General features: G+C 66.1%; 50 protein-coding genes and 1 pseudogene (2 of these 51 only partly in view). 34 read left to right on the plus strand and 17 right to left on the minus strand.

Annotated elements, in window-relative coordinates:
- From C7402_RS09700 to C7402_RS09715, 4 genes are all read left to right on the plus strand, one after another.
- Nucleotides 1–525: the final stretch of an NAD(P)/FAD-dependent oxidoreductase gene (locus C7402_RS09700; RefSeq protein WP_116610495.1), read on the plus strand. 588 nt of this gene lie to the left of the window's left edge; 525 of the gene's 1,113 nt are visible here — the last part of the coding sequence; the start codon falls outside the window, past its left edge; it ends in the stop codon at nt 523–525.
- 29 nt (nt 526–554) lie between these two features.
- A complete protein-coding gene (locus C7402_RS09705; RefSeq protein ID WP_112170644.1) occupies nt 555–848 on the plus strand; it encodes an antibiotic biosynthesis monooxygenase family protein in 294 nt (97 codons plus the stop codon).
- A gap of 165 nt (nt 849–1,013) precedes the next feature.
- Nucleotides 1,014–1,250, plus strand: coding sequence for a type II toxin-antitoxin system VapB family antitoxin (gene vapB / locus C7402_RS09710; protein ID WP_112170643.1), 237 nt, complete (start codon nt 1,014–1,016; stop codon nt 1,248–1,250).
- A complete protein-coding gene (locus tag C7402_RS09715) occupies nt 1,250–1,651 on the plus strand; it encodes a type II toxin-antitoxin system VapC family toxin (RefSeq protein WP_116610496.1) in 402 nt (133 codons plus the stop codon). Before vapB ends, C7402_RS09715 begins: the two co-directional genes overlap by 1 nt.
- 43 nt (nt 1,652–1,694) lie before the next feature.
- Here the strand turns inward: C7402_RS09715 and C7402_RS09720 are convergent, their stop codons facing one another.
- Both C7402_RS09720 and C7402_RS09725 read right to left on the minus strand, forming a co-directional pair.
- The gene (locus tag C7402_RS09720; RefSeq protein ID WP_116610497.1) at nt 1,695–2,816 is read right to left on the minus strand and encodes a CmpA/NrtA family ABC transporter substrate-binding protein; all 1,122 of its coding nucleotides are present in this window, start codon (nt 2,814–2,816) and stop codon (nt 1,695–1,697) included.
- A gap of 10 nt (nt 2,817–2,826) precedes the next feature.
- Nucleotides 2,827–3,411, minus strand: a complete 585-nt coding sequence (locus C7402_RS09725; protein ID WP_116610498.1) for an ANTAR domain-containing response regulator — start codon at nt 3,409–3,411, stop codon at nt 2,827–2,829.
- Nucleotides 3,412–4,054: 643 nt separating this feature from the next.
- Between C7402_RS09725 and C7402_RS09730 the strand changes: the two genes are divergently transcribed.
- On the plus strand, nt 4,055–5,821 hold the full coding sequence (locus C7402_RS09730; RefSeq protein WP_116610499.1) for a SulP family inorganic anion transporter: 1,767 nt from the start codon (nt 4,055–4,057) through the stop codon (nt 5,819–5,821).
- Between the two features lie 49 nt (nt 5,822–5,870).
- Here the strand turns inward: C7402_RS09730 and C7402_RS09735 are convergent, their stop codons facing one another.
- From C7402_RS09735 to C7402_RS09750, 4 genes are all read right to left on the minus strand, one after another.
- Nucleotides 5,871–6,890 (minus strand): alcohol dehydrogenase, encoded by a 1,020-nt coding sequence (locus tag C7402_RS09735; RefSeq protein WP_116610500.1) that lies wholly within the window; start codon nt 6,888–6,890, stop codon nt 5,871–5,873.
- 237 nt (nt 6,891–7,127) lie between these two features.
- Entirely contained in the window at nt 7,128–8,354 is a 1,227-nt protein-coding gene (locus C7402_RS09740) for a porin (protein WP_116610501.1), read from the minus strand.
- Between the two features lie 88 nt (nt 8,355–8,442).
- Nucleotides 8,443–9,768, minus strand: coding sequence for an MFS transporter (locus C7402_RS09745; protein WP_116610502.1), 1,326 nt, complete (start codon nt 9,766–9,768; stop codon nt 8,443–8,445).
- A gap of 56 nt (nt 9,769–9,824) precedes the next feature.
- Nucleotides 9,825–10,886 carry a lactonase family protein gene (locus C7402_RS09750; protein ID WP_116610503.1) on the minus strand — a complete coding sequence of 354 codons (1,062 nt, stop codon included), beginning with the start codon at nt 10,884–10,886 and terminating at the stop codon, nt 9,825–9,827.
- Between the two features lie 248 nt (nt 10,887–11,134).
- Here C7402_RS09750 and acnA point away from each other — a divergent pair, with 248 nt between their 5' ends.
- Genes acnA through C7402_RS09765 form a run of 3 tightly spaced genes read left to right on the plus strand, consistent with a single transcriptional unit; the run spans nt 11,135 to nt 15,448 of the window.
- A complete protein-coding gene (acnA, locus tag C7402_RS09755; RefSeq protein ID WP_116610504.1) occupies nt 11,135–13,759 on the plus strand; it encodes an aconitate hydratase AcnA in 2,625 nt (874 codons plus the stop codon).
- Nucleotides 13,760–13,795: 36 nt separating this feature from the next.
- Nucleotides 13,796–14,689: a GntR family transcriptional regulator gene (locus tag C7402_RS09760; protein ID WP_116610505.1), complete on the plus strand. Its 894-nt coding sequence runs from the start codon at nt 13,796–13,798 to the stop codon at nt 14,687–14,689.
- Between the two features lie 24 nt (nt 14,690–14,713).
- Nucleotides 14,714–15,448 carry an ABC transporter substrate-binding protein gene (locus C7402_RS09765; RefSeq protein WP_116610506.1) on the plus strand — a complete coding sequence of 245 codons (735 nt, stop codon included), beginning with the start codon at nt 14,714–14,716 and terminating at the stop codon, nt 15,446–15,448.
- Nucleotides 15,449–15,574: 126 nt separating this feature from the next.
- Here C7402_RS09765 and C7402_RS09770 read toward each other — a convergent pair whose 3' ends face one another.
- The 4 genes from C7402_RS09770 to C7402_RS09785 all read right to left on the minus strand — a co-directional run bounded on the left by C7402_RS09770 (nt 15,575) and on the right by C7402_RS09785 (nt 20,002).
- Complete coding sequence (locus tag C7402_RS09770) at nt 15,575–16,888, minus strand: MFS transporter (RefSeq protein ID WP_116610507.1); 1,314 nt, start codon at nt 16,886–16,888, stop codon at nt 15,575–15,577.
- A 168-nt stretch (nt 16,889–17,056) separates the two neighbouring features.
- On the minus strand, nt 17,057–17,851 hold the full coding sequence (locus tag C7402_RS09775) for an SDR family NAD(P)-dependent oxidoreductase (RefSeq protein WP_116610508.1): 795 nt from the start codon (nt 17,849–17,851) through the stop codon (nt 17,057–17,059).
- An 87-nt stretch (nt 17,852–17,938) separates the two neighbouring features.
- On the minus strand, nt 17,939–18,526 hold the full coding sequence (locus C7402_RS09780; RefSeq protein WP_116610509.1) for a cupin domain-containing protein: 588 nt from the start codon (nt 18,524–18,526) through the stop codon (nt 17,939–17,941).
- An 87-nt stretch (nt 18,527–18,613) separates the two neighbouring features.
- Entirely contained in the window at nt 18,614–20,002 is a 1,389-nt protein-coding gene (locus C7402_RS09785; RefSeq protein WP_116610510.1) for an MFS transporter, read from the minus strand.
- A gap of 152 nt (nt 20,003–20,154) precedes the next feature.
- Here C7402_RS09785 and C7402_RS09790 point away from each other — a divergent pair, with 152 nt between their 5' ends.
- The 10 genes from C7402_RS09790 to C7402_RS09835 all read left to right on the plus strand — a co-directional run bounded on the left by C7402_RS09790 (nt 20,155) and on the right by C7402_RS09835 (nt 28,778).
- Complete coding sequence (locus tag C7402_RS09790) at nt 20,155–20,913, plus strand: SDR family NAD(P)-dependent oxidoreductase (protein ID WP_116610756.1); 759 nt, start codon at nt 20,155–20,157, stop codon at nt 20,911–20,913.
- A 232-nt stretch (nt 20,914–21,145) separates the two neighbouring features.
- Nucleotides 21,146–22,228, plus strand: coding sequence for a LacI family DNA-binding transcriptional regulator (locus C7402_RS09795; protein WP_116610511.1), 1,083 nt, complete (start codon nt 21,146–21,148; stop codon nt 22,226–22,228).
- A gap of 86 nt (nt 22,229–22,314) precedes the next feature.
- The gene (locus C7402_RS46245) at nt 22,315–22,551 is read left to right on the plus strand and encodes a hypothetical protein (protein ID WP_133254452.1); all 237 of its coding nucleotides are present in this window, start codon (nt 22,315–22,317) and stop codon (nt 22,549–22,551) included.
- Nucleotides 22,552–22,564: 13 nt separating this feature from the next.
- Nucleotides 22,565–23,776 (plus strand): porin, encoded by a 1,212-nt coding sequence (locus tag C7402_RS09805; RefSeq protein ID WP_116610513.1) that lies wholly within the window; start codon nt 22,565–22,567, stop codon nt 23,774–23,776.
- A 282-nt stretch (nt 23,777–24,058) separates the two neighbouring features.
- Entirely contained in the window at nt 24,059–24,964 is a 906-nt protein-coding gene (locus C7402_RS09810; RefSeq protein WP_116610514.1) for an MBL fold metallo-hydrolase, read from the plus strand.
- 34 nt (nt 24,965–24,998) lie between these two features.
- The gene (locus C7402_RS09815; protein WP_116610515.1) at nt 24,999–25,781 is read left to right on the plus strand and encodes an SDR family NAD(P)-dependent oxidoreductase; all 783 of its coding nucleotides are present in this window, start codon (nt 24,999–25,001) and stop codon (nt 25,779–25,781) included.
- Nucleotides 25,782–25,885: 104 nt separating this feature from the next.
- Nucleotides 25,886–26,818, plus strand: a complete 933-nt coding sequence (locus C7402_RS09820; protein WP_116610516.1) for an alpha/beta hydrolase — start codon at nt 25,886–25,888, stop codon at nt 26,816–26,818.
- Nucleotides 26,819–26,953: 135 nt separating this feature from the next.
- On the plus strand, nt 26,954–27,430 hold the full coding sequence (locus C7402_RS09825) for a carboxymuconolactone decarboxylase family protein (protein WP_112170637.1): 477 nt from the start codon (nt 26,954–26,956) through the stop codon (nt 27,428–27,430).
- Nucleotides 27,427–28,296 carry a sigma-70 family RNA polymerase sigma factor gene (locus C7402_RS09830; protein ID WP_116610517.1) on the plus strand — a complete coding sequence of 290 codons (870 nt, stop codon included), beginning with the start codon at nt 27,427–27,429 and terminating at the stop codon, nt 28,294–28,296. Before C7402_RS09825 ends, C7402_RS09830 begins: the two co-directional genes overlap by 4 nt.
- Nucleotides 28,297–28,370: 74 nt before the next feature.
- Nucleotides 28,371–28,778, plus strand: a complete 408-nt coding sequence (locus C7402_RS09835; protein ID WP_112170635.1) for a DUF2000 domain-containing protein — start codon at nt 28,371–28,373, stop codon at nt 28,776–28,778.
- 106 nt (nt 28,779–28,884) lie between these two features.
- On the opposite strand, the gene C7402_RS09840 is transcribed toward C7402_RS09835, so the two are convergent.
- The 4 genes from C7402_RS09840 to C7402_RS09855 form a co-directional block, all read right to left on the minus strand.
- A complete protein-coding gene (locus C7402_RS09840) occupies nt 28,885–30,687 on the minus strand; it encodes a chloride channel protein (RefSeq protein WP_112170634.1) in 1,803 nt (600 codons plus the stop codon).
- 2 nt (nt 30,688–30,689) lie between these two features.
- Nucleotides 30,690–31,103 (minus strand): MarR family winged helix-turn-helix transcriptional regulator, encoded by a 414-nt coding sequence (locus tag C7402_RS09845; RefSeq protein WP_112170633.1) that lies wholly within the window; start codon nt 31,101–31,103, stop codon nt 30,690–30,692.
- 109 nt (nt 31,104–31,212) lie between these two features.
- Nucleotides 31,213–32,370, minus strand: a complete 1,158-nt coding sequence (locus tag C7402_RS09850; RefSeq protein ID WP_116610518.1) for an HPP family protein — start codon at nt 32,368–32,370, stop codon at nt 31,213–31,215.
- 250 nt (nt 32,371–32,620) lie between these two features.
- Nucleotides 32,621–33,235: a hypothetical protein gene (locus C7402_RS09855; protein WP_116610519.1), complete on the minus strand. Its 615-nt coding sequence runs from the start codon at nt 33,233–33,235 to the stop codon at nt 32,621–32,623.
- Between the two features lie 220 nt (nt 33,236–33,455).
- On the opposite strand from C7402_RS09855, the gene C7402_RS09860 reads away from it, so the two are divergent.
- The gene (locus C7402_RS09860) at nt 33,456–37,055 is read left to right on the plus strand and encodes an indolepyruvate ferredoxin oxidoreductase family protein (protein ID WP_116610520.1); all 3,600 of its coding nucleotides are present in this window, start codon (nt 33,456–33,458) and stop codon (nt 37,053–37,055) included.
- A gap of 7 nt (nt 37,056–37,062) precedes the next feature.
- Here the strand turns inward: C7402_RS09860 and C7402_RS09865 are convergent, their stop codons facing one another.
- The 3 genes from C7402_RS09865 to C7402_RS09875 all read right to left on the minus strand — a co-directional run bounded on the left by C7402_RS09865 (nt 37,063) and on the right by C7402_RS09875 (nt 39,068).
- Entirely contained in the window at nt 37,063–37,848 is a 786-nt protein-coding gene (locus tag C7402_RS09865) for a glycosyltransferase family 2 protein (RefSeq protein WP_244314805.1), read from the minus strand.
- Between the two features lie 197 nt (nt 37,849–38,045).
- Nucleotides 38,046–38,762: a 3-oxoacyl-ACP reductase FabG gene (fabG, locus tag C7402_RS09870; RefSeq protein WP_116610521.1), complete on the minus strand. Its 717-nt coding sequence runs from the start codon at nt 38,760–38,762 to the stop codon at nt 38,046–38,048.
- A 45-nt stretch (nt 38,763–38,807) separates the two neighbouring features.
- Nucleotides 38,808–39,068, minus strand: a complete 261-nt coding sequence (locus tag C7402_RS09875) for a phosphopantetheine-binding protein (RefSeq protein ID WP_112170728.1) — start codon at nt 39,066–39,068, stop codon at nt 38,808–38,810.
- Nucleotides 39,069–39,625: 557 nt separating this feature from the next.
- Between C7402_RS09875 and C7402_RS09880 the strand changes: the two genes are divergently transcribed.
- The 15 genes and pseudogenes from C7402_RS09880 to C7402_RS09950 all read left to right on the plus strand — a co-directional run.
- Complete coding sequence (locus C7402_RS09880; RefSeq protein ID WP_116610522.1) at nt 39,626–40,294, plus strand: COG4648 family protein; 669 nt, start codon at nt 39,626–39,628, stop codon at nt 40,292–40,294.
- Nucleotides 40,295–40,342: 48 nt separating this feature from the next.
- Nucleotides 40,343–42,115: an AMP-binding protein gene (locus C7402_RS09885; RefSeq protein WP_116610523.1), complete on the plus strand. Its 1,773-nt coding sequence runs from the start codon at nt 40,343–40,345 to the stop codon at nt 42,113–42,115.
- Nucleotides 42,112–43,044, plus strand: a pseudogene (locus tag C7402_RS09890) (LpxL/LpxP family acyltransferase); the annotation flags it as partial. The gene C7402_RS09885 and the pseudogene C7402_RS09890, both read left to right, overlap by 4 nt.
- Nucleotides 43,045–43,199: 155 nt before the next feature.
- A complete protein-coding gene (locus C7402_RS09895; RefSeq protein WP_112170625.1) occupies nt 43,200–43,826 on the plus strand; it encodes an outer membrane lipoprotein carrier protein LolA in 627 nt (208 codons plus the stop codon).
- Nucleotides 43,826–46,384, plus strand: a complete 2,559-nt coding sequence (locus tag C7402_RS09900; protein ID WP_116610524.1) for an MMPL family transporter — start codon at nt 43,826–43,828, stop codon at nt 46,382–46,384. The genes C7402_RS09895 and C7402_RS09900 overlap by 1 nt, the downstream gene beginning before the upstream one ends.
- A complete protein-coding gene (locus tag C7402_RS09905) occupies nt 46,381–47,241 on the plus strand; it encodes a polysaccharide deacetylase family protein (RefSeq protein ID WP_224042925.1) in 861 nt (286 codons plus the stop codon). Before C7402_RS09900 ends, C7402_RS09905 begins: the two co-directional genes overlap by 4 nt.
- Nucleotides 47,242–47,272: 31 nt before the next feature.
- Nucleotides 47,273–48,514: a beta-ketoacyl-[acyl-carrier-protein] synthase family protein gene (locus C7402_RS09910; RefSeq protein WP_116610525.1), complete on the plus strand. Its 1,242-nt coding sequence runs from the start codon at nt 47,273–47,275 to the stop codon at nt 48,512–48,514.
- On the plus strand, nt 48,511–49,332 hold the full coding sequence (locus C7402_RS09915) for a beta-ketoacyl synthase chain length factor (protein WP_116610526.1): 822 nt from the start codon (nt 48,511–48,513) through the stop codon (nt 49,330–49,332). The genes C7402_RS09910 and C7402_RS09915 overlap by 4 nt, the downstream gene beginning before the upstream one ends.
- Nucleotides 49,329–49,889, plus strand: a complete 561-nt coding sequence (locus C7402_RS09920) for a hotdog family protein (RefSeq protein ID WP_244314806.1) — start codon at nt 49,329–49,331, stop codon at nt 49,887–49,889. Before C7402_RS09915 ends, C7402_RS09920 begins: the two co-directional genes overlap by 4 nt.
- A 21-nt stretch (nt 49,890–49,910) precedes the next feature.
- Complete coding sequence (locus C7402_RS09925; protein WP_112170621.1) at nt 49,911–50,195, plus strand: hypothetical protein; 285 nt, start codon at nt 49,911–49,913, stop codon at nt 50,193–50,195.
- Nucleotides 50,196–50,435: 240 nt separating this feature from the next.
- Entirely contained in the window at nt 50,436–52,763 is a 2,328-nt protein-coding gene (locus C7402_RS09930; RefSeq protein ID WP_116610527.1) for a sensor domain-containing phosphodiesterase, read from the plus strand.
- 118 nt (nt 52,764–52,881) lie between these two features.
- Nucleotides 52,882–53,847, plus strand: coding sequence for a chemotaxis protein (locus tag C7402_RS09935; protein WP_112170619.1), 966 nt, complete (start codon nt 52,882–52,884; stop codon nt 53,845–53,847).
- A 250-nt stretch (nt 53,848–54,097) separates the two neighbouring features.
- The gene (locus C7402_RS09940; RefSeq protein WP_112170618.1) at nt 54,098–54,676 is read left to right on the plus strand and encodes an acetate uptake transporter; all 579 of its coding nucleotides are present in this window, start codon (nt 54,098–54,100) and stop codon (nt 54,674–54,676) included.
- Nucleotides 54,677–54,735: 59 nt separating this feature from the next.
- Nucleotides 54,736–56,676, plus strand: a complete 1,941-nt coding sequence (acs, locus tag C7402_RS09945) for an acetate--CoA ligase (RefSeq protein WP_116610759.1) — start codon at nt 54,736–54,738, stop codon at nt 56,674–56,676.
- Nucleotides 56,677–57,043: 367 nt separating this feature from the next.
- Nucleotides 57,044–57,671: the 5' portion of a branched-chain amino acid ABC transporter substrate-binding protein gene (locus C7402_RS09950; RefSeq protein ID WP_116610528.1), read on the plus strand. Its footprint extends 578 nt past the window's final position; 628 of the gene's 1,206 nt are visible here — the first part of the coding sequence; the start codon lies at nt 57,044–57,046; the stop codon falls past the right edge of the window.

Raw genomic sequence — 57,671 nt, forward strand, 5'->3', positions numbered from 1 at the left:
GCCAGGCGCGTGGTGAATAGCGCGGGGCTCTTTGCGCAGCAGGTGGCGGCTTCGATCGAAGGCATCGCGCGCGAATCGATCCCGCCGGGGCGGTACGCGAAGGGCAATTACTATTCGCTTACGGGCGCCGCGCCGTTTTCACGGCTCATCTATCCGGTTCCCGAAGAGGGCGGCCTCGGCGTGCACCTGACGATCGACCTCGGCCGCCAGGCGCGCTTCGGCCCCGACGTCGAATGGATCGACACGATCGATTACACCGTCGACCCGGCGCGCGCCGCGAAATTCTACGAAGCGATCCGCACGTATTGGCCCGCGCTGCCTGACGACGCGCTGCAACCGGGTTATGCTGGCATCCGCCCGAAACTCGCCGGCGGCGGCACGCACGGCGGGGGCGATTTCGTGATCCAGGGGGCACGCGGGCATGGCGTGAGCGGGCTCGTGAACCTCTATGGGATCGAATCGCCGGGGCTGACCGCCTCGCTCGCCATTGCGGACGAAGTGGTCGAATGCCTGAACCTGAACTGAACGCACTAGCGAATCACAAGGAGAACATGATGGTCTACGAGATGGCGCATATCACGGTGAGCGCAGGCAAGAACGCCGAATTCGAAGCGGGCGTGGCGCAGGCGCTGCCGCTCTTTCATCGCGCGCGCGGCTGCCTTGCCGTGGAACTGCAACGCGGCGTGGAAGAGCCGAACCAGTATGTGCTCGTCGTGCAGTGGGATACGATCGAGGACCACATGGTCCACTTTCGCGAGTCGGAGGACTTCCAGGAGTGGCGGCGCCTTGTCGGCCCGTACTTCGAAAAGCCGCCGGTCGTGGGGCATACGCAAGTCGTCGTGAAGTAAGACGCTGAACGCGACGCAGGCTGCGCTGCCACGCCACGAGCGGTGCCGCGCGCAGCCTGCGTACGCTCGCTTGATTGGTATGCGTCCAATGTACACACGTGTATTTACATTTGCTCTGTCCCAGGCTAGAGTACATCCATGTACATCCATCGGTTGGAGCGGCGCATGCATACGACCAGAGTCTTCAAGAATGGCAATTCCCAGGCGGTGCGCATCCCTGCCGATCTGGCCTACGAACGCGGCGACATCGAACTCGAGATCGAGCGGATAGGCGATGAAATCCGCATCCGTCCGGCGCGCCGCCCGCTCGGCGGCGTCATGAAGAAGTTCGCGAAATTCGGGCCGGATTTCATGGCCGAGGGGCGCGGCGAGCAGGGCCAGGACGATCGCGAGGCGCTCTGATGCCGCAGTTCATGCTCGACACGAACATCTGCATCTATCTGATGAAGAATCAACCCGAGCAGGTCGCGAAACGCTTCGCGCAATGCTATGTCGGCGACGTCGTGATGTCGGCAATTACCTATGCCGAACTCGAGTACGGTGTCGCCGTGTCGGAGAATCGCGCGCGAGAAAAGCGCAATCTGGCCGCCTTGATCGAGGATATTCCTGTCGTGCCGTTCGACGCGGGCGCGGCGGCTGCCTATGGCCCGGTTCGGGAAGCGACGCGCGAGCGCAAGAAGGACCACCTCGACAAGCTGATCGCCGCGCACGCAATCGCGCTCAATGTGGTGCTCGTTACGAACAACGAGCGCGACTTTGCGCATTACCCAGGCGTGAAGGTCGAAAACTGGCTGAACGCCTAGTCGTCGGCAGTCAAGCGCCGCACAGACGCTGAACAGCCGTCCCTCAAGCGCGGATCGCAAACCCCTCCACATACGCCACCGCATCGTCGCCGTCCCACGTGCGGCCGTCCACGAACGGGGCGCTCGCGCCTTCGTCCGGCGTCCCGATTCCCATCGCGCCCGCCGCCTCGCGATAGAGCGCGGTCTGGTTCAGCGCGTGGGCGATCTCGCGGTAATCGCCGCGGCGCGCGAGCATGCCCCATCGCTCGAACTGCGTGAGAAACCACACGCCTTCCGATTCGTGCGGGTAATTCACCCGGCCTTCCTCGAAGAACTTCATGCCCGGCGCGCTCGACCCCGCATCGGCTGCCAGACGCCGGGCGATCAGCGCGGCATCCACGCCGAGCATTTCCGGTCGCGCGAGCCACTGCGAAATTTCCCGCCGATGGCCCTCGCCGTCGAGCCAGCGGCACGCCTCCAGCATCGTCTGCACGAGCGCGCGCGCCGTAGCCGGATAGCGCGCGACGAAGTCGCGCCGGCACGCCAGCACCTTCTCGGGATGGTCCGGCCAGATCCCGCCGCTCGAGATGATCGTGCGGCCCACGCCGCGCTGCTCCGCCAGGCCCGGCCACGGCTCGCCCACGCACAGGCCGTCGAGCCGGTCTTCGGCGAGCGCGGCCACCATCTGCGGCGGCGGAATCACGACGCTTTCGATGTCGTCGAGCGGGTGCACGCCCTGTGACGCGAGCCAGTAATAAAGCCACATGGCGTGCGTGCCGGTCGGGAAGGTCTGCGCGAACACAGGCTTGCGATCGAGCGTGGCGAGCGCGCGCGGCAGCGTGCCGTGCTCGGCGAGCGCATCGGCCAGGCGGTTCGAGAGCGTGATGGCCTGGCCGTTGCGGTTGAGCACCATCAGCACGGCCATGTCCGTTTGCGGGCCGCCGAGACCCAGCTGCACGCCGTACACGAGCCCATAGAGCGAATGCGCGGCGTCGAGCTCGCCGGAAAGCAGCTTGTCGCGCAGCGCGGCCCACGAGGGCTGGCGCGAGAGTTCGAGCGTGAGGCCGTGCGCGTGGCCGAATTCGAGCAGCTTCGCGGCGACGAGCGGCGCGGCGTCGGCGAGCGGCACGAAGCCAATCTTCAGATGGGTTTTCTCCGGCGCAGCGAGAGGGGTGGTGGCGTTCATGGGCAGTGCTTCATTCGTTGCGTTCGTGCGGCCCGGCCGCCGCGACGATCTGGCGGGCGACCTCGGCGAGCTTCAGACTCTGGTTCATGGCCCGCTTGCGCAGTGTCGCGTAGGCGGCGGGCTCGGTCATCTTCTGCTGCTCCATCAAGAGGCGCTTGGCGCGGTCGATGAGCTTGCGCTCGGCCAGTTCGTTCTCGGCCTGCGTGAGGCGCTCGCGCAACTGCGCTTCCTGCGCGAAGCGCGCGAGCGCGACTTCGAGGATCGGCGCGATGCGCTCGCCGGCGAGCCCTTCCACGAGGTAGGCCGTCACGCCCGCGTTCACGGCGGAGCGGATCAACTGCTGGTTGGCGTCGTGGCTGAACATCAGCACGGGGCGCGGCGCAGTGGCGTTCATGACCGCGAGTTGTTCGAGCGTGTCGCGCGAGGGCGACTCGGTGTCGATGATGATGACATCGGGCCGCTCGCGCTCGACCACGCGATGCAGCGCCTGCGGCGTGGCGGGCTCGGCGAGCATGTCGTAGCCGAGCCGCGCGAGCGCGTCGCGCAGGTCGCCAATAGGCTTGTCGGTGTCGGTTACGAGCAGTACGCGCAGCATGGGTATTCGGGGAGTCGTCGGCATGAAATCTTCGACGGTTGATCGGTTCTTTGCTCTCACGCCCGGCGTCTACGCGCCAGACGGGACGGCGGCGTGCCGCCGTCCGGTGCATCGCGCTCCATAGCGGAACATACGGAAGATTCAGCAAGGTGCGTGCCAGTTTGCCTTGCGGCGGGAAAGCCTTGCCGGATGGGATCGACTGCGTGCTGCACGACGCTATGGCGTTCACGGCGTGGTGCACCGCAGCAGTGCGCGGGAAGTCGCGCTGCACCCAACTGGCGCAGAGGGCGCGGCGCATGCACGAAAAAGTGCGGGATGAAAACTGACGTTGGGGCGCGATGCGGCAGTCGAATCGAGGTAGGCAAACCGCGGCAATCAAACCGCGGCAGTCAATTCGTTCCCCTCAGACGATTCACGAAGCAAGGCAGCCGCCGCGCGTTCAATTCAGGATTCCGAAATGAAATGGCCGAAGCTTTGCGTGGTGCAGTGCGCAAGGCACGCGTGCCGGAAAGCGGGCGTTGCGCCGCGACGGTGTGTCCCGAATCTCCGCTATTGTGACGACCATATTTCATCTATGCTGCTTTTTGCACCTCATCGCTCCCACTATCCCCACGGTAGCATGCTCATCATGAACCACCGGCCCATGGATTCGGATAGACCCTCCGCCCCTCCCGGGGCACCCGCAAGCGCCGGCCGGCAATGGCTGCGCTGGCTGCCCGGCGTGGCACTGCTCAAGCAGTATCAGGGCGGCTGGCTTTTCAACGATCTCGCGGCGGGTCTGGTGCTCACCACCATGCTCGTGCCCGTCGGCATTGCGTATGCCGTGGCGTCCGGCGTGCCGGGCGTCTACGGCCTTTACGCGACGATCATTCCGCTGCTGGCGTACGCCGTGTTCGGACCCAGCCGCATTCTCGTGCTCGGCCCCGACTCCGCGCTCGCGGCGCCCATTCTCGCCGTGGTCGTGCAGGTGGCGGGCACGGACCCGTCGCGCGCGATTGCGGTGGCGAGCATGATGGCGCTCGTGTCCGGCACGGTCTGCGTGGTGATGGGGCTGCTGCGTCTGGGCTTCATCACGGAGCTGCTGTCCAAGCCCATTCGATACGGCTATATGAACGGCATTGCGCTGGCGGTGCTCATCAGCCAGTTGCCCAAGCTCTTTGCCGTTTCCGTCGAAGAGCAGGGGCCGATCAGAGACCTGCTCAATCTCTTTCAAGCCGTCGCGCGCGGCGAGGCCAACTGGTACAGCTTCGCCGTGGGCGCGGGCAGCCTCGTGCTGATCCTCGTGCTCAAGCGCTTCGAGCGGGTGCCCGGCATCCTGATCGCGGTGATCGTGGCGACGCTCGCGGTGAGCCTCTTTCACCTCGACAGCCTGGGTGTGAAAGTGCTCGGCAAGATTCCGCAAGGCCTGCCCGCACTGTCGCTGCCGTGGGCGAACAACCTGGATCTCGTCAAGATCGTGCTGGGCGGCGCGGCCGTGGCGTTGATCGCCTTCGCCGACACGAGCGTGCTCTCGCGCACCTACGCGGCGCGCTTTCGCGCCCGCGTGGACCCCAACCAGGAGATGGTGGGCCTCGGCGTGGCCAACCTCGCGGCGGGACTGTTCCAGGGCTTCCCGATCAGCAGCAGCGCGTCGCGCACGCCGGTTGCCGAAGCTGCCGGAGCGCGCACGCAACTGACCGGCGTGGTGGGCGCGCTGGCGGTGGCGGCGCTGCTGATGTTCGCGCCCAATCTGCTGCGCTATCTGCCCAACAGCGCGCTCGCGGCCGTGGTCATCGCCGCCGCGCTGGGGCTGTTCGAAATCGCCGATCTGAAGCGCATCTACCGCATACAGCAGTGGGAATTCTGGCTCTCGATCGGCTGCTTCGTGGCCGTTGCGGTGTTCGGCGCCATTCCCGGCATTGGGCTTGCCGTGGTGATCGCCGTGATCGAATTCCTCTGGGACGGCTGGCGGCCGCACTTCGCGGTGCTCGGGCGCGTGGAAGGCCTGCGCGGCTACCACGACATCACGCGCTACCCGCAGGCCGCGCGCATGCCGGGGCTCGTGCTGTTTCGCTGGGACGCGCCCTTGTTCTTCGCCAATGCCGAATTGTTCCAGCAGCGCCTGCTCGAAGCGGTGGACGCGTCGCCCACGCCCGTGCGTCGCGTCGTGGTGGCGGCCGAGCCGGTGACGAGCGTGGATGTCACCTCGGCCGACATGCTGCGCGAGCTGAGCCAGGGGTTGAGCGAGCGCGGCATCGCGCTGCACTTCGCGGAGATGAAGGACCCCGTGCGCGACAAGCTCAAGCGCTTCGATCTTCTCGATCTGATCGGTCCCGACCGCTTCGATCCGACCGTAAGCAGTGCTGTGGACCGGTATTGCGACGAGGCGGGGATCTCAGAGGATGACGAACCGCCGCCCAAGGGCAGCTAATGTAGCGCTGGTGCGGCGCACCTCGCGCCGCACCGCATGGCCCGGCCGCTCAAGCGCCCGGCTTGAGCACGACGCGAAAGCGCGCCTTGCCGCTCATCATCCGCTCATAGGCTTCTGCGGCACGCGAGAGCGGGTACTCCTCGATCATCGGCTTCACGCCCGACAACGCGCTGAACGCGAGCGTTTCCTGCGAATCCGCCGCGGTGCCGGAGGGCCAGCCCTGCACCGAATGGCGCCCCATGATGAACTGCGTGATCGGCACTTCCACGGGCTCCTCGGACACGCCGACCATGATCATCTTGCCGTTCAGCCCGAGGCCGCCCAGTGCGGCGCTCATGGCCTTGCCGCTCGTCGCCGTGGCGAGTATCACGCGCGCGCCGCCGAGCGCGAGCAACGCTTGCGCGACATTCTGCGAGGCGCTGTCGATGTAGTGATGCGCGCCGAGTTGCTGCGCGAGCGGCGCCTTGTCCTGCCCGCGCGCGATGGCCACGGTCACGAAGCCCATTTTGCGCGCGTACTGCACGCCGAGATGGCCGAGCCCGCCGATGCCGAGAATCGCCACCACATCGCCCGCTCGCGCGCCGCTGTTGCGCAGCGCGTTGAAGGTCGTGATGCCCGCGCACAGGAGCGGCGCGGCGTCGACGTCGGAAAGGTCGGCGGGCATGCGCGCGAGTGCTTCCTGCGGCGCGAGCATGTAGTCGGCATAGCCGCCGTCATAGCTGATGCCGGGGATTTGCCCCTTCTGGCAGAGCACGAAGTCGCCGTGCCGGCAGTGCTCGCAATGGCCGCAATGCCCGCCGTGCCAGCCCACGCCGATACGCTGCCCGACCTCCCAGCCTTCCACGCGTGCGCCGAGCTTGTCGATCACGCCCGCGATCTCGTGGCCGGGCACGCGCGGGAATTGCAGGCCGGGCCACTGGCCTTCCTTCGTGAGCGAATCGCTGTGACAGATCCCGCAAGCCTGCACCTTGACGAGCACGTGTCCTTCGGGCGGCTCGGGTATCTCCCGCTCGACCAGTTCGAGCGGGCCGCCCGGTTTTGCTACCTGCACTGCCTGCATCTTTCGCATCGTCTGCTCCTGGGTAGGGTAGGAACCGTGCGCCGCGCCAGCCAAGACAGGCACGGCGCACGAGGATGGAACGGCACAGCACGCGCGCCCGTCTGTCCACCGGAACGCGCCGATACCGCAACATTGTAGGACGCCGCCGCGCGCCCTTCGCGTTGCGTGTCAGGCGCTGCACAGGCTTTGCGCGGGTATGCGAGAAATTTTTTTGCGCCGCTTCGGGCAGGTCGAGCAGGCTGCGCATCAGAACTTGTGTCGAACGCCGACACGCAGCGAAACCTGCTTGTCGGTGGTCGAGGGCGTCAACCCGGTGATCTGGGCCACGGCTGACTGCCCGAGCGAGTCCGTGCCGCTTGCCTTTTCGTAGACCGCAAGCGTGTAGACATCCGTGCGAGCCGAGAGGAAATAGTCGAGCCCCGCGCTGAAGAGGTTGTAGTTGGCCCCCTCTCTGCCGCCCGCGCCGCCGTTGCGCGTGTAGTCATAGGCCACGCCTGCGAGCAACGAAGCCGTGAGCTGGTACTTCGCATTGATTTCCACGTTATTGAACGCCGCCGTGCCCTTGTAGTGCAGCGTGTTCGGGCCCGATGCCGAACCCATGTCCTCGAAACGCGTGTTGGAGTAAGCGAGGTTCACATTGAGCGAGCCGAGCGTCACCCCGGCGCCTACGCCGGCAATCTCCAGACGGTTCGCGGACGCGTAACCCGCAAAGACAGGATTGCTCTGCGGACTTGTCGCGCTGCCGAAGCTGCCCAGGTTGTTGGTCGTCGCCGGGCCGGCGTTCGGATTCGCGCCGAAGAACGAGGTGTTCGGATTGCGGATGTTCAGGTAGCCCGCACCGAGCGAGAAAGGGCCATGCGAGTAAGTGGCGCCGGCGCCCCAGATCCAGTTGCTGGAAAACGAGCCGGGCATGCCGCCGAGGTTCATCATGGCCTCGACGCTCAGCCCGTGGTAGTTCGCGCTGCGGAACTTGATCGAGTTGTTGATGCGCCGCGTGTTGAGCGCGTTGTCCAGATCGCCTGGGTGTGAGGTCATGTAGCCGCCCCACTGCGGCGCGGCGAGAAACGGCCCGTAATTGTCGACTACCGGATCGTACTGGCGACCCAGCGTGACAGTGCCAACCGGATTGCTCAAGCCGACCCACGCTTGTCGCCCGAACATCGCGCCGCCTTGATTGAGCACGCCGTTGTTGCTGTAAAAGCCGCTTTCGAGCACGAAGAGCGCCTTGAGGCCGCCGCCCAGGTCCTCGGAGCCGCGCAACCCCCAACGGCTGCCCTGCAAACCGGCCGAGCCGCCCTCGATCATGGCGATCTGATGCCCGCCCTGTAGACCGGACGCGGTCTTCGCCGTTTGCACATTGTTCGTGTAATTGACGCCGGTGTCGATAATGCCGTAGAGCGTCACGCTGCTTTGCGCATGAGCGAGGCTACCGATGGCGCTAAGTACTGCGAATGAAATTAGCGACTTCTTCACGAATGGATCTCCACTGAAACGCATATTGTTGGTTTGGTACGTTCCCCCCGCATGCCGGGCGTCTCTTCCGGCGTACCGGGGGGAAGGACTACTGGCTTTGATTGGCGAGCGCGCCGTGCGTATCACCAGCGCGCCGCTCGTTGACGCGGATAAAAACGGTCATCAGAAACGCGGCGACGAGCAAAGCCGCCAGAAACAGCAGACCCGGCGTCGCGCTCTTGCCGGAGCCCTTGATGTAGCCGATCGCAAACGGGCCGACAAAGCCGCCCAGATTTCCCACGGAATTGATTACCGCAATGGATACCGCTGCGGTCGAGCGGGTCAGGAACAGCGTGGGCAATGCCCAGAACGGCGACTTGAACGCATAGAGTCCCGCGAGACTCAGGCTGATCATCGTGATCGACACGTACGGGTTCGTTGCGAGCCCCGCGCCCAGCAGTGCCAGTGCGGCGACCCCGAGCGGAATGGCCGAGTGCAGGCGCCGCTCGTTACGCCGGTCGGAACTGCGCGACCAGAGCACCATGACGATCGTCGCAAAGAGGTAAGGCACCATCGCGATGAGTCCGACCTGCGTGTGGCTCAATGTCCTGGAGAACCCCTTGATGATCTGCGGCATCCAGTAGCCCACGCCGAGGCTGCCGCACTGGTACACGAAGTAAATGAACGAGAGGTACAGCACTTTCGGGTTCGTCATCGCCTTGAGCGAGCCGAAATGCTTCGCGTCAGGCCGGGCTTTTCGATCGTTGGCCAACTCGTCCAGCAGCCAGTCGCGCTCTTCGGGCTTGAGCCACTTTGCGTCGGCGGGCCGGTCGGTGAGCCACAGGAAGCACATGACGCCGCCGATCACAGCGGGCGCGCCTTCGAGCACCAGCATCCAGCGCCATCCGCTCCACTGGAACCACTGGACGTTGTCCATCACCCACGTGCTCAGCGGCGCGCCGATGATGTACGAGACGGGAATCGCAGCCGTGAAGAGCGCAACCGTGGTGGCGAGTTCCTTCGCCCTGAACCAGTAAGTCAGATAGACGATGATGCCGGGGAAGAACCCGGCCTCGGCCACGCCAAGCAAAAAGCGCAGGACGTAAAGCTGCGTGGTGTTCTGCACGAACGCGGACGCCACGGAAACGATGCCCCACGTCACGAGAATGCGGGCGATCCAGACGCGCGCTCCGAACTTGTTGAGCATGACATTGCTCGGCACTTCGAAAAGAAAGTAACCGATGAAGAAGATGCCCGAGGCAAAGCCGAATGCTTCACTCGTGAGCGCCAGATCATGGTTCATCTGCAACGCCGCGTAGCCAATGTTTGCGCGGTCGATATACGAGATCACATAAAGGACGAAGACGAACGGAATGATGCGCCAGGCGATCTTGCGCACGAGCGCGCGTTCGTCGATTGCGGGTGTGGGGTGCATGGAGTTCTCCGCCGGCGGCTGTGCCCGCCGGGTTTCGCGTGAATCGAGGGTGCGTGTCAGGTCTGGTGTTGCGAGAACACCATGCAGACGGGGCTGCCCGACTGGGCGGCGAAGCCCGTTGGCGTCAGGCCGCCCGAGTGCGCATCGACGGAGAACGCGACGATGGTGTCGCTGTCCTCGTTGAGGGCGTACATGAAGCGCCCGTCAGGCGTGGTCGTGAAGAATCGCGGCGTCTTGCCCTGCGAGGGAACCGCGTTCACGAAGTGCAGATGACCGTTGGCGGGATCGATGCGGAACACCGCAATGCTGTCTTCGCCACGATTCGACGCATAGACGAAGCGCCCGCTGCGATCGACTTCGATTTCCGAGGCACGGCTGTTGCCCGTATAGGTGTCCGGCACGCTAGAGAGCACCTGCAACGGAGTAAGGCCGCCGTTTGCGGCGTCGTAGCGATACGCCGTGACCGTCGAATCGAGTTCGTTGACGACCCACGCGAACTGGCCATTGGGATGGAACGCGAGATGGCGCGGCCCCGCACCTTCGCGCGACACGACAAAGGGCGGATTGGCCGGCGTGAGCTGGCCGTTTTCGAAGCGGAACGAGAACGTGCGGTCGAGCCCCTTGTCGGGGACGATCACGAACCGGCCCGAGGGATCGAACGGATTGAAGTGCGGCTTTGCCTGCTTCTGTTCGATACGGTGCGGCCCGATCGGACCGTCGAGATGCACGAGCTGCGTGAGCGGTTCGAGCGAACCGTCGGCGGCGATCGGCAGCACGGCGAGACTCGCGCCAATGTGGTTCGACACGACCACGTAGCGTCCGCTCGGGTCGATCGCGAGGTGTACGGGGTTCTTGCCCTCGGTGCTCTGCTTGTTCAGGAACGTGAGCGTGCCGCTCGCCCGGTCGACCTTGAATGCGCTGATATCGCTCAGATCGCCGTGCACGGTGTAGAGGCGCTCGCCGTTGGCGCTCAGGGCGAGAAACGACGGATTCACGAGATCCTTGACGAGCTGCACGAGCGCGAGATCGCCGGTCTGCGCATTGACCTGATAGACGCTGATGCCGTCGCCGCGGGCGTTGCGTTCTCGCGTGGTGCGCGAGCCGACGTAAGCAAACATGGGGTTCATTCCTTTTAAAACTTGATGGCGCGAGGCCGGTTCAGCACTGAAGACCGACCGTGGCATGACACCGGACATGGCAAGTGCACCCAGTGCCGCTCCTGCCTGCACAAGGCGACGACGTGCCTGATCCGGGTGTGCCGGCAGGGGGTTGCTCACGGCGGTCTTCTCCACGATGTCTCCTGATTTTTGTATTTCGGGTTTCCACTGGATTGCATTTTGACCTGGATAAGTGCAAAAATACACTCATGGAAAACACTGACACCCCCACCATCGGCAGCCTCGACGTCTCCGGCGTCGCGCTGCGTTATGTCGATCTGCCCGGCGCGTTCGGCGCGGATCTGCGTGAACTGCCTGTCGTGCTGCGCCTGCTGCTCGAAAACGTGATTCGTAATACGGAGGGCGAGGAGCGCGAGCAGGCCGTCGCGGCGATCCTCGCGTGGCGCGAGCGCGCGACGAGCGAGCACGAAATCGCGTTCCAGCCCAATCGCGTGCTGATGCACGACACGACGAGCACGCCTGCGCTAGTGGACATCGCCGCCATGCGCGACGCCCTCGCGGAGGCCGGCGCCGATCCCGCCGCGCTCAACCCCGTGCTGCCGGTGGATTCGTCGGTGGACCATTCGCTCGCGGTCGAATACTTCGGCAAGCCCGATGCCGCGCCGCGTAACCTGGCCCTTGAACTGCGCCGCAACGAGGAGCGCTACCGCTTTCTGCGCTGGGCTTCGCAGGCGCTCACGGGCGTGCGCATCCATCCTCCCGGCACGGGCATCATGCATACGATCAACCTGGAGCAGCTCGCGACGGTGGTCACGCGCGTGAAGCGCGACGGCGAGGAGTGGGCGGTGCCCGACACGCTCATCGGCACGGACAGCCATACGCCGATGATCAACGGCATCGGCGTGCTCGGCTGGGGTGTGGGCGGCCTCGAAGCGCAGACGGTGATGTTCGGCATGCCGGTGATGCAGCGCATTCCCGACGTGATCGGCGTGCGCCTCACCGGCGCGCTGAAGCCGGGCGTGCTCGCCACGGATCTCGCGCTCACCGTCACGCAGCGTCTGCGCGCGATTGGCGTGTCGGGCGAGTTCGTCGAGTTTTTCGGGCCGGGCGTCGCGACGCTCAGCGCGGGCGAGCGCTCAGTCGTGGCGAACATGGCGCCGGAATATGGCGCATCCACCGGCTTTTTCCCGGTCGATGCGCGCACGCTCGACTATCTGCGCGCAACGCATCGCAGCGAGGAAGCCGGGCAACTCGTGGAAGCATTCACGCGCGCGACGGGCCTGTGGTTCGATCCCGAAGCTGCGCCGCGCTACACGCGCACGATCGACATCGACCTTGCGAGCATCGGCATGCATGTGGCCGGGCCGCGCCGCCCGCAGGATCTGCTCGATTACCAGGCGCTGCCTGCGACGCTCGCGAAGCTCGAATTCAAGCCGAAAACGCAGCATGCCGGGATGCCGCGCCATGCGGTGGCGATTGCCGCGATCACGAGCTGCACGAACACGTCCGACCCCGCGTTGCTGATCGCTGCCGGCCTCGTCGCACGCAAGGCGCGTGAAAAAGGGCTTGCGGTTCCCGCATGGATCAAGACGTCACTCGCGCCCGGATCGCCCGCCGCCGCCTCGTATCTCGAACGCGCGGGGTTGATCGACGATCTTTCCGCCGTGGGCTTCGACATCGTCGGCTTCGGCTGTACGACCTGTATCGGCAACTCGGGCCCGCTCACGCAAAGCGTGCGCGCGGCGCAGGCGGAAGGCAGCATCTATCCCGTCGCGGTGCTCTCCGGCAACCGCAATTTCGCGGGCCGTATTCATCCCGATCTCGATCTCGGCTTCATCATGTCGCCGCCGCTCGTCGTGGCGTTCGCGCTGGCGGGCAATGCGGAAACGGATCTGAGCCGAGAGCCGGTGCAACTCGCCGCCGATGGTACGCCGGTGTTTCTGCGCGACCTGTGGCCCACGCGCGAGGAAGTGGCCGCGCTGGTCGCCCAGTCGGCGGACCCCGAGGATTACCCGCGCGCGTTCGCGGTGGCGAGCCGCAATCCCGTGTGGCACGAACTCGAGGCGCCTTCGTCGGCGCGCTTTCCGTGGGACCCGAAGTCGACGGCGCTGCGGCGGCCGCCGTTCGCGGCAGCCGATCAGGGCAGTCAACTGGGAAGCTATCGCGCGTATCCGCTGCTCGTGCTCGGCGACGACATCACGACCGACCACATCTCTCCCGCGAGCGCGATTCCCAAGGACAGCTTTGTCGCGGACTTTCTGGTTTCGCGCGGAGACGACCGCAACGACCTCAATGTGTTCGCCTCGCGCCGCGGCAACTGGGAGGTGATGATGCGTGCGGCGTTCCATAGCAAGACGCTTGTGAATCGCCTGAGGCAGGGCATGCCCGTGGCGCACACGCTGCACGTGCCGAGCGGCGACGTCCAGCCCATCTTCGAGGTCGCGCAGCGTTACGCCGCAGCGGGAGATTCTGTCGTCCTCGTCGCAGGCGAGCGCTACGGCACGGGCTCGTCGCGCGACTGGGCGGCGAAGGGTCAGCGTCTCCTTGGCATTCGCGCGGTGCTGGCCGCGAGCTTCGAGCGTATCCACCGATCGAATCTCATCGGCATGGGCATCCTGCCGCTGCGCTTTGCGCCGGGGATCCATCCGGATACACTCGCGCTCGGGCCGGGCGACAGGCTCGAAATCGACGCGGACGCTGGTACGATCAGTCCGCGCTGTGCCGTGCCCGTGCGCATTGTGCGCGCCGACGGCCGTGTCGAGGCGATCGACGTGCGCGCGGCCGTGGAAACGCAGCTCGAATGTGCTTTGCTGCGTTCGGGCGGCGTGATTCCGCTGATCCTTCACCAAAATTTCGCGACACAGGGGGTTTGACAGGAGCCTTCCGCGCCGCGCTGCTGGTTGACCGAAATGATTGACCGATCGATTGCGACCCAGATTGTCGAACTCATCAAAAGCGAAGGCCTCGAGGCCGGCGCGCATTTGCCTGCGCAAATGCTGGCCGACCGCTTGCGCGTGTCGCGCTCGCCCGTGAACGAGGCGCTCGCCCTGTTGCATGAGAAGGGCGTGCTCACGCGCGAAAAAAATCGCGGCTTTTTCGTGGCGCGGCCGGTGGCGCAATCGCTGTCCGACGTGGTGGCGGAACTCGGCCTCGGCGAGATGGACGTTGTGACGAGCGTGTACTTCCAGATTGCCGATGACCGCCTGAAGGGCGAACTGCCCGACACGTTTTCCGAGCAGATGATCCGCACGCGTTATGGATTGACGAGTGCGCAACTGACGTCGGTGTTGGGCCGTATCGGTCAGGAAGGCTGGGCCGAGCGAAAGCCGGGTTACGGCTGGGAATTTTCGCCCATGCTGACCACGCCGGACAGTCTGCTCAAGTCGTACCGGCTGCGTCTCGCACTGGAGCCGGCCGCGCTGCTCGAACCCGGCTACCGGCTGGAACGCAAGGTGCTGGAACGCTGCCGTGAAGTGGAAAAGCATCTGCTTGCGGGGGGGATCGAAACCGATACCGCCGACCAGTTGCACGAGCGCGGCGTGCGCTTTCACGAGTCGCTGGTCGAGGCGTCCGGCAACAGTTTTTTCATCGACACGATCCGCCGCGTGAATCGCGTGCGCCGCCTGCTCTCTTATCGCTCCATGCAGCATCGCGAGCGTTATGTCGAACACGCGAAGCAGCATTTGCATGTGCTCGAACTGCTGGAGCGCGAGCGTAACGAAGAGGCCTCGGAAGCATTGCGTCAGCACCTGCTGCACACGCTCGAAGCGCTCGCCCGTATTCGCGAGATTTTCGAACCCTGAGTTTTTGCACCCCCGGAACCCACCATGAACATCGATTCCGCTGTCGTCAATGCCTTCGCGCCGACCGGCACGTTACGCGCCTCCATCAATCTCGGCAATCCGATTCTTGCAAATCGCGATCCGCAATCGGGTGAGCCGTTCGGTGTGTCCGTGGACCTCGCACATGCTTTCGCGGAGCGTCTGGGCGTGCCGCTGGAACTCGTCGTGTTCGATGCGGCGGGCAAGTCCGTCGAAGCCGTGAGCGACGAACGCGCGGACTTCGGCTTCTTCGCGGTCGATCCGAAGCGCGGCGAGACGATTGCTTTTACGGCGCCTTACGTGCTGATCGAAGGCTTCTATCTCGTGCGTGACGAATCGCCGGTGCGCACCAACGCCGATGTCGATCAGCCGCATAACCGCGTAGCGGTGGGCAAGGGCAGTGCGTACGATCTCTTTCTGACGCGCGAATTGAAGCAAGCGCAGATCGTGCAGGCGCCGACCTCGCCGACCGTCGTGCAGACGTTTCTCGAACAAGGTCTGGAAGTGGCCGCCGGCGTGAAGCAGCAGCTCGAAGCCGACGTCGCGAAGGCGGGCGGTTTGCGACTGCTCGACGAACGCTTCATGGTGATCCGGCAGGCAATGGGTGTTGCCAGGAGCCGGGGAGAAGCCGCAGCGCAAATGCTGCGCGTTTTCGTCGAAGACATGAAGCGATCCGGGTTCGTTGCGCGCGCACTTGAACGTCACCATATCGGTGGTGCATCGGTTGCGCCGCTGGAGTGACTGGTTGGCGCATGCAAGGCTGCGCCCCGCGCCGGGGCGAACTACGCACGCAGAGTCGGATTCAACCGCTTCGCGACGACTCGCTGGCGTAATCGCCCGGCCGGGCTGCCGATCGGAGTGACCGGGTCAGGCGATGCTGCGGGCAAGCATGGCGCTTTCCCGGGAACGCAGTGCGAGCAAAATCGCGCCGGTAACGAGCACCGGCATCGCGAGGGTGGAGGTCACTGCCCAGAGCGGATAACCCAGGTTCAGCAGCGCGCCGGCAATGATCGGACTCAGCGCGGCCCCGCCTCGTCCCACGCCCATGACAAAGCCGAGCCGCCCGGTCCGAATCACGGTCGGGAAGCTATCGATGAGGATCATGATCAACAGGCTATTGGCGGACTGGTTGAAGAACGTCGCAGCGATCATCACGGTCGTCAACGTCAACAGCGTCGGCGTCACGAAGCCGAATGCTGACACGCCAATGGCCGTGAGCGCCATAACGGGTACGGCAAGTTTTCTGGGATTCATCTTCGTGGCGAGCCAACCTGTCACCAGGAGCGCGGCGAGCTGGCCCACGGTTCCCCAAACCAGCACCGAGCTGCCACTCGATGCACTGAAGCCCAGATCGGCCACAATCTTCGGAGACCACTTCAGCAAGAAGTAGTAGGTCATGCAGTCGAAGAAATACGCAGTCGCGAGAGCCGCAGTGAGGCCGTACAGCATGTTTTTCCTGCCACCGGCGAAACTGTCAGACGGTTCTGCGATGGGGGGCAGACGATCAATCGGATCGTGCTTGAGAAACGCCAGAACCTTGTTCGCGCGGTTCAATGCATCACGGGGCTGCCTTTCGAGCAGGTACGATACCGACTCCGGCAACGCGAACCATGCAACGGGAATGAAGAGCGTGCTGATGGTGGCGCCGGCGATGAATACGTGTCGCCAGTTGGCCAGCGTCACGAACTCGGCGGCAATCGAGCCACCTACGATGGCGCCAATTGGCCAGCCAAGGCCGACGCACGCAATCGCGAAGTTCCTGCGTTTGCTGTTGGCGAATTCGGAGCCGGTCGAGTGAGCCGTCGCAATCATGCCGCCAATGCCGAGACCCGTTGCGAAACGAATCATCGACAGCATGGACACACTGGCTGCCTGCGTGGCGGTCCACATACCCAGGGTGGTGACGAAGAGGCATGTCAGGACGACGAATCGTCTGCCGCGACGGTCGGCGAGGTATCCAAACAGCACGCTGCCGATGGTCATGCCGATGAGTTCCATCGAGAGCACGACGCCGAGTTCGGCCTTGTTGATGGCCCACTCCGCGGCAATGCCCGGCGACGCGAAGCTGATCGCAAGAATGTCGATGCCGTCAAAGGCATTCAGGACGCAGCACATGGCGATCACCATGATCTGCCGGCCTGTCATGGGCCTGTCGGCCCATAGGTTGCTTGCTTGGTGCATGTTGTCTCCTTGTCGTTATAGCTTTGATGTAAGAGCGGAGTCCGCCCGGAGGCGGGCGGATAGCGGCGGCCCCAAAGGGGCGCATGGCGCAGCGCGGTCGATTGCCGGCGAGCGCCGCACGCGTCGCAAGATGAGGCAAAGCCGGCGTGTACGCGCCTGCGCCCTGGGTTAGATCGATCGGCCGCCGTCTACAGTCAAAAGCAAACCGGTCACGTAGCTCGCCTCGTCCGAGGCGAGGAACAGCGAGGCATTGGCGACGTCCCATGGCGATCCCTGACGTCCCATCGGACACGAAGCATCCCGGCGGGCCATGACTTCCTTGAACTGGTCATCGTCGAGATGACGATAGAGCGTGCGTACATGAGGTGTCGCCATCATTCCGGGGACCACCGCATTGCAGCGGATCTGCTTGCCGGCATACTGCGCGGCAATGACCCGGGTGACGTGATTCACGGCCGCCTTCGATGAACTGTATGAAAGGAACGTCTCGGTACTGGCTCGCAGGCTGGCGGTCGATGAAACGTTGATGATCGAGCCGCCGCCCTGCGCCTCCATGTGCGGAATGACATGTTTGCAGGCAAGAAACACGCTCTTCAGATTGACGGCATGGACGCGGTCCCATTCGCTTTCGGGCGTATCAACCGGGCCGCCGAGATATTCGATGCCGACGTTGTTGTGCAGGATATCGATGCGACGATAGTGTCCCGTCGCCTGCTCGACGACTTGCTTGACGTCCTCCGCGCGGCTCACGTCCGCGGCGATGGCGATCGACGTGCCGCCTTGCTCTCTCACGAGACTTGCGGTTTTTTCCGCTGCGGCGAGCGACAGATCGACCGCGACGATGGTGGCGCCCTCGCGTGCGAAGGTCAGCGCCACGGCTTGCCCGTTGCTCACCCCGTTGTCTTCCTGTGATGAGCCGGCACCCATGATCAGCGCGATCCGGCCTTCAAGTCGCTTTGACATCTTCTTTCCTTTGCAAAATTTCCGATTCGTTGCCGGCGCACCTTTTCGCTAGCGTGGAAGGTGCGCCTGGCGGTGTTTCAAAGGGGCTCAGGCCTTTTCGCTCTCCACACCGGCGTCGAATTTGAAGCCCAGTTCCTTGAGGTTGTCGAGCACGCCAGTTCCGTAGGCCGATTCGATTTCCGTGCCGACGACCGGCGCGTAGGCAACGCGATCCTGTTGTTCGCCCGAGGGTTGAATGACAACGAACAGTCGCCCGATTTCTTCGGAAATGTTGACGAACCGACGGCTGACGCCGGGAGGGACGGAAACAAAGTCGAGCGGTTCGAGGATCATCGAATCTTCGCCGTTGTCGCCCCATTGCAGTTCAAACCGCCCGCTGAGGCAGAAGAAGTTTTCCACGGTCGTCTCATGGCAGTGCAGGCCCGGACCGTCGCCGGGCGGACATTCTGCAATCGAGATGACGGCGCCGGGCACGCTTTTAATGGGCGCCATTGCGCTACGGCCAACATAGTTCGCCGGCGCCATGATCGAGTAGACGCGGTGAGCGGTCAACTTCTCCATGACCTCCATGGGAACGCCGCCGCCGCCGGAGTGCTGTCGGCTGTACGGAACCAGGTCCTTGAATCTGGCAGTGCGTCGGCCCATTTCCTCCGGGGTAACCTTGATCGTTTTCATGCGTGCTCCTTTTTCAAAGATGGTGAATGGCCTGCCGGGCTTTAATTGCTGCCGGTCCAGACCGATGGTGGGATAGGAAAAATGCGCTCACAGCGGGCGTGCGCTTTCGCGCTGCGGTGCCATGCCAGGAGCCGGCGAGGCGCGAACCTCAGCCAGCGAACCCGCAGGAAGACGCAAAACCGCCAAAAGGGAAAGGGCAGCCGCAGTCATCACATAAAAGGCCGGAGCGAGCAGACCCGCGAAGCTGCCGAGCCAGGTGAGAATCGCAGGCGAAAAGCCGCCGAAGATCACCACCGCCATGTTGTAGCCAATGGAAACGCCGGTTGACCGGTTGTGCGCCGGGAACAGTTCGAGCAGGGTGGACGCCGCCACGCCGCAATAGCTGCCAGTCAACGCGCCGAACACGAACTGCACGGCCAGCAAAGTCTCAAGTGTTCGGTGAGTCGATAACCAGAGCAACGCCGGATACACGAGGCATATCGAAGCGCACGCGCTTACCAGCAAAACGGCGCGTTGACCCACCCGGTCAGCGCAGCGCCCCCCGAGCCATGCCGTTACGAGCACCACGACATTGCCAAGCAGCGAGGCTGCATAGGCCGAGCCCGCGCTGAAGCCGAGCCGAGCCTGTGAATAGGTCGGAAAGTAGAGCACCAGCACGCCGAGCGTTGCCGTCCAGAGAATCGTGACCGAAAACGCCATGGCGACCGGCCCAAGGTCGTCACGAAACAGCGACGCCAGTGGCGATACGCGGTCGGTCTGCCGCTGGCGCTGCAACATGATCTGCTTGAATTCATCGGTTTCGTCGAGGTTTTGCCGCAGATACAAGCCCACCGGAACAATCAACAGGCCCAGCGCGAAGGGAAGGCGCCATGCCCAGCTTTCCAGCGCAGCCTGGTTGAAGCTGTAGGTGACGGCCGTTGCCGCAAGGGTGCCCAGCACGTTCGCGCCCGCCATGCCCATCTGGACGAGAGCCGCGGTCGAAGCGCGCCTGTCCGGCCGTGCGTGCTCGATCAGAAAGGCCGCTGACCCGCCTGCCTCGCCGCCGGATGAAAACCCCTGGATGAGTCGTGCGACCAGGATGAGCGTAGTCGCGAAAGTCCCGATCGAGGCGGCCGGCGGCGTGAGGACGATGATCAGGGTCCCCGCCGCCATCAACGAAAAGGTGAGCAGCATGGCCGGCTTGCGGCCGCGCGTGTCGGCGAACGCGCCGATGACCACGGCCCCGACCGGGCGGGCCAGATAACCCAGCCCATAGACCACGAAGGCTTGCAGCAACTGGGCAGTGGGATTCGACGAAGGGAAGAACTGTCTCGCGATATAGGACGCAAAGAAGGCGTAAAGCGTGAAGTCGTACCACTCCAGCACGTTGCCGATCGTCGCACCGAGCAACGCCCTTCTGCGCGCGCCGACGTAAGGGCGTGCCCCTGTCGATCCAGCGTTTTGCATCTGTCCTTCTTCAGGAGAATGGCGATTCATCTATGGGGTCCGAGATTAGAAACGTTTCCAAAATTTCAAATTTCCGCCAGTCTACAATCGTCGGATAGCACATTTTATTGGGGTTAACGCTGTTTGAAACGTTTTTAGTATTCGCGCATCATGCGGACCTTCACGTAATGGAGGTGGAATCGATGACTACGGCGTATGGTGGCCGCGCAGCTCGCACGGCAATCGTGACGGGTGCGACACGGGGCTTGGGGCAGGCAGTCGCGCGGGGATTGCTCGAGGACGGGTACAAGGTGGCGCTTTGGGGGCGCGATCGTCGCGCGATGCAGGCCGCAGTCGATCAGCTTCCGTCCGGTGCGCTCTGCCTGCCCGTGTTTGCCGATCTTCGCGAGGAAGCCGAAGTGAGGCGAGCATTCGCCGAGAGCCGTGAATTCCTTTCAGACATCGACGTACTCGTGAACAATGCAGGCGCCATCGGTCCGCGCATGCCCCTGGAGGAAGTTGCGCTCGCGGACTTCAGTGCGACGATGGACGTCAACCTGACCGGAACTTTCCTCGTGCTCAGGGAGGTGCTGCCCCATATGAAGGCCCGCCGTGCCGGCAGAATCGTGAACATTGCTTCGGTGGCAGGCAAGGAGGGCAATGCGCTGACCGCGGTGTACTCGGCGTCGAAGGCTGCGGTGATTGCGCTAACGAAGTCGCTCGGCAAGGAGTTGGCCGGGCACGGCATTCTGGTGAACTGCGTGACACCGTCGGCTTCCCGCACCGACATATTCGGGGAAATGACACCGGCGCTGGAGGCAAAGCTGTTGTCGCGCGTGCCCCTCGGGCGCTTCGTGCAACCCGATGAAGTCGCGGCGATGGTCCGCTGGCTCGCGAGCGAAGCATGCAGCTTTTCCACCGGCGCGACGTTCGACATATCGGGGGGGAGGGCGACCTACTAGGTCGGGCCGGAGTTCGCCGGGCGCAGGGCCTACGCCGACTGGCGTTCTGCCCCGAGGCTACGCGGCCTTCGGGTATGCTTCGTCTTTCGCGTGCACGAGTGGGGCGGAGCAACGGGCGCGGTACGGACCCAGGGCTTTCGGCGAATGCTTTCCCTGACCTGGCGCATTCAGGGCTCGCGAGCGAGCTTGAAACGATTCAAATGGGAGTATTTTCCCAGATTGACGCGTTGCGATGGGTAGCTATACCATCTCTGAAAAATCGATATTGAAACGTTTCCAGTGCATGACTAAAACACCTACTCGCCGGATCACCATTCGCGATGTCGCTGCCGCCGCCGGAGCGTCCGTCGGCAGTGTCTCCCGGGTGTTGAACGGCGGCCCGAACGCGAGCAAGGACCTGAATGACCGTGTCATGCGCGCCGTGGCGCAGCTCGGGTACGAGCCCGACAGCGTCGCGCAAAGCATGCGGCTCAAGTCGACCCAGACGATCGCCTGCATGGTTCCCGACGTGGCGAACCCGATCTACGCGGAGTACATCAATGCACTCGAGGAGCACGTTCAGTCAGCCGGTTACCTGCTCATGCTGATCTCGACGCGCCATGACATCGCGCGCGAGGCGGCGGCGATGTCGCTCATCCGGCGGCGTCGCGTGGACGGGTTGATCATGATCGGCGGAAGCGAGTCGCACCACGAAATCACTTCCGCGCTGGAGAGTCTGGAGTGTCCGGTAGTCCTCGTTGACAGGGATTCGCCAAAGCGGGATACGGTGTGCGTGGATCACCGGGGGGGGGCGATTGAAGCGACCCGGCACCTCGTGGCCCTCGGGCACAGGCGGGTCGCGCTGCTCGTGCCCGGCGAAGCCGTCAAGCCCGCGCGTGAGCGCACCGCGGGCTATCGCGCCGTGCTCGAAGAAGCCGGCATCAAGTACGACCCGGAACTCGTCGTGCCTCAGCCTGCGTCGACGAGCTTCGCCTATAGCGCGGCGTCCTCACTGCTGGAACTCGAGAATCCGCCCACGGCGATCATCACCCTTGGCACTCACATGCTCGCGGGTGTCATGAAGGCGGTGTCGACGAAGGGCCTGACGGTTCCAGACGATCTTTCGATCGTTAGCGTGGGCGACACTGACCTTACCCAGTACGCCAACCCGTCTGTCACGTCGCTCAAATGGGATGTGCCGCAGATAGGGCGCGTGGCCGGAGAGCTTTTGATGGCCAGATTGAGCGGAAAAAAGACGGGCCAGCCGCGTTACCAGAAAATCACGATGCCGACTGAGCTGGTCATACGCAAGTCGGGCGCAGCGCCTAGAAAATAGGCGGCCACAGAAATTTCAGAAAAAAAGCGTTATGGTCTCGGCAGTAAAATGTTGATAATAATAAGGAGTCGATAGTAACGGGTGTCGTGGCTATTGCAGCGCGACGCGCAGCAGCCGGGTTCAAACCGTCGCGCCCTGAGGTTGGGGTTGCGATGCCTGTGGTTCATCGTGCCTTCGCGCTTGCTATTGCGAATGCCCGTCAAAAAGTCATCGAATTCGTCAAGCGGATCAACGCATATCGCGTTGTAGTCGCGCTCGTCACGCAAGCGGTACACCTGCATGAAATTCAAAGTGTAGTAACCCCGTATTTTCTCAATCAATAAGGACTACAAAAATATGAAATATCGTCAAACTGCCGTGCTGTTGGCTACCGGGCTTGGTTTTGCCCTGGCTGGGCAGGCGCGCGCGCAAGACACGGTCTTGCTGTATGGATTGATTGACGAGGGTTTTCTCTTCAACGCAAACGCAAAGTCGGATCGTCAGTACCAGTTGGCGTCGGGCAACCTTCAGGGGTCGCGGTTCGGACTGCGTGGCGCACACGACCTGGGCGCAGGCTGGAGCACCATTTTCATTCTCGAGAATGGCTTCAACCTCAACAACGGTGCGTTGGGCCAAGGCGGCAACCTTTTTGGCAGAACGGCGCTTGTCGGCGTCAATGGGCCGGTCGGCTCGTTGACGCTTGGCAGGCAATACGAGCTGGTGGGCGAGTACATTGGCGGCTACACGAGCGCCAATGCCATGTCGCAGCGTGTGGGGGTGGGGCAATGGGCGAGCGCCTATGGTGCGCATCCTGGCGATGTCGACAATCTCGACGCCACCAACCGGCTCAACAACGCGATCAAGTACGTCAGCCCGGCCTTTTCCGGCTTCAATGTCGCGGGCATGTACAGCTTTGGCGGCGTGGCAGGGTCGGTTTCACAGAACCAGGGGTGGTCGTTTGCAGGAGCCTACAACGGCGGAGCGCTCAGCGCAGGCGTTGCGATTACGCACGTCGACTCGCCGAACTACGCCTTCTTTGGCAACAACCCGGCCAGCAACACGGCGACTTCGGCGAATGCGTCGAACATGTCCAGCCCCGTTTACAGTGGCTACGCGTCGGCGGGATCGCAGCAGATTCTCGCGGCCGGTGCGACTTACGTCTTCGGCAAGGCGACGGTGAGCGCCGTCTACTCGAACGTGCGCTTCAACGACGTGGGGGCGGTGGGCGGTGCCGGCCTCAACCCCGGGAATCTTCATGGCGCGGCCGTTTTCAATATCGGTGAAATCAACGCGACCTATAGGGTAAGCACGCCGTTGCAACTGGGTGTCGCTTATCACTATACCCACGCGAAGTCCCCGAACGATGTCAGTGCGCGGTATCACCAGCTGAATTTCGCAGCGGACTACGGCTTGTCGAAGCGCACGGATCTGTATGCCGCGTTGATTTATCAGCTTGCGCGCGGCATCGATTCAACGGACAAGCCGGCGGTTGCGGCGGTCTATGCAATCACGCCGTCCGCGAGCGATCACCAGCTCGCGGCGCTGGTTGGCGTCCGCCACAAGTTCTGACGATTGGCGATCGTTCACGGGCTTCGAACATCCACAATTAAAAACGTTTCAAATTCACGCTTGCCAGTTGACTCCGCAGAAGTCATACTGTCTCGACAGAAATGTAGCAGAGCTCACTTGGCTAGCATTAAAAACGTTTCAAATATGCTCGTGAACCGTAGTTCGCAAGCCCGGCGTTCGTCGGTCGCGACGCAACCGGCGTAGGCGGCCCGCCTGGCCGGCGGCAGGCATCCCGGCCCGCGGGCCGCACAACCACCTATATCAACATTATCGGGACAGAAAATGCACACGATCACACTGGGAACGACCACCATCGACCGCGTGGTGGAATACGAAACCATTTTTCTCAACGCTAGCTGGATGTACCCCAACGTCGAGCCGGACATGCTCAAACGTGCGCGCGCCGAACTCGGTCCGACCTTCATCGACGAGTCATGCGAGAACCTCGCAATCAGTTTCCATAGCTATCTGATCAGAACGCGCGGGAAGAATATTCTGGTCGATACGTGCAACGGTCAGCACAAGCCGCGTGGCCCGAGGATGGCGTGGCAGCACATGCTCGATTCGCCGGACTACATGCGCAACCTCGCGAGCTTCGGGCTGCAACCGGAAGATATCGACTATGTGCTCTGCACCCACTTGCACACGGATCATGTGGGCTGGAACACCCGGCTCGTGGACGGCCGCTGGGTGCCCACGTTCCCCAACGCGAAGTACGTGATGGCGCGCCAGGAATTCGATCACTTCAACCGGCTGAATGCCGCCAGGCCCGACTACCCCGTCAACCACGGGGCGTTTGAAGACAGTGTTTTGCCGGTCGTGGAGGCGGGCCAGGCGCTGTTCGTGGACATGAACCATCTGGTCGAAGGCACGCTGGACGATGGCGTCTGGATCGAGCCTGCGCCTGGCCACACAGTTGGCCACGTTACCGTGCATGTGAAGGGTGGCGGCGTTGAGGCGATCATGACGGGAGACATGTTTCATCACCCCATTCTTTTCCTCGAGCCAGGTCTCGAAACGCAGCACGACTACGACGTCGCACTGAATAACCAGTCGCGAAAGAAGGTGCTCGATCGCCTGGCGGATACCGGGGACTTATTGCTTACGGCTCATTTTCCGTCGCCGACGGCAGGGCGAATCTGTTCATGTCCGACTGGTTTTCGTTTCAGGTTCCTTGAAGACAAGTAACGCGGCGATCACGGTTTAATCTCTGGAAACGGGTATGCAAGTGCAAAACAACACGCGAGATTTTCGTCTTGCGGCAGGGAAGGTCGTGATGATTACCGGAGCCGCCCGCGAGCGCGGCATTGGCCTTGCCACCGCGAAGCTCTTTGCCGATCATGGCGCCAACGTCGCGATTTGCGATCTGGGGCAGGAGGATTCTGCCAAGGCGGCGCGAGAACTGGGCGAAGGGCATATGGGCGTGACCTGCGACGTGACGGACCCGCAATCGTGCACTGCGGCCGTCGAGTCGGTCCTGTCACGCTTCGGTCGGATCGATTGCCTCATCAATAACGCGGGTCTGACGCAGCGCCGCAGCGTAATGGAAGTCACAACCGAAGACTACGCCCTCGTGACGGAGGTCGTGCTGCACGGCACACTGCTCATGTCCCAGGCCGTGATCCCGCAGATGAAAAAGCAGGGCGGCGGCAGCATTGTGTGCGTGAGTTCGCTCTCCGCATTGCAGGGCGGAGGCGTGTTCGGGGGAGCGCACTATTGCGCGGCCAAGGCGGGAGTGCTGGGTCTTGCGCGCGCGATGGCGCGCGAACTGGGCCCCGACAATATCCGGGTCAATGCCGTGGCGCCGGGCCTCATCTTGACGGACTTCTCGCGCGGCGCCAATCCGGACGTCAACAAGCATGAAGCGGCGCGATCATTTCCGCTGCGACGTGTCGGGATGCCACAAGACATCGGTGGTGCATGCCTCTATCTCGCGAGCGACCTTGCGTCGTTCGTAACGGGCATCACCCTCGATGTGAACGGCGGGGCGTTTCTGCGTCCCTGAACTTGCAGGGGGGCGCTTGGCACGTGCGATTGCGATCGGGATGTTGCGGTCGCGCTGAGCGCCTCCCCATGTCTTTTGATTTGACCTTCGTGATTCGATCGTAAATGGAAGAACACTTCATTACGCGCGGCGAGGATGGCGGGAAACTGTATCTGCGCCGGAAAATGCCTGCCGGCGCTGCCGACCTTTGCCCTCCCGTTCTGCTGGTGCACGGTTCGACGCTGCCAGGAAGCGTCGCTTTCGACTTGCCGCTCGATGGCTATTCCTGGATGGATCATCTTGCGCGTGCCGGGCGGGACGTCTGGAGCCTGGACATTCGCGGTTACGGATCGTCGACTGTCGGTGAGGCAATCCTCAACAGCGATTCCCCGATTATTGTTGCCGATACCGAACAGGCGATCGAAGATCTTTCCGACGCAATCGACTACATCTGCCGCGAGCGTTGCTCGCAGAAGGTGGATCTGATCGGCTGGTCATGGGGGGCAACGGTTTGCGGGGTGTTCGCGAGCCGTTCGGACCGGCACGTCCGCTCGCTGGCTTTATACGCTCCGCAATGGCTGCGCAACACGCCGTCGCCGCTTGTTACGGAGAAGACACTTTCGCAGGCCTCGCGCATCGTCGATCCGGAGCGCTTTCTCGATCGGTGGTACCTGGGGCTTGCGCCGGCGATCCAGAGCATCGTGACCCGCGCGGGATGGAAGCAGATGCTATTGAATGCGCTCGCGACGCGTGAAGGGCAGCCGATGTCTGTGCCAAACGGATCGATCCACGACATCGCCCGATTCTGGATGGCGGGGCGACCGCTTTACCAACCCGAATCGATCGCCGTATCGACGATGGTGGTCGTTGGGACCGACGACAAGGATACGCCGCCGGATATCGTTCAAGCGCTCTATGGTCGACTCGGATCGTCGAGCAAGCGCATCGAGCTGCTGGAAGGCGGGACGCATTTCCTTTTGTTCGAACCAGTCCGTGAGGCGTTTTTTGAATTGATCGAGGAATTCCTCTCGACGGTGGATGCGGGAAACGGTGAGTAAGGACCGCAGCGGTTTGATGCACCTGACGAAGATGTCCGCGCAAACCAATCGTGCGATTTATTTTCGATCGGTATGTCACACGCCGCCCAGGCCATCTCGTCATGTCATGGCAACCCACCGAAAGGAGATGAAACCATGACAGCCAAGCTCGACCTGTTCGCCGCCGCTCCGGCCCTGATGAAGTCCTGGATGGGCACCTCGCTCGCCGTGGCCGGGAGCCTCGAACCCGGCCTCATCGCGCTCGTGGAAGTGCGTGCCTCGCAAATCAACGGCTGCGCGAATTGTCTTAACATGCATACCGCCCATGCGCGCGAGCAAGGCGAGACCGAACAGCGCCTGTATCTGCTTTCCGCCTGGCGCGAGGCGCCGTGCTACACCGACCGGGAGCGCGCGGCGCTCGCCTGGACCGACGCGCTCACGCGGCTTTCCGAGGGCCCTGTGCTCGACAGCGCGCGCGAGGCGCTCAAGGACCACTTTACCGAGGAGGAGCAGGTGAAGCTCACGCTGATGATCAACGTGATCAATGGCTGGAATCGCCTCGCGGTCGGCTTTGGCCTGTGGGTCGATCCAGCGGCGGCGAAGGCCATGGCCAGGCAGGCGGCCGTCGCATGACCGGCGCGGGCATGAACGAAGCCGCGGCGAGTTTCGACCCGCTGCGGCGCAAGCTGATACGCGTGGCGTATCGCATGCTCGGTTCGGTGGCCGACGCCGAGGATATCGTGCAGGACGCGTTTATCCGCTGGATGGACGTGGAGCGCACCGAGGTGCGCGTGCCCGAGGCCTTCCTGCGCCGCATGGTCATGCGCCTGTGCCTCGACCAGCTCAAGTCGGCGCGGCATCGGCGCGAAACCTATATCGGTCCATGGCTGCCCGACCCGGTCGTGGAGGAGGACGAGCAGGACGACGTCACGCTGCCGCTCATGCTCACGCTCGAACGCCTCTCGCCGCTCGAACGCGCGGCGTTCCTGCTGCACGACGTATTCGGCCTTGAGTTCGAGGAGGTCGCGACCACGATCCAGCGCGAACCGGCGGCATGCCGGCAACTGGCGGCGCGGGCGCGCACGCATGTGAGGCAAGCGCGCCCGCGTTTTCATGTCGAAAAGGCGCGCGGACTGGCGCTTGCCCAGGCGTTCTTCGCGGCCTCGCGCAGCGGCGACATGAGCGCGCTCGGCGCCATGCTCGCCGCCGACGTGAGCTTGCACGCGGACGGCGGCGGCAAGCGTTCGGCCATCGGCCATCCGGTATTCGGTTTCGATAGCGTGATGAAGTTGCACGCGCAACTGGCGGAGCTGTTCCGCAAGAACGGCTCGACGCTCGTGCGCGCGGGTTTCATCAACGGGCTGCCCGGTTTCGTCACGCGCGAGGCCGACGGCGAGCTGCAAACCACGGCGCTCGACATCGAGAACGGCAAGGTTACGGCCATCTACGTCATGCGCAACCCGGACAAGCTGCGCCATCTGCACGAGGCCGCGGTCTAGCGTGCGCGTGCACAAACGTTCCAGACAGCGAGCCCCGCCGCGTGGATCATGAGCGCCTTCCACAAGGAGGCAAGATGTTCGATACGAAAGTGGCGCTGGTCGTGCGGGAGAATCTCGCGGTCTGGCAGAAGCTCAATGTGACCGCGTTTCTGGCGACGGGCATCGCGGCGGCGGCGCCCGACGCGCTGGGCGAGCCCTACGAAGACGCGCGTGGGCAGCGCTACGGCCGCATGCTCGGCCAGCCGATGATGATCTATGGCGCGGATGTCGATGGTTTGCAGGCCGCGCTGCGGCGCGGCCTGTCGCGCGAACTCACGATCGTGCCGTATGTGCACGCCATGTTCTCGACGGGGCACGACGCGGCGAATCGCGAGGTGTTCCGCGCCGAGGACCCCGAGCGTCCCGATCTGGTGGGGATCGCGCTATATGGCCCGAAGAACGCGGTGGACAAGGCCGTCAAGGGACTGGCGCTGCATCACTGAATGGCGCAGTCGTTGAATGCAAACATCCGGTGTCGCATGATGCGGCTCTTGTATTGCAACTAACCGCCAAGCCCGCCACCCGCCCGCGAGCGGGGCGGCGAGCCGGTCAACCGGCCTTGCGAACGGGCGGATAGCGCCGTTTGCCATTGCCTATCGAAATGCGGCGGAAGCGCTCCTTCTTGTGCTCTTCCTCGAAATGGGAAAGGGAGAGCTTCACGAGATCGCTGCGCGAGACGATGCCCACGAGCCGCCGCGACTCGCGGTCGGCCACCACGGGCAGACGCTCCAGCCCGTGGATCGCAAGACGCGTGGCGATCTGGCGGCAGGTTTCCTCCGGCAGCGCCACATCGGGAGAACGTTGCGCGAGCAACGAGCCGAGCGGCGTGTCGAGTTCCTCGGTCGCGGCGCTCGCGCGCACAGCGTCGAGCATCGCGCGATCCACCACGCCGAGCACCGCGCCGTCGCGCACCACCGGGAACGCGCGGCGTTGCTGCGTCGCGCCGAAGTGGCGCGCGAGGGCGTCGCGCACGGTGACGTTCGCGTCGATGGTGTCGACCTTGCGCGTCATCACTTCATCCACGTAATGACGCTCCAGCGGATCGACGCCGTACTCGCGATAGATGTGATAGCCGCGCCGCGCGATCTTCTCGGTCATGATCGAGCGCTTCATCACGATCGTGGCGAAGCCGTGCGCCACGAGCGTGGCCGTGAGCAGCGGCAAGAGCGCGTTGGTGTCGTGCGTGAGGCCGAACGCGAACACGATGGCCGTAAGCGGCGCGCCGAGCGTGGCGCCGAGCGTGGCCGCCATGCACACGAGCGGCCACAGCGCCGGGTCGCTGCCGGGCAGCACGTGGCTCAGCACCGAGCCGAGGCCCGCGCCGAGCATGAGCAGCGGCGCGAGCACGCCGCCCGAGGTGCCGGAGCCGAGCGCCACGACCCAGATCACCGCCTTCACCACCAGAATCGCAATGGCGACTTGCAGGACGATGTGCTGATGGAGCAGGTCGCCGATCACGTCGTAGCCCACGCCGAGCGCGCGCGGTTCGATAAAGCCGCCGATACCCACCACGAGACCGCCGATGGCGGGCCACCACGACCAGTGCAAGGGCAGATGGCCGAACAGATCCTCGACCTTGTAGAGCGCCGCCGAGAGCCCTGAGGCCAGCGCGCCCGCGAGCAGCCCGGCGATCAGGCACGAGAACAGCGCGGTGGCGTGCGGCGGCAGCGTCTGCATGGGAAAGAGCGGGCCCGTGCCGAAGAACGTCGCGCGCGCGAAGCCTGCCACGGCGCACGCGAGCGCCACGGGCAGGAAGCTGCGCGGACGCCATTCGAACAGCAGCAGCTCGACCGCGAGCAGCACGGCCGCAACGGGCGTGCCGAACACGGCCGTCATGCCGGCGGCGGCGCCCGCCACGAGCAGCGTCTTGCGCTCGGCGGAGGTGACGCGCACGCACTGCGCGAGCAGCGAGCCGAGTGCGCCGCCCGTCATGATGATCGGGCCTTCCGCGCCGAACGGGCCGCCGCTGCCGATCACGATGCCCGACGAAAGCGGCTTGAGCACGGCCACCTTCGGCGACATCTTGCTCTTGCCGAACAGGATCGCTTCGATGGCTTCGGGAATGCCGTGGCCGCGAATCTTCTCGGAGCCGAAGCGCGCCATCATCCCGACGATCAACCCGCCGATCACCGGCACGACGATGACCCACGCCCCGAGCGTGTTGAGCGCGGGCGAGCGGTCGGCGAACGAGAACTGGCCGAAGAAGAACAGGTTCGTGAACCAGTGGATCAGGCTCAGCAGCACGAACGCCGCGAGCGTGGCCAGTGCGCCGATCACGGCGGCGAGCGCACTGATGCCGGGCAGGCGTGCGTTCGCCGAAAAGTCGCGCTTGTGGGAGTCGTCGGAATGCATGGTTAAAGATCGATTTGCGGGATGGTGAACGCGCCGTCGAGCGAACTCAGCTCGGCGCGGTGCAGTTCGGCAAGACGCGCGAGCAGCTTCTCGCCGGCGGCGAGCAGGTGCACTTCCACCTGGCGGCGGTCACGCTCGCTCACGCGGCGCTCGACCAGCTCGATTGCTTCGCAGCGCGAAACGAGCGCCACCACGCCGTGATGCTGCGCCTGCAAACGCTCGGCCAGCTCGCCGATGGTCGCCCACGCGCGGCCCGGATAGCCCTTCACGTGCAGCAGCAGCAGATATTGCAGCGGCGTGATGCCCTCGCCCTGCGCCGCCTGCTCGGAGAAGCGTTCGAAGCGGCGCATCTGGTAGCGAAATTCGGAGAGCTGCTCGAAGTCGACCTTATTCAGGTCACGCGTGCTTTTTTTCATTGGGTGTCCATGGAACGTTTCTTTCTCCGAATATATCACAACGTGATATTTATGACCGGAAATGCCCGTGTAGCGGCCAACCTCGTCCCGTGTAGGCAGGCGTACCCGCTCAGGCGGGTGCGCGCTGCGGCGTCTTCGCCTGCTGATAGAGGCCCGAGATCAGGTCGGCCTGCGTGATGATGCCCGCGAGCCGCCGCTCGCTGTCCACGACCGGCACGTGATGGTGGCCGCGCCCCGCGAAAATGCGCACGAGCTCGGTGATCGGCGTCGTGGCCGCGACGGTGAGCACGTGGGTGGTCATCAGCGTGGCGACGGGCTGATCGGCCTCGGCGCGCGGGCGAATCGCGCGCGCGATGGCGAACGCCACAAGACGCAGCGGATGACGCTCGCGCCCTTCGTCGGCGAGGTCGGCGCGCGTGACGATGCCCTTCACGTGACGCTGCGCGTCCACCACGGGCAGCGCTTTCACGTCGTGGCGCTTGAGCAGCGAACGCGCTTGCCCCACGGTCGTCGCGGGCGTGATGCTCACCACATTGGCGGACATGACGTCGGCGCAGATCAGCTCGCCGAAACTGCGCGCGTAGGCGCGGATTTCGGCGTCGCGCAGGATCGTTTCGAGGTCGTCGGTGTCGATGTCGAGCAGCTCGTCGCGATCGTCGAGCACCGCTTCGAGGTCGGCGCGCGTGAAGCCGGCCTGCGCGGCCACGGGCCCCGCGACCTTGGGTGTGCGCACCGCGTGTGGATAGCGATGCCCCGTGGCCGCGTGATAAACGAGCGCGCTGCCGAGCAACAGGACCGATTGCAGCGCGACGGGCGCGAACACGAATTCATAGCCGAGCGCATGCACGGCCGGGCCGCCGAGCACGGCGGTGAGCGCCACCGCGCCCGAAGGCGGGTGCACGCAGCGCAGCGTGAACATCGCGATGATCGCCACGCCGATGGCGACGGCGGCGGCCGGCACGAGGTCGGGAATCCACATCGCGGCGGTGACGCCCACGATCGCGGATACGAGATTGCCGCCGATGATCGACCACGGCTGGGCGAGCGGGCTGGCGGGCACGCCGAAGAGCAGCACGGCCGAAGCGCCCATGGGCGCGATCAGATAGGGAATGCTCGGGTTGCCGCCCAGCAGCCGGTGTGTGACGGCGCCGGTGAGGGCGATGCCGAACAGCGCGCCGAGGCCCGCGCGCAGGCGTTCGCGCTTTCTGACGGTGACCCGGGACGGGGTGAAGCGGGTGAGCCAGCGGAGGACTTTGAAGCGTGACACGATCGGGAGCGCAGGATAGAAACGGGACCGGGACGCCCGTTGCGGGCGTTTTCGGACGGCCGCAAGCCGCCCAAAGAAACGAGATTATATCGCAACGTGATATATGTCGCGACAGTTTGTCGCGTCGGGGGCGCGGGGGGGCGGAGCGGTCTGGGCGGGGAATGGGGGGCGCAACGGTTTCCCTCGCGCCTGGGGGAGGCGAAGGGAGCAGACGCCGCCGCGCCGGGCGGCGTGGCGGCTTGCGTCCGGATTAGCCGGCGTGCGGGGGCTGGCCCGCGAAACGCGGCGCGGGCGCGGCGTTGGGGTGGCTTTCCGGGTGGCCTTCGGGGCGGCGATGGCGGCCCGCATCGGCGCTGCGGATTGGCGGCGGCGGGCGGTGCGACGCCGCTTGCACTGCGTGCGCAGGCGGATGCCCGGCGGGCGGCGGCCGGTGACCGTGCGGCTGCATCGTCACGCGCACGCGAGCAGCCGGCTCGGCCATGTGAACGCGCTGCATCGGCAGATGGCCTTCGTTGTGAGCCATCACCACGCGCAGTTCGGAGCGGCGGTGCAGGACTTCGCCGCGCAGGTCGCCGTGGCCATAGTAGTGGCGATGGCGATGGCCGTCCGAGCCCACGATCCAGATATAGGTGCTGCCGCCCGTGTAGACGATGTCGCGATCGAGCGCGACCGAAACGTACGCATCGTATTGTTGCGGGACATAAACAGGCTGGGCAACGACGACGGGCGGCGGCGGGGGCGCGGCAACCACGGCCGTGGCGCGCGCGGGACCGGCGGCGACGCGCGCGTCGGTGACGCAGCCCGTGATGAGCGGGGTTCCGAGTAAAGCCAGTGCGAATGGGAGAGCGCGTAGTTTCGCGTTCAAGCGGGACTCCGGATTGGGTTGTTGGCGGTCCCGTGTGTTAACGGCACATGCGAAAGGCGCTTGAGAAAACGGCGCGCGATACCGGTATGCGGATCGCGCCATGCCATCCGTTTTTCGCATACCAGAGTTCCCAATTTGTGATTTTACGATGGCATATCGGCTTCCTATACTCGGCCGCGAAACGTCAAGATTTCGCACCGATTCCGGAGACAGCCCCGCCATGAACGCCCCCGATCGCTCAGCCGTAGAAGCCGCGGCGCAAGCCGCATCCGTTTCACTCGACGACAAATACACGCTGGAAAAAGGCCGCGTCTACATCAGCGGCACGCAGGCGCTGGTGCGTCTGCCCATGCTGCAAAAGGCGCGTGATCGCCAGGCGGGGCTCAACACCGCGGGCTTCGTCTCCGGCTATCGCGGCTCCCCGCTGGGCGCGCTGGACCAGTCGCTATGGAAGGCGAAAAAGCATCTCCAGGCGCATGACGTGGTGTTCCAGCCCGGCGTGAACGAAGACCTCGCCGCCACCGCCGTGTGGGGCACGCAGCAGATCAACCTCTGGCCCGGCGCGCAGCGTGACGGCGTGTTCGGCATGTGGTACGGCAAAGGCCCCGGCGTCGATCGCACCGGCGACGTCTTCAAGCACGCCAACTCGGCGGGCACCGACGCGCGCGGCGGCGTGCTCGTGCTGGCGGGCGACGACCACGCGGCGAAGTCGTCGTCGGTCGCGCATCAGTCGGAGCACGCGCTGATCGCGGCCGGCATTCCCGTGCTCTATCCCGCGAACGTGCAGGAATATCTCGACTACGGTCTGCACGGCTGGGCCATGAGTCGTTACTCGGGCCTGTGGGTCGCCATGAAGTGCGTGACCGACGTGATCGAATCGACCGCGTCGATCGACCTCGACCCGGATCGCGTGCAAATCGTCACGCCCGACGACTACACGATGCCCGCGGGCGGCCTGAACATCCGCTGGCCCGACGCGCCGCTCGCCCAGGAAGCGCGTCTGCTCGACGAGAAGTGGTACGCCGCGCTCGCCTATGTGCGCGCGAACCGGCTGAACCGCGTGGTGATCGATTCGCCGCGCGCGCGCTTTGGCATCATGACCGCGGGCAAGGCCTATCTCGACGTGCGCCAGGCGCTCAGCGATCTCGGTCTCGACGACGAAACCTGCGCGCAGATCGGCGTGCGCGTGCTGAAAGTGGGCTGCGTCTGGCCGCTCGACGCGCAGGACGCGCGTGCGTTCGCCACGGGCCTCGACGAAATTCTCGTGGTCGAGGAAAAGCGCCAGATTCTCGAATATGCGCTCAAGGAAGAGTTGTACAACTGGCGCGAGGACGTGCGCCCCAAGATTTACGGCAAGTTCGACGAGCGCGACAACGAGGGCGGCGAATGGTCGGTGCCGCGCGGCAACTGGCTGCTGCCCGCGCACTACGAACTCTCGCCCGCGCTGATCGCCAAGGCCATCGCGCGGCGTCTCGCGCGTGCGGACGTGTCCCATGCGGTGCCCGAGGAAGTGCGCGCGCGCATGCTCGCGCGCGTGGCGATCATCGAAGCGAAGGAGCGCGACGCCGCGAAGCCGCGCGTGAGCGTGGAGCGCAAGCCGTGGTTCTGCTCGGGCTGCCCGCACAACACGTCCACCAATGTGCCCGAGGGTTCGCGCGCGCTGGCGGGCATCGGCTGCCACTACATGTCGATGTGGATGGACCGCAAGACCGAAACGTTCAGCCAGATGGGCGGCGAGGGCGTGGCGTGGCTCGGCCAGATGCACTTCTCGGGCGACAAGCACGTGTTCGTCAATCTAGGCGACGGCACGTACTTTCACTCAGGACTACTGGCGATTCGCGCGGCCATTGCGGCGAGCGCCAACGTCACGTACAAGATTCTCTATAACGACGCCGTGGCGATGACGGGCGGTCAGCCCGTGGACGGCGTGCTCACGGTGCCGCAGATCGCGCATCAGGTGCACGCCGAAGGCGCGAAGCGCATCGTCATCGTCACCGACGAGCCGCAGAAGTACGACGCCGGCGTCGTGCTGCCGGCCGGCGTGGACGTGCATCATCGCGACCGGCTCGATTTCGTGCAGCGTACGCTGCGCGACGTCGCGGGCACCACCGTGCTGATCTACGACCAGACCTGCGCGACCGAAAAGCGCCGCCGCCGCAAGCGCGGTACGTATCCCGATCCGGCCCGCCGCGCGTTCATCAACGACGCCGTGTGCGAGGGCTGCGGCGACTGCTCCGTGCAGTCGAACTGCCTTTCCGTCGAGCCGCTCGACACGCCGCTCGGCACCAAGCGCAAGATCAATCAGTCGTCGTGCAACAAGGACTTCTCGTGCGTGAAGGGCTTTTGCCCGAGCTTCGTGACGGCCGAGGGCGCGCAGTTGCGCAAGCCGCGCGCATTGGGCCTATCGGGCGCATCGGGCGCCGCGTCCGTCGATTTCGGCGCGCTGCCGGTGCCCGCGTTGCCCGGCCTCGCGAAACCGTACGGCATTCTCGTGACGGGCGTGGGCGGCACGGGCGTGGTGACCATCGGCGGGTTGATCGGCATGGCCGCGCATCTCGCGGGCAAGGGCGTGACCGTGCTCGACATGGCCGGTCTCGCGCAAAAGGGCGGTGCGGTGCTCAGCCACGTGCAGGTGGCGGCCGCGCCCAGCGCCTTGCACGCCACGCGCATCGCCACGGGCGAGGCGCGTCTCGTGATCGGCTGCGATCCGATCGTTTCCGCTTCGGGCGACGTGCTCTCGCGCACCCAGCATGGCGTGACGGTGGCCGCGATCAACAGCGGCGCGACGCCGACAGCCGAATTCGTCAAGAATCCTAAGTGGGTGTTTCCCGGCGCGCAAACCGAGTCCGAACTGCGCACGAGCATCGGCGAAGGCTGCGCGTTCATCGACGCCAACGCACTGGCGCTCGCCCTGCTCGGCGACACCATCTACAGCAATCCGCTGCTGCTCGGCTTCGCTTGGCAAAAGGGTTGGCTGCCGCTGGAGCTCGCGCATCTGCAACGCGCGATCGAGCTGAACGGCGTGTCGGTGGAGAAGAACCAGCAGGCGTTCAACTGGGGGCGCTATGTCGCGCATCACGGCGAAGCCGCCGTGCGCGCGTTCGCGAAACCCGCGGCCGACCCTCAAGCCATCGTGCTGGCCATGCCCGAGTCGCTCGACAAGACGATTGCCGCGCGCGAGGCCCTGCTCACTGCGTACCAGAACGCCGCCTATGCGCAGCAGTATCGCCGTGTGGTCGATCGCATTCGTGTGAAGGAAACGCAGCTTGGCGGCGATGCGAAGCTGCCGCTCACGCGCGCGGTTGCCGTGAATCTCGCGAAGCTCATGGCGTACAAGGACGAATACGAGGTGGCGCGCCTCTACGCCGACCCGGCGTACCTGCAAAAGCTGCGCGAGCAGTTCGAAGGCGAGCCGGGCCGCGACTACACACTGAACTTCTGGCTCGCGCCGCCGCTTTTCGCGAAGCGCGACGAACACGGTCATCTCGTGAAGCGGCGCTTCGGCGCGTGGATGCTGCCGGTGCTGCGCGCCACGGCCCGCATGAAGGGCCTGCGCGGCACGCCGTTCGACGTGTTCGGCAAGACCGAGGAGCGGCGCGAGGAGCGCCGGTCGATCGTGGAGTATGTCGCGCTCGTCGACGAGTTCTGCGCGAGCCTCGACGCGCCACGCCTTGCCGCCGCGCTGCAACTGGCGGCGCTGCCCGACGAGATTCGCGGCTTCGGCCACGTCAAGGCGCGCAATCTCGCTGCGGTGGCGAAGAAGCGCGAGCGCCTGCTGGCGGACTACCGCATGCCTGCCGCGATGCGCGCCACAGCCTGAGCGGCGCTCAGGGAAACAGGCGCCTGCCGACGAGCAGCGGCAGGCGCAGCGCGAAGCCGCTCACGAGCCGCAAATGCATGCCCGCGAGGAGCAGGTTGTCGCGCACGTAGTTGAAGTGCGAGACGCCGCCTTCACCGGCGCTGAAGTAGCGCACCGGCGCCTCGATGCGGATGGGCCGCACGCCGGCCCAGCACAGGCGCACGGCGGCTTCGGGATCGAAGTCGAAGCGGCGCATCCACATCTGGCGCTGCATGATCGCCGTGAGCGGCGCGATCGGGTAGACGCGAAAGCCGTACAGCGAATCGCCGATGCCGGCCCACAGCGTTTCGACGTCGGCGAAGAGGTTCGAGAGGCGGCGTCCCTGCACGCGCAGTTGCGGCGCGCTCGCATCGAACTTCGGCAAGCCGAGCACCATGGCTTCGGGCGCGGCCTGCGAGGCGGCCATGAACCCGGAAATCAGTTGCGCGGGGTGCTGGCCGTCGGAGTCCATCGTCAGCACGTGCGTGAAGCCGCGCGCCGCGGCGGCTTCCATCCCCGCGAGCACGGCGCCGCCCTTGCCGCGGTTGGCGGGCAGCACGATCACGTGCAGGCCGGGGTCGCGCTCGGCCATCGCTTGCAGGCGCGCGGCGCTGCCGTCGGTGCTGCCGTCCACGACCACCCACACGGGGTTCCATTGCGCGCGTGCGCTGCGCACGGTTTCGTCGAGCTTCTCCCCTGGGTTGTAGCTCGGGATCAGGACGAGATGCGTGGACGAAGGCGTGTCGGACGCGGTGGAAACGCTGGGCGTGGACATGGCAACGGCCGCTTGCGCAGCGGGAGACGTTGAAGAAATTCTAGGTCGCGCCGCCGCGCCCGCGAGGTTTTCGTAACAGGATGCTTCGCCGCCCGCGCCCATGCTTGCGCCGGGCGCGCCGCGCGACTGCCGCTTTGCGTCGAAGGGTTGCACAGACACTCGTATTCCCTCAGAAGGATGGCGCGCCGCCGGGCGCGTCAGGCCAGGCCGCCGTTGATCGAGAGCACTTGCCCTGTCACATAGGCGGCCGCGTCGGAGACCAGATAGGCGACCATGCCCGCCACTTCGGCGGGCTGGCCGGCGCGCTGCGCGGGCACGAGCTGCTTGATGCGCTCGGCGGGAAACGCGCGCTCGACCATCGGCGAGGCGATGATGCCCGGCGCGACGGCGTTCACGGTGATGCCGCGCGAGGCCAGTTCCAGCGAGAGCGATTTGGTCGCGCCGATCAGCCCGGCCTTGGCGGCCGCGTAGTTCGCCTGACCGCGATTGCCCATCACGCCCGCGAGCGAGGCGATGTTGACGATGCGCCCGCGCCGCGTGCGAATCATCGGCATGAGGAGCGGTTGCGTCACGTTGAAAAAGCCGTTGAGCGAGACGTCGATCACGCGGCGCCATTGCTCGCGCGTCATGCCCACGAGCGGCGCGTCGTCGTGAATGCCCGCGTTGTTCACGAGAATCTGCACGGGCGTGTCTTGCACGAGCTGCGTGAGCGCGGCTTCGGTGGCGTCGGCGTCGGTCACGTCGAAGGCGATGGCGTGCGCGCTGCCGCCCGCCGCCTCGATACGCTGCGCGACGGCCTCGGCCGCGTCGAGATGCCGGTTGGCGTGCACCCAGACTTCGTGGCCCGCCTGCGCGAGCGCTTCGCTAATGGCCTGGCCGATTGCGCCGCTGCCGCCTGTCACGAGTGCCCGCATGAGCGCTTCTCCTCTTGATCCTCTCAATCCTTGCAATCCGCTCGATCAACGCACCCGGTGCGCCTCGACATAGGCGGCCAGCGCGCCGAGCGTCGCGAAGATCTTTTCGTTATCCGGATTGTCCGAGCGCAGCTCGAAGCCGTACTTCTTCGAGATCAGGAGGGCGATCTCCAGAATGTCGATCGAGTCGAGCCCGAAGCCTTCGCCATAGAGCGGCGTTTCGGCGTTCACGTCGTCGAGCGAGACATCCTCGAGATTCAGCTCCTCCACGATCAGCGTGGCGAGTTCTTTTTCCAGTGGGTTCATCATGCGTGGTCTCGTCGGGCATGCCGGCGGTAGCGTTCGCCGCCCGATTTTAGGGTTCGTTTGATGTAAAAGTTACGCGGATTCTAGTCGATGGGTATCGGTGCGTATACCGTGCTCCCTCGCGAAAGGGTTACAGAGGGTCGGCGCTCGCCGCCGCGCATTTTGGGACCGGAACGCGCGAGATGCTTGCGCGGCTTTGCGCCCATCTGGATTGCATGGGCGCCGCCGCGCGCGCGACTCCAAACATTCAGTTACAAACGGGCCGCCGTCCGCCCGGATGTTCGCCGCCGGGCATCTTAAAATGTGCATGCCTCGATAAGTCTGCAAGAAACCGGCCTGAATATTGCGTTTTCGTATGACGATTGATGGCGGATTGAAGGCAATCCGCCGCGTCGCTGCGAATCCTCCGATGTTTGCCAACATGCTTTTGCCAACATGCCTGACCAGTTCATCCCGCCCATTCATTTCGCATTGGGTTGCACCGTAGCCGCTGGCCGGCCGCGCCGCAAGGCGCCCGGCTTCCGGCGTGACGGCGCGCGCCCGCGCGGGGGCCGCAGATGAGCCACACGGCGAACGCGGCGCGCGCGGCCCTCGCCGTGGCGGCGGTGGCCGCCTGGCAGGCGGGGGCGCACTACGCGGTCGCGACGCCGGGCGCGCACGGCTTCGGCCTCGCCATGGCGCTCGTGCCGCCGCTGCTGCTCGCGCTGGCCGCCGCCGCGCGTTCGGCGCGCCGGGCGTGGCTGCTGCCGCTCTGGGCGCTCGTCGCGCTCGCGCTGTGGCTCGCACGCACGTCTCTTGCTTCACATTTCGAGTGGGGGCTGTATCTGGAGCATGTGAGCTTCAACCTCGCGATGGCGCTGCTGTTCGGGCGCACGCTCGCGGCGGGGCGCGTGCCGTTGTGCACGCAGTTTGCGTCGATGATGCACGCAGGCGCGCTCTCGCCGGCCGTCGCGCGCTACACGCGCCAGATCACGCTCGCCTGGACGCTCTTTTTCGTCGCGATCGCCGGCGTTTCGACGCTGATGTTCGCCATTGCACCGATCGTCGCGTGGTCGACGTTCGCCAACTATCTGGCGCTGCCGCTCGTCGCGGTGATGTTCGTCGCCGAGCACGCGTGCCGGCGCTTTGCGCTGCCGGGCGAACCGCGCGCCGGCATGCTCGACGCGATCCGCGCGTACCGGCACACCACGCGGCACACCACGCAGGCGCACGCGGAGCATCGCTGAACCATGGATGCCGCCACGCCGAACCAGGAATCTGTATCGACTGAAGTTATGCCGACTCATCCGCTTGTTTTTCATTCGTCGCCCGACCAGGTCGTTGCCTGGCGCGACGGCGCGCCCGTCACGGTGCGCACCTTCCTCGCCGACGTGGCGCGCGTGGCCGCGGCGCTGCCGGCGGGCGGCCACGTGTTCAACGTGTGCCGCGACCGCTACCGCTTCACGGTGAGCCTGTGCGCGGCGCTCGTCGCCGGTCGCATCAGCCTGCTGCCTTCCACGCATACGCCCGAGACGGTGCGCCAGCTCGCCTCGTTCGCGCCCGACGCATTCTGCCTGCACGACGCGCCCGACTGCGCGATCGACCTGCCTCGCTTCGCGTATCCGGAAGCGACGCAGGCCGATCCGGACGCAGGAGCGGCTCAAGCGGCTCAAGCCGCCGCCACGGACGCGCCTTTCGTCGTGCCGGAAATCGACGCCGCGCGCATCATGGCCTATGTGTTCACCTCGGGCTCGACGGGCGCGCCCGTGCCGCACCGCAAGACCTGGGGCTTTCTCGTCGCCAACGTGCGCGCGGCCGCCGCGCGTCTCGGCCTGCTCGACGCGCGCGCCTGCACGATCGTCGGCACCGTGCCGCCGCAGCACATGTACGGTTTCGAATCGACGGTGCTGCTTGCGCTGATCGGCGGCCTCGCGTTCAGCAACCGCCTGCCGTTCTACCCCGGCGATATCCGCACGGAACTCGAAGCGGTGCCGCAGCCGCGCGTGCTCGTCACGTCGCCGATCCATCTGCGCGCGCTGCTCGCTACCGACCAGCCGCTGCCCGAAGCCGAACTCGTGCTGTGCGCCACCGCGCCGCTGGCGGAAAAGCTCGCGCTCGAAGCCGAGACGCGCCTCACGGCGCCGCTCATCGAAATCTACGGCAGCACCGAAACCGGCCAGATCGCCACGCGCCGCACCGCGCAGGGCGCGACGTGGGAGCTGTTCCCGCGCATTCGCCTCGAAGCGCGCGCGAGCGAAACGCCGGAAAGCGACGACAAGGGCCCGACGGTATGGGTCTCCGGCGGCCACGTGGAAGAACCCGTGCCGATGGGCGACGCGCTCGAACTGCTCGACACGCGGCGCTTCCTGCTGCACGGGCGCAAGGCGGACCTCATCAATATCGCGGGCAAGCGCACGTCGCTCGCCTACCTCAATCATCAGCTCAACGCGATTGCGGGCGTGGTGGACGGCGTGTTCTTCATGCCCGAGCATGAGGAACACGAGGGCGATGGCGAGGGCGTGAAGCGCCTCGTCGCGCTGGTGGTCGCACCCACGCTCGCCGCCGCCGACTTGCAACGCGCGCTGCGCGAGCGTATCGATCCCGCTTTCATGCCGCGCCCGCTTGTGTTCGTCGATTCGCTGCCGCGCAACGACACGGGCAAGCTGCCGCACGACGTGCTCGCGGCGCTCGTCGCGCTGCACACGCGCGGCGCGGGCGCGAAGGCGCCGCGCGCGCTCTCGTTTACGATCGCCGCCGACCATCCCGCGTTGCCCGGACACTTCCCGGGGCATCCGGTCGTGCCCGGCGTGGTGCTGCTCGATCACGTCATCGACGCGATCGGCACCTCGCTCAACCGGCCGATGGACGCGTGGAAGCTCAGTTCCGCGAAATTCCTGAGCCCGGCCGCGCCCGGCGAAACGTTCGACCTCGCGTGGGACGAAGGCACGGGCGGCGCGATCCGCTTCACGCTGCGCGCGGGCGCGCGCGACGTGGCGAGCGGCGTGATCGCCGGCGCAATGAGTGGCGGTGCGACGGCGCGCGCCACGAACGACGGAGCGCAGCCATGACGAAGCGCACCGACTGGGCCAGGCAACAGGAACGCAGCAACGCGCTGCTGCTGCGTGTCATGACGTGGATCTCGCTGCGCCTCGGCCGCCGCGCGGGGCGCGCCGTGCTGCATCTGATCGCCGTGTATTTCGTGCTGTTCTCGCCGCGCGCGTGCGCGGCCTCGCGCGACTATCTGCGCCGCGTGCTGGGCCGCCCCGCGCAATGGCGCGATGTGTATCGCCATGTGTTCACGTTTGCCGCGACGATCCACGACCGCATCTATCTGATGAATGCGCGTTTCGACCTGTTCGACATCCGCCCGCATGGCCACACGCTCGTGGACGCCACGCTCGCGAAGGGGCGCGGCGCGTTCCTGATGGGCGGCCACCTGGGCAGCTTCGAGGTGGTGCGCGCGCTCGGCCGCACGCGGCCCGACCTGCGCGTGGTCGTGACGATGTACGAGGAAAACGCGCAGCGGATCAATGCGACGCTCGCGGCCGTGAACCCGGCCGCGAAACCCGAGGTGATCGGTCTCGGCCAGGTCGATTCGATGCTGAGGGTGCACGAGCGTCTGGACCAGAACTGCATGGTCGGCATGCTCGCCGACCGCACGCTGCTCGCCGACGACGCGGCCACCATGCGGCGCATGGCCTTCCTCGGCGAGCCGGCGGCGTTTCCGCTCGGGCCGCTCTACATGGCCGCGATGCTCAAGCGCCCGGTGCTCTTCATGACGGGCCTTTACCGTGGCGGCAACCGCTACGACGTGCACTTCGAAACGCTCGCCGATTTCACGGACGTGCCGCGCGAGGCGCGCCAGCGCGCCATCGACGCGGCGCTCGTGCGCTACGTCTCGCTGCTGGACCGTTACTGCCGCACGGCGCCGTACAACTGGTTCAACTATTTCGACTTCTGGCAGGTCGGCAGGAAGAGCGCGCAGGCGGCGAGCGCCGCCAATGCCGCCAACGCTGCCAACGTCGGAGCGCCCGCGCCGGTCCGTTCCCCGTCGCCCGCTGCGGCGGCTCCCGTGCGCCGCCGCGAGCGCATCGAGCGACGTGAAGCGCGTGCCGCCGCCGCCGAGCTGCCCGTGCATGAGGTAACCGACGCATGAACGCGCTCCGTCCTTCCTCGTTCTTGCGCGCGGCGGCGAGCGCTGCGCTCGTCGCGCTGGCGCTCGCGCCGTTCGCGCAGGCGCAGGCAGCCGATGCCGGGCAGTCCGCCTGGACGCTCGACCGCCTGATGTCCACGCTCGCGCAGCACAAGTCGGGCCGCGCGAGCTTCACGGAAACGAAATACCTGTCGATCGCCACGCAGCCGCTGGAATCGTCAGGAGAACTCGTGTTCGTCGCGCCCGATCATCTGGAAAAGATCACGCAGAGCCCGAAGCCCGAGCACCTCGTGGTGGACGGCGACATGCTCACCGTGCAGCGCGAGAACCACAAATACACGCTTTCGCTCGCGCGCTATCCCGAGCTGGGCGCATTTATCGAGAGCATTCGCGCGACGCTCGCGGGCAACCGCTTCGCGCTCGAACAGGTGTACAAGGTCGCGCTCGCGGGCCAGGGCGACGACTGGACCCTCACGCTCACGCCGCTCGATTCGCGCATGCGCAAGGTGGTGAGCGCGATCACCATAGACGGCACGCGCGACGCGTTGCGCAGCGTCGCGATCCAGCAGGCCGACGGCGATCATTCGCTGATGCGCCTGCACGCCCTTGCCGCGGACACGAACTGATGGACCCGCAAGCGCGCCCCAACGCCATCGCACGCGGCCTCGCGGCGGTGCAACGCCACGCCGTTGCGGTATGGCTGCTGTGCCTCGTGGCGTGCGCGGTGGCGATCGGCCGCGCGAATTTCAGCGCCGACCTTTCCGCGTTCCTGCCGCGCTCGCCGAGCGAGACGCAACGCGTGCTCGTCGACCAGTTGCGCGACGGCCTCGCTTCGCGGCTGATCCTCGTCGCCATCGACGGCGGCTACGAGAGCACGCGCGCCACGCTGTCGCGCCGTGTGGCCGCGACCCTGCGCGCCGATCCGCAGTTCGCGGCCGTGCACAACGGCTCGGGCGAGAGCGACGCACGCGACGAGCAGTTCATGTTCGCGCACCGCTACGTGCTGAGCCCGGCGGTCACGCCGCAGCGCTTTACCGCCCAGGGCATGCACGACGCGCTGGGCGAGAGCCTCGATTTGTTGAGCTCGTCGGCGGGGTTCGTTGCCAAGGACCTGCTGCCGCGCGACCCCACGGGCGAAGTGGCGGCGCTGGTCGGCCAGCTCGACAGCGCGGCGCAGCCCGTGAGCCGTGGCGGCGTGTGGGCCTCGCGTGACGGCCGGCGCGCCGTGCTCGTCGCGCAAACGGCCGCCGCCGGCTCCGACACCGACGCGCAGGCCCGCGCGATCGAGGCCGTGCAGCGCGCCTTCGAAGCCGCCGCACGCACCTTGCCGAATGCTTCGGCCTACCAGGTGTCGATGACGGGGCCGGGCGTGTTCGGGGTCGCCACGCGCGACGCCATTCGCCACGACGTCGAGCGCCTCTCCACGCTGAGCCTCGTGCTCATCGTCGCGCTGCTGCTCACGCTCTACCGCTCGCCGCGCACGCTCGCGCTGGGCCTTCTGCCGGTGCTTTCGGGCGTGGCGGCCGGCATCGCGGCGGTCGCGCTAGCGTTCGGCACCGTGCACGGGTTGACGCTCGGTTTCGGCACGACGCTGATCGGCGAGGCCGTGGATTACTCGATCTACCTGTTCGTGCAGTCGTCGCAGGACGCGAAGCAGGGCAAGGACACGATGCGCGCGTGGCTCGCCGCCTACTGGCCGACTATCCGCCTGGGCGTGCTGACCTCCGTGTGCGGTTTCGCCTCGATGCTGTTCTCGGGCTTCCCCGGCCTCGTGCAACTCGGTCTCTTTTCGATCGCGGGCCTCGCGAGCGCCGCGCTCGTCACGCGCTTCGTGCTGCCGAGGCTGTGCGGCGGCACGATCGCGATTCGCGACGTTTCGCGCATCGGCGCGGTGCTGGCGCGTCTCGCGCAGGGGGCGCCGCGCTTGCGCTGGCCGCTCGCGGCGCTCGTGCTCGGCGCCGTGGCCACGCTGTGGCTGCATCGCGGCGACCTCTGGAGTCAGGAGCTTGCCACGCTGAGCCCGGTGCCCGCCGCGAGCCAGGCGCTCGACACACGCCTGCGCGCCGACGTGGGCGCGCCCGACGTGCGCTATCTCGTGGTGATTCCCGCCGCGAGCGAGCAAGCGGCGCTCGAAGGCGCGGAAAAGGTCGGCGCGCAGTTGCAGCCGCTCGTCGATCGCGGCGTGCTGGGCGGTTTCGAGAGCCCGGCGCGCTATCTGCCGAGCGACGCCATGCAGCGCGCGCGTCTCGCGAGTCTGCCGGAGCGCCAGGTGCTGGCGGCGCGCCTGAACGAAGCCATCCAGAACCAGCCGGTGAGCGTGAAGCCCGACGCCTTCGCGCCGTTCCTCGCCGATGCCGAAGCCGCGCGCGCCGCGCCGCTCGTTACGCGCGCGGACCTCAAGGGCACGTCGATGGCGCTGGCCGTCGACGGGCTGCTGACCCGGCGCGACGGCCAGTGGACCGCGATGCTGGCGCTGCGTGCGCCGCAGGCCGCAGCGGCCGTAAACATGGCCACAAACACGCCCAGCCTCGACGCGACGCCCGTGAGCGACGCCGTCGCTCGCGCGAACGTGCCCGGCGCGTTGTTCGTCGATATGAAAGCCGAGGCCGACCGCCTCTACGTGAACTACGTGCACGAAGACATTCGCCTGTCGCTGGCGGGCTTCGCCGCCATTGTCGTCCTGCTCACGCTCGCGTTGCGCTCGCCCGTGCGCGCGGCGCATGCGCTCGCGCCGCTTGTGGCGGCCGTGCTGGTCGTGGCGGCGGGCTTCACGCTGGCGGGCGTTCAGCTCACCATCCTGCACTTGGTGGGCATGCTGCTCATCGTGGCGGTGGGCTCGAACTATGCGCTGTTCTTCTGCAAGCAGGCGCGCAACGACCGTACGCAGCGCGCGACGCCGCGCACGCTGGTCTCGCTGCTGGTCGCCAATCTCGCGACGGTGGCGGGTTTCGGCCTGCTCGCGCTTTCCCATGTGCCGTTGCTCGAAACGTTCGGCCTGACGGTCGGGCCGGGCGCGATGCTCGCGCTCGTGTTCGCGGCGATTCTTGCGCCGCCGCTCGCGCAGGCCAGCGCCGCCGCGCGCGTTCCCGCACGCGCCTCCGGCGATTCCCTCGCGCAGCGCCGGCCCGCCCGCGCGCGCGAGGAACACGCGCATATGAACCATTCGCACGGAGGCAGCGCATGAGCACGCCCATGCTGCCCTCCAGGCCGTCCGCGGTCCCGACGCCCGCGTGCGCCACGGCGCGCCGCTGGAAACCCGCGCCGTCGATCTACGGCGCGGCGGCGGTGCACGCGGGCGCGGCCGCCGCGCTGCTTGCGCAGCCGCACGCCTGGCCGTGGGCCGCAGGCGGCGTGGTCGCCTCGCATCTCGCGTTGACCGCCGCCGGGTTGTGGCCGCGCAGCGCGCTGCTCGGGCCCAACTGGACGCGTTTGCCCGAACATGCGGGCGAGTGCATCGCGCTCACCATCGACGATGGTCCGGACCCCGAAGTAACGCCGCGCGTGCTCGACCTGCTCGACCGTTACGATGCGCGCGCAACGTTCTTCTGCATCGGCGACCTCGCGCGCCGGCATCCGCAGTGGATCGAGGCGATCGTCGCGCGCGGCCACGCGGTCGAAAATCATAGCCAGCGCCACCGTCACACGTTTTCGCTCACCGGGCCGCGCGCGATGAAGCGCGAAATCGAAGCGGCGCAGCGCACGCTCACCGAGATCGCGGGCACCGCGCCGCGTTTCTTTCGCGCGCCCGCGGGCCTGCGCAATCCCTTCCTCGAACCCGTGCTGTGCGACCTGGGTCTGCACCTCGCGAGCTGGACGCGGCGCGGCTTCGACACGCGCGCGAAAGACGCGGGCACGGTCGAGCGCCGCCTGCTCGACGGCCTCGCGCCGCGCGACATCCTGCTCGTGCACGACGGCCACGCGGCCCGCGACGCGCGCGGCGAACCGCTCGTGCTCGACGTGCTGCCGGCGCTCCTGCGCGCTGCCGCCGAAGCCCGCTTGCCGTGGACGACGCTGCGCGCGTGCCTCGACGACCAACCCTGATTCCACCGCTGCGCCACCGGACACGATCGACGTGAAACCCCTGATTCTTTCGCACTTCACCGCCACCAGTTGCCTTGGGCGCGGGCTCGACGCGACGCTCGACGCGCTGCGCGACCGGCGCGGCGGCCTCGCGCCGTGCGACTTCGAGCGCGCGGAACTCGACACGTGGATAGGCGCGGTGGCCGACGTCGAATCGCAAACGATGCGCGCCGATCTCGCGGACTACGCGTGCCGCAACAACCGTCTCGCGCAACTCGGTTTCACGCAGGACGGCTTCGCACAGCATGTCGAAGCCGCCGTCGCGCGCTATGGCGCCGCGCGCGTGGGCGTGTTCGTCGGCACCAGCACCTCGGGCATCCTCGAAACCGAATACGCGTACCGGCGGCGCGACCCGCCAAGCGGCGCGCTCGCGCCGGGCTTTCACTACGCCGAAACGCACAACCCGTATTCGCTTGCCGCCTTCGTGCGCGCCTGGTTCGGGCTGCGCGGACCGGCCACGTCGATCTCGTCGGCGTGCTCGTCGGGGGCGAAGGTGTTCGGCTCCGCGCGCCGCATGATCGAAGCGGGGCTGATCGACGCGGCGGTGGTGGGCGGCGTCGATTCGCTGTGCCTGACAACGCTATATGGCTTCAATTCGCTGGAACTGCTCTCGCGCGACCCGTGCCGTCCGTTCGACGTGAACCGCAACGGCATCTCCATTGGCGAGGCAGCGGCGTTCGCGCTGCTCGAACGCGCGCCGGATACGCCGGACGACGATGCGGTCCTGCTGCTCGGCGTGGGCGAATCGAGTGACGCGCATCACATGTCGTCGCCGCATCCCGATGGGCTCGGCGCGCGCGCCGCGATGGAGCAGGCGCTCGCGACCGCGGGCGTGAGCGCGGGCGAGATCGACTATATCAACCTGCACGGCACGGCCACGCCGAGCAACGACGCCGCCGAAAGCCGCGCGGTCGGCGCGCTGTTCGAGCGCACGCCGTGCAGCTCGACCAAGGGCGCGACCGGCCATACGCTCGGCGCGGCGGGTGCGCTCGAAGCCGTGATCGCGGCGCTCGCGCTGCGCCATCGCTTCATGCCCGCGGGCGTCAACACCGCGCAGCCCGATCCCGCGCTTGGCCTCGACTATGTTCTGGAGAGCCGCGAGGCGCGCGTGGACGTGGTGCTCAGCAATTCGTTCGGCTTCGGCGGCACGAACTGTAGCCTCGTGCTCGGCCGCGCGGATCGCGCACGCGGCGGGAATCCGGCACGTCCGGCACATCGGGAACAGACGTCATGAGACTTTCCGCCTTTATCGAAAGCGTTGGCGTGATCGGGCCGGGGCTCGCCGACTGGCCGCATGCCGCCGAGGTGCTCGCCGCGCGCACGCCGTACGTGAGTGCGCAGACGGCGCTGCCGCCGCCCGCCGGGCTGCCCGCCGCCGAGCGCCGCCGCACGGGCGCCGTCGTCAAGACCGCGCTTGCCGTGGGCCACGAGGCCGTGGCGGCGAGCGGGCGCGACGCCACCACGCTGGCCGCCGTGTTCGCGGCCTCGGGCGGCGACGGTCACAACTGCCATGTGATTTGCGAGGCGCTCGCGGGCGACGATCGCCTGCTGTCGCCCACGCGCTTTCACAACTCCGTGCACAACGCGCCCGCCGGTTACTGGAGTATCGCGGCGCGCGCGCGGGCCACGTCGAACGTGCTTTGCGCGCACGACGGCAGCTTCGCGGCGGGACTGCTCGAAAGCGTGTGCCAGGTGGCGGTGGACGGCGTGCCGACCCTGCTCGTCGCTTACGACACCGACTATCCCGAGCCGCTGCATGCGGTGCGCCCCATTGCCGATGCGTTTGGCGTGGCGCTCGTGCTCGCGCCGCAAGCGAGCCCGGCGGCGCTTGCGCGCATCGACGTGACGCTTGTCGAGGCGGAGGCGAGCACGCTCGCCGCAACCGAACTGGAGGCGCTGCGCAGGAACAATCCCGCCGCGCGCGCGCTGCCGCTGCTCGAAGCGCTGGCCGCACGCCGCCCGGGCCGCGTGGTGATCGACTATCTCCCCGAAAGCGAAACGCGCGTGCAACTCGAGGTGTCGATGCCCGAGACCTTCGGAGCGCAGCCATGACGACCCAGGCCGGCCTGCCGGGCGCGCTTGCGAACGTGCTCGCCCATGCCGCTTCGAACGGTCCTCATGCTGTCGCGAACGCGCCGCTGGACCACGCGTGGATTGCCGCGCACATCCCGCACGGCGGCGCGATGTGCCTGCTCGACACCGTGCAGGCGTGGGACGACACGCGCATTTGCTGCACGGCGACGAGCCATCGCGACCCGCACAACCCGCTGCGCCTGCGCGGGCGTCTTTCGGCGGTTTGCGGCGTGGAGTACGCGGCGCAGGCCATGGCCGTGCACGGCGCGATACTGGGCGTGCTGCAAGACTCGCAAGCCTCGCACGACGGCGCGCCGGCCGGCCGCCCGCGCGTGGGCTATCTCGCGAGCGTGCGCAACGTCCAGGCGCACATCGAGCGGCTCGATACGCTCGACACGCCGCTCACGATCGACGCCGAGCGCGTGAGCGGCACCGGCAACAGCATTCTCTACGCCTTTACGGTGCGCGGCGACGACCGCGTGCTGCTCACGGGACGCGCGGCGGTGATGCTCGACGCGTCCGCGGTCATTCGATAACAACCTCAAAGGGAGCCTACGATGAAAGCCAAACGGTTCATACTCGCGGCCCTCGTGCTCGGCATGGCGAGCTCGATGGCGCACGCCGATCTCCACGAAGTGAAGGAGAATATCAAGCACGATTCGAAGGAGGCGGCCACGAAAACCGGCCACGCCGCGCGCGACTTCGGCCACGCCACCGCGAGCGCGGCGAAGGCCGTGGGCCACGGTATCGCGCATGCGTCGCGCGAAGGTTACGAGGCCACCAAGCGCGCGACCAGGCGCGTGTTCCACAAGGATGGCAAGGACGAGCGGGGCGAGGCTTAACCCCTCCCTGCGCGCCGACGCTCATCCCCGCTTCCCTCCCGCCGCGGCTGGGCGCTTGACGCTCCCCGTCGTTTGTATTTCCCCCACGCTTCAAGATCCCGCCGCCCCTGCCGTTAATGCAGGGGCGGCCCCATCGCTCGCCTGGCGGCAGGCGGTGCGCCGCGCACCACACTTGAGATCGAACCGGGTACGGGCTTCAGGCGCGCGGTGCGCGCCACGGCAACAAGAGGGGACGAGGGTATGGTCAATTCCGAAGCGGCGGGAGCGTTCGGCGCAGCGGGATCATGGGACGTTCAGGCGGGAGTGCAGGGAGCGTCGAACGGCGTGAACCGCGCGAGCGGGGCTGACGAGGCGCTCGCCTCCGAGCGCGGCGTGCTGCGCCTCGTGTCGCGCGGCATGCCGCTGCCGGAGTTGCTGGCCGAGGTGTGTTGCCGCGCCGAGCGGCTGCTGGGCGCGGGCGCGAACTGCTCGATCCTGCGGCTCGACGGCGACGGGCGGCGCTTGCGCATCGGCAGCGCGCCGTCGTTGCCCGCGCACTATCACGCCGCGTTCGACGGCACGCCCGTGGGGCCCGGCACGAGCCCCACGGGCACGGCCATCTACGAGCGGCGCACGGTTTGCGTGGAGGACTTCGAGGCGGCGCACACGTGGGGCGAATACCGGCGCATCGCGCTCGACAGCGGGCTGCGCGCGGTCTGGACCACGCCGCTCGACGACGACAACGGCGGCGTGCTCGGCGCGCTCGCCGTCTACCAGAACCGCCCGTGGCGGCCCAATGCGGCCGAGGAGGCGCTGCTGTGCGACATCGCCCGCAGCGTGGCGGTCATGCTCAACCAGCAGACCATCGCCGAGCGGCTCGCGCGCAGCGAGGAGCACCACCGCCTCGTGGTGGACCACCTCAACGAAGGCGTCGTGATGCAGTCGCGCAACGACACCGTGCTCGCCTGCAACCGCAGCGCACGGCGCATTCTGCGCCTGCCCGAGGACGCCATCGGCCGCAGCATCCTGCATCTGATCCCGCGCGTGCTCGACGAAAACGGCGTGCCCTTGCCGCTCTCGAAGCGTCCCAGCATGCGGGCGCTGGACACGGGCGAGGCCGTGCTCGGCGAGACCGTGGGGCTTGAGCTTGCCGACGGCGAGGTCGTGTGGGTGAACGAGAACGTGCTGCCGATCTTCCGGGCGGGCGAGAGCGAGGCGATTTCCGTGGTGGTCTCGTTCACCGACATCGGGCCGGTGCGCGAGGCGCAGCAGCAACTGCGCTACCTCGCCACGCGCGACGCGCTCACGGGCCTCTACAACCGCACCTTCCTCGCCGAGCGCATGCATGCGCTGCTCGAAAGCGCGAGCGGCACGGAGCGGCCCGCGCTCCTCTTCGTCGATCTCGACGGCTTCAAGAAGGTCAACGACACGGGCGGCCACGAGGCGGGCGACCTGCTGCTGCGCGACGTGGGCCGGCGTTTGACCGGCTGCGTGAGCGAGGCCGATACGCTCGCCCGCGTGGGCGGCGACGAATTCGTGATCGCCGTGCGGCGCTTCGACGACGTGGCCGAGCTGGTCGCGCTCGCGCAGCGCGTGCTCGACGCCATTGCCGCGCCGTTCGCGGTGGCGGGCAACGAGTATTACCTGGGCGCCTCCATCGGCATCAGCGTGTATCCCGACGACGGCCGCAGCGCCGCCGCGCTCATGCGCAACGCCGACTCGGCGATGTACGCCGCCAAGCAGCGCGGCACCAACCAGTTCCAGTTCTTCACGACCGAGCTGCGCCAGCGCCTGCAACGCCGCTTCCAGGTGGAGCGGGGTTTGCGCCGGGCGCTCGCCGCGGGCGAGCTGCGGCTCGTCTATCAGCCTATCGTCGACGGCGCGAGCGGCCTCATGATCGGCGCGGAAGCGCTGTTGCGCTGGGAAAGCGGCGAGCTTGGCCACGTGTCGCCGGTGGAGTTCATCCCCGTGGCTGAGGACACCGGCATGATCGTGCCCATCGGCCAGTGGGTGCTCGAACACGCGTGCCGCCAGGCCGCGCAATGGCGGCGCCTGCTCGCGCCCGACTTTGTGATGGCCGTCAACTTCTCGCCGCGCCAGATCGCCGACGGCGTGGTCGAGCAGGTGCAAAGCTGTCTCGCGAAATCGGGCCTCGCGCCCGAGGCGCTCGAAGTGGAGATCACAGAGGGCATCCTCATGAGCGACAACCAGAGCGTGCTGCCCATCCTGCGCGCGCTCGACGACATTGGCGTGCGCATCTCGGTGGACGACTTCGGCACGGGCTATTCGTCGCTTTCGTATCTGAAGCGCTTTCCGCTGCATCACCTGAAGGTCGATCGCACGTTCGTGGCGGGCCTGCCGGACAATCGCGACTCGGTGGCGATCACCCAGGCCGTCGTGGCGATGGCGCACTCGCTCGGCATGCGGGTGACGGCCGAAGGCGTGGAAACGACCGAGCAGTCGTCGTTTCTGCGCTCGCTTGCCTGTGAGCGTCAGCAGGGCTACCTGTTCGGCAAGCCGGTGAGCGCGCAGGCCTGCGCGGCGCTGCTGCGCGAGCATGGCGCGCAGCGCGTGCGGGAGGACGCGTGAGTCAAACTTGATCCGGCACGGGCGGCCTTGCGCACAAGCCTCAAGATTTCCCGTGCCAGGCCGTAGACGATTGAGGTGCCGGACGCATCACATCACACGACAGAGACACGAGGGAATCATGGAAAGCGGCTTCGCAATCGACGAACGAACCCGCCTGACGAGCACGAACCAGTTCGAACTCTTGCTGTTCCGGCTCGGCGCGGCGCCGGGCAGCGAGGTGGGCGAGATTTTCGGCATCAACGTCTTCAAGGTGCGGGAAATCCTGAGCATGCCGGCGATCACGCCGATCGCGGCATCGTCCCCCTATGTGCTCGGCGCGGCCAACATCCGGGGCCAGGTGATGCCCGTGATCGACCTGCCCAAGCTGATGGGCTGCGAACCGGCCACGGGCCGCAACATTTTGCTCGTCACGGAATTCGCGCGCTCCACGCAGGGCTTCGCGCTCGAAAGCGTGGACGAGATCGTGCGGCTCGAATGGAGCCAGGTGCTCACCGCCGACGTGACGATGGGCAACCGCGTGACGAGCATCGCGCGGCTCGGCAACGATCCCGAGAGCACGAAGCTCGTGCAGGTGGTGGACGTGGAGCAGGTGCTGCGCGACGTGTTCCCGGCGCAGCATGGCGCAGTCGTGCCGGAGGAAGTGGGCGAGCCCGCGGTGATTCCGCCGGGCGCGAAGGTGCTGGCGGCCGACGACTCGGGCTTCGCGCGCGAGCTGATCGGGCAGAGCCTCAGCGCCCTGGGCGTGGAGTACACGATGGCGAAAACGGGCCTCGAAGCGTGGAAGCAGCTCGAAGCGATCGCGACGAGCGCGGAGCGCGAAGGCTTGCGCGCGAAGGACCGCATCGCGCTCGTGCTCACCGACCTCGAAATGCCGGAGATGGACGGCTTCACCTTGACGCGCAAGATCAAGGCGGACCCGCGCACCGTGGACATTCCCGTGGTGATCCACTCGTCGCTCACGGGCACCGCGAACGAAGCGCACGTGAAGAACGCGGGCGCGAGCGGCTATGTGGCGAAATTCGCCGCGGGCGATCTCGCCGGCGCGATTCGCAACGCGCTGGCGGGAAAAACGGTTTACGCCTGATCGCATCGCCATGATGCATGCGCCGGAGCGCGACGCTCCGGCGCGCTCCTTCTTTCCGTCTCCCGTTCGAACACACGAACGCTTTCCTCAGATGAGTACCGCCCAGGTACGTCGTATGCGCATCCTTTACCGCGTCATTATCGGTAAATATATCACGTTGTGATGTATTGACTATAATGCACGAAGGTGCACTTATTTTGCGCGCATGCGGCCGTGCAACGGGTTGCCGACCGGCGCAAGGAGGACAACCATGGGCGGCAAGCTTTCCAATCCGGCGCCGTTGGGCCTCGCCGGTTTCGCATTCACCACGTGGATGCTCAGCATGATCAACGCGGGCTGGTACAGCGCCGATGCGATGGGCCTCGTGCTCGCGCTCGCGTTTGCATTTGGCGGCACCGCACAGATGATCGCGGGCGTCATGGAGTTTCCGCGCGGCAATACCCTCGGCACCGTGGCGTTCCTGAGCTACGGCGCGTTCTGGTGGTCCTTCGCGCTTTTCGTCGGGTTCCTCGGCACGAAGGTGCCCGAGTCGTTCGTTGGCTGGTATCTGCTCGTTTGGGGCGTGTTCACGTTCTATATGTGGATTGGCTCCATGCACACGAGTACGTCGGTGCAACTCGTGTTTCTCGCGCTGTGGATTACCTTCGGACTACTGGCCATTGGCATCTGGACCGACATGACGGCCATCACGCGTCTGGGCGGCTATGCGGGGCTCGTCACGGCGGCGCTGGCGTTCTACGCGTCGGCGGCCATGGTGATCAACGAAAGCTTTGGGCGCACCGTGCTGCCCACGCATCCCTACATCGAACCGCATCCGCACGCGGCTTGAGCGTTTCCGGCGCCGCCGCGCCATCGCGCCCGGCGGCGCTTCATCCCGAGGAGCACGTCATGGATGAGCATCTGGTCTTTCCGCCTTCCGCGGAATGGGCCGCGAAGGCATGGGTCGACCAGGCCGGTTATGAAGCGATGTACCGCCGCTCGACCGAGGACCCCGAAGCGTTCTGGGGCGAACAGGGCAAACGGCTCGACTGGATCAAACCGTACACCCGCGTGAAGGACGTCTCGTTCGCGAGCCGCGACCTGCACATACGCTGGTTCTACGACGGCACGCTCAACGTATCGAGCAACTGTCTCGACCGGCATGTGGCCGCGCACGGCGAGCGGCCCGCCATCATCTGGGAGGGCGACGATCCCGCGGTGAGCCGGACCATCACGTATCGCGAGTTGCATGCCGAGGTGTGCAAGTTCGCCAATGCGCTCAAGTCGCTGGGCGTGAAGCGCGGCGAGCGCGTGACGATCTATATGCCGATGATTCCCGAGGCCGCGGTGGCGATGCTCGCCTGCGCGCGCATCGGCGCGATCCATTCGGTGGTGTTCGGCGGCTTCTCGCCCGAGGCGCTTGCCAACCGCATTCAGGACTGCGCTTCGACGCTCGTCATTACGGCCGACGAAGGCGTGCGCGGCGGCCGCACGATCGCAATGAAGGCCAGCGCCGACGCCGCCATGGCGAAATGCCCCGAGGTGAGCGCGTGCGTGGTGGTACGGCGCACGGGTGGCAAGATCGACTGGCGCGAAGGGCGCGACCACTGGTATCATGAACTGATCGATCGGAGTCCTGCGGATTGTCCGGTGGAGGAAATGAACGCCGAAGATGCGCTGTATATCCTCTACACCTCCGGCTCGACGGGCAAGCCCAAAGGCGTTGTCCACACCACGGGCGGCTACCTGACCTATGTGTCGCTCACGCATCAGTACGTTTTCGACTATCACGACGGCGATGTGTACTGGTGCACGGCCGACGTGGGCTGGGTGACGGGGCACAGCTACATCGTCTACGGGCCGCTTGCCAACGGCGCGACCACGCTCATGTTCGAAGGCTTGCCGAACTATCCCGACAGTTCGCGCTTCTGGCAGGTGTGCGACAAGCACAACGTGCAGATCATCTACACCGCGCCCACGGCCATTCGCGCGCTCGTGCGCGACGGCGAGGGGCCGGTCAAGCGCACTTCGCGCAAGTCGCTGCGCCTGCTCGGCACGGTGGGCGAGCCGATCAATCCGGCGGCGTGGCTCTGGTATTACGAAGTGGTGGGCGACAAGCGCTGCCCCGTTGTCGATACCTGGTGGCAAACCGAAACGGGCGGCATCATGATCACGGCGCTGCCGGGTGCGACCACGCTCAAGCCGGGCTCGGCCACGCGGCCGTTCTTCGGCATCCGCCCGGCGATCGTCGACGAAAAGGGCAACGTGCTCGACGGCCCGGCGGCCGGCAGCCTCTGCATGCTCGACTCGTGGCCGGGGCAAATGCGCTACGTCTACGGCGACCCCGAGCGCATGCGTCAGGTCTATTACAGCCAGTTCGAAGGCAAGTATTACACGGGCGACGGCTGCTACCGCGACGCCGATGGCGACTACTGGATCACGGGGCGTATCGACGATGTGGTGAACGTCTCGGGGCACCGGTTGGGGACGGCGGAGGTGGAGAGCGCGCTGGTCTCGCACCCCGACGTGGCGGAAGCGGCCGTAGTAGGCTTTCCGCATTCGCTCAAGGGGCAGGGCATCTATGCCTATGTGACGCTGAAGGCGGGCGTGGAGCCGAGCGATGCGCTGCGCGCGGCGCTCGTGGCGCGCGTGCGCCAGGAGATCGGGCCGATCGCGAGCCCCGATTTCATCCAGTGGGCCCCGGTGTTGCCGAAAACGCGTTCTGGCAAGATCATGCGTCGCATTCTGCGCAAGATCGCCGATGGCGAGTATGAAAACCTGGGCGATGTTTCGACGCTGGCCGACCCGCGCGTGGTGAAGGAGTTGATCGACCATCGCGTGGCGCACTGAGAGAGGCGAATGCGCTCAAAAACGTTCACAAACGTCTTTGAGCGCGCCGCGGTGCAATACCGCAGATAGCTTCGCCCGGCACGGCGGTCCCCATTCTCCCGCTCTGCGCGTGTATACAAAGTTGCCTCGCGGCGCTCCGCGCGCACGCGGTTTGTATACGCGCATACCCTATACCAGTTAAACGGTCGCGGGCACCTATCATGGATAAGTCATGATGCGCCGGGTTCCCTTGCAGGCCGCACGCCATGAGCGCGCGACGTTCGCGGGGTCTCGTACCGGACGAATTATTTCGTTTTGCTAACTGACCGCGCGGGCTCGCCTGCGTTGCGGCATCGCCCGGTCGGGTCCATAGTCAGGAGCCGCTCACATGAATCTTCAGAACAATGGCACGCCCGACGCACCCCGCCAGCGGGGCACGTTGCACGCAACGTTAGGCGCCGCCCTTTTTGCGCTGGCCGCGCTCGCGCCGGGCCTCGTGCCGGGTCTCGCGTATGGCCAGACCATCAAGATCGGCGTGCCCGTGCCGCTTTCGGGCAGCAGCGCTGCTGCCGGCACGGATATCGTGAACGGCGCGAAGCTCGCCGCCGCGAAGATCAACGCGGCGGGCGGCGTGCTCGGCAAGCAGATCGAACTCGTGCCCGAGGACGACGCGTGCGACGCGCAAACGGCGGTACAGGCCGCGCAGAAACTCGTGGACGCGGGTGTGGTGGCCGTGGCGGGCGGCTATTGTTCGAGCGCGGCGCTGCCCGAGTTGACCGCGTTCCACCGGGCCGGGATTCCCTACGTGCTTGACGCCTCGACCAATCCCAAGCTCACCGAAATGGGCTACGACACGGTGTTTCGCACGATAGGCCGCGACGACCAGCAAGGGCCCTTCGCGGCGAGCTTCATGAAGAACGCGCTGAACGTGAAGCGCGCGGCGGTGATCGACGACAACACGACCTACTCGAAGGGCCTCGCGCAGAACACGGTCGAAGCGCTCAAGAAGATGGGCG

Source organism: Paraburkholderia unamae, from assembly GCF_003096875.1.
In the GTDB taxonomy this organism is placed as follows: Bacteria; Pseudomonadota; Gammaproteobacteria; order Burkholderiales; family Burkholderiaceae; genus Paraburkholderia; species Paraburkholderia unamae.

Bases quoted from the DNA above. Each gene is read 5' to 3' on its own strand.
- C7402_RS09705 (WP_112170644.1), top strand. From the start codon at position 555: ATGGTCTACGAGATGGCGCATATCACGGTGAGCGCAGGCAAGAACGCC.
- vapB (WP_112170643.1), top strand. From the start codon at position 1,014: ATGCATACGACCAGAGTCTTCAAGAATGGCAATTCCCAGGCGGTGCGC.
- C7402_RS09715 (WP_116610496.1), top strand. From the start codon at position 1,250: ATGCCGCAGTTCATGCTCGACACGAACATCTGCATCTATCTGATGAAG.
- C7402_RS09720 (WP_116610497.1), bottom strand. From the start codon at position 2,816: ATGAACGCCACCACCCCTCTCGCTGCGCCGGAGAAAACCCATCTGAAG.
- C7402_RS09725 (WP_116610498.1), bottom strand. From the start codon at position 3,411: ATGCTGCGCGTACTGCTCGTAACCGACACCGACAAGCCTATTGGCGAC.
- C7402_RS09730 (WP_116610499.1), top strand. From the start codon at position 4,055: ATGGATTCGGATAGACCCTCCGCCCCTCCCGGGGCACCCGCAAGCGCC.
- C7402_RS09735 (WP_116610500.1), bottom strand. From the start codon at position 6,890: ATGCGAAAGATGCAGGCAGTGCAGGTAGCAAAACCGGGCGGCCCGCTC.
- C7402_RS09745 (WP_116610502.1), bottom strand. From the start codon at position 9,768: ATGCACCCCACACCCGCAATCGACGAACGCGCGCTCGTGCGCAAGATC.
- C7402_RS09750 (WP_116610503.1), bottom strand. From the start codon at position 10,886: ATGTTTGCTTACGTCGGCTCGCGCACCACGCGAGAACGCAACGCCCGC.
- acnA (WP_116610504.1), top strand. From the start codon at position 11,135: ATGGAAAACACTGACACCCCCACCATCGGCAGCCTCGACGTCTCCGGC.
- C7402_RS09760 (WP_116610505.1), top strand. From the start codon at position 13,796: ATGATTGACCGATCGATTGCGACCCAGATTGTCGAACTCATCAAAAGC.
- C7402_RS09765 (WP_116610506.1), top strand. From the start codon at position 14,714: ATGAACATCGATTCCGCTGTCGTCAATGCCTTCGCGCCGACCGGCACG.
- C7402_RS09770 (WP_116610507.1), bottom strand. From the start codon at position 16,888: ATGCACCAAGCAAGCAACCTATGGGCCGACAGGCCCATGACAGGCCGG.
- C7402_RS09775 (WP_116610508.1), bottom strand. From the start codon at position 17,851: ATGTCAAAGCGACTTGAAGGCCGGATCGCGCTGATCATGGGTGCCGGC.
- C7402_RS09780 (WP_116610509.1), bottom strand. From the start codon at position 18,526: ATGAAAACGATCAAGGTTACCCCGGAGGAAATGGGCCGACGCACTGCC.
- C7402_RS09785 (WP_116610510.1), bottom strand. From the start codon at position 20,002: ATGAATCGCCATTCTCCTGAAGAAGGACAGATGCAAAACGCTGGATCG.
- C7402_RS09790 (WP_116610756.1), top strand. From the start codon at position 20,155: ATGACTACGGCGTATGGTGGCCGCGCAGCTCGCACGGCAATCGTGACG.
- C7402_RS09795 (WP_116610511.1), top strand. From the start codon at position 21,146: ATGGGTAGCTATACCATCTCTGAAAAATCGATATTGAAACGTTTCCAG.
- C7402_RS09805 (WP_116610513.1), top strand. From the start codon at position 22,565: ATGAAATATCGTCAAACTGCCGTGCTGTTGGCTACCGGGCTTGGTTTT.
- C7402_RS09810 (WP_116610514.1), top strand. From the start codon at position 24,059: ATGCACACGATCACACTGGGAACGACCACCATCGACCGCGTGGTGGAA.
- C7402_RS09815 (WP_116610515.1), top strand. From the start codon at position 24,999: ATGCAAGTGCAAAACAACACGCGAGATTTTCGTCTTGCGGCAGGGAAG.
- C7402_RS09820 (WP_116610516.1), top strand. From the start codon at position 25,886: ATGGAAGAACACTTCATTACGCGCGGCGAGGATGGCGGGAAACTGTAT.
- C7402_RS09825 (WP_112170637.1), top strand. From the start codon at position 26,954: ATGACAGCCAAGCTCGACCTGTTCGCCGCCGCTCCGGCCCTGATGAAG.
- C7402_RS09830 (WP_116610517.1), top strand. From the start codon at position 27,427: ATGACCGGCGCGGGCATGAACGAAGCCGCGGCGAGTTTCGACCCGCTG.
- C7402_RS09835 (WP_112170635.1), top strand. From the start codon at position 28,371: ATGTTCGATACGAAAGTGGCGCTGGTCGTGCGGGAGAATCTCGCGGTC.
- C7402_RS09840 (WP_112170634.1), bottom strand. From the start codon at position 30,687: ATGCATTCCGACGACTCCCACAAGCGCGACTTTTCGGCGAACGCACGC.
- C7402_RS09845 (WP_112170633.1), bottom strand. From the start codon at position 31,103: ATGAAAAAAAGCACGCGTGACCTGAATAAGGTCGACTTCGAGCAGCTC.
- C7402_RS09860 (WP_116610520.1), top strand. From the start codon at position 33,456: ATGAACGCCCCCGATCGCTCAGCCGTAGAAGCCGCGGCGCAAGCCGCA.
- C7402_RS09865 (WP_244314805.1), bottom strand. From the start codon at position 37,848: ATGTCCACGCCCAGCGTTTCCACCGCGTCCGACACGCCTTCGTCCACG.
- fabG (WP_116610521.1), bottom strand. From the start codon at position 38,762: ATGCGGGCACTCGTGACAGGCGGCAGCGGCGCAATCGGCCAGGCCATT.
- C7402_RS09875 (WP_112170728.1), bottom strand. From the start codon at position 39,068: ATGAACCCACTGGAAAAAGAACTCGCCACGCTGATCGTGGAGGAGCTG.
- C7402_RS09880 (WP_116610522.1), top strand. From the start codon at position 39,626: ATGAGCCACACGGCGAACGCGGCGCGCGCGGCCCTCGCCGTGGCGGCG.
- C7402_RS09885 (WP_116610523.1), top strand. From the start codon at position 40,343: ATGCCGACTCATCCGCTTGTTTTTCATTCGTCGCCCGACCAGGTCGTT.
- C7402_RS09895 (WP_112170625.1), top strand. From the start codon at position 43,200: ATGAACGCGCTCCGTCCTTCCTCGTTCTTGCGCGCGGCGGCGAGCGCT.
- C7402_RS09900 (WP_116610524.1), top strand. From the start codon at position 43,826: ATGGACCCGCAAGCGCGCCCCAACGCCATCGCACGCGGCCTCGCGGCG.
- C7402_RS09905 (WP_224042925.1), top strand. From the start codon at position 46,381: ATGAGCACGCCCATGCTGCCCTCCAGGCCGTCCGCGGTCCCGACGCCC.
- C7402_RS09915 (WP_116610526.1), top strand. From the start codon at position 48,511: ATGAGACTTTCCGCCTTTATCGAAAGCGTTGGCGTGATCGGGCCGGGG.
- C7402_RS09920 (WP_244314806.1), top strand. From the start codon at position 49,329: ATGACGACCCAGGCCGGCCTGCCGGGCGCGCTTGCGAACGTGCTCGCC.
- C7402_RS09925 (WP_112170621.1), top strand. From the start codon at position 49,911: ATGAAAGCCAAACGGTTCATACTCGCGGCCCTCGTGCTCGGCATGGCG.
- C7402_RS09930 (WP_116610527.1), top strand. From the start codon at position 50,436: ATGGTCAATTCCGAAGCGGCGGGAGCGTTCGGCGCAGCGGGATCATGG.
- C7402_RS09935 (WP_112170619.1), top strand. From the start codon at position 52,882: ATGGAAAGCGGCTTCGCAATCGACGAACGAACCCGCCTGACGAGCACG.
- C7402_RS09940 (WP_112170618.1), top strand. From the start codon at position 54,098: ATGGGCGGCAAGCTTTCCAATCCGGCGCCGTTGGGCCTCGCCGGTTTC.
- acs (WP_116610759.1), top strand. From the start codon at position 54,736: ATGGATGAGCATCTGGTCTTTCCGCCTTCCGCGGAATGGGCCGCGAAG.